Source organism: Sphingomonas citri, from assembly GCF_019429485.1.
Lineage (GTDB): Bacteria > Pseudomonadota > Alphaproteobacteria > Sphingomonadales > Sphingomonadaceae > Sphingomonas > Sphingomonas citri.
On the sequence record NZ_JAHXZN010000003.1, the window covers coordinates 225976 to 283367 of the forward strand.

Sequence of the window (57392 nt, forward strand, 5' to 3'; positions counted from 1 at the left end):
GCTGACCAACCCCGAGGTGATCGAGCGCACGATCGCGACGCGCGGCGAGAATCTGCTCGCGGGGCTGCAGCACCTGCTCGACGACCTGCGGCGCGGGCAGGTGACGCACAGCAAGGAGGGCGCCTTCACGCTCGGCGAGGATCTCGCCACCACACCCGGCCAGGTGATCAAGCGCACGCCCTTCTACGAATTGATCCAGTACGATCCCACGACCGAGCGGGTGCTGGCCGCGCCGCTGGTGATCTTCCCGCCTTGGATCAACCGATTCTATATCCTGGACCTGACGCGTGAGAAGAGCTTCATCCGCTGGGCGGTGGAGCAGGGAATTACCGTCTTCGTCGTGTCGTGGCGCTCCGCCGACGCGGCGATGGCCGACGTGACCTGGGACGATTACGTCGCCGCCCAGCTCGACGCGATCGACACGGTGCGCGCGCTGCTCGACGTGCCCGCGGTCCACACCGTCGGCTATTGCGTCGCGGGGACGACGCTCGCCGCGACGCTGGCGCTGCTCGCCGCCAAGGGGGAGGAGGCGCGCGTCGCCAGTGCCACCTTCCTCACCGCACAGGTGGATTTCAGCCGCGCCGGCGACCTGCTCCACTTCGTCGACGACGAGCAGCTCAAGGTCATGGCGACGCTCAGCCCGCAGGGCTTCCTCGACGGCCGCTATCTCGCCGCGACCTTCAACCTGCTGCGCGGGCGCGACCTGATCTGGAACTATGTCACGCAGAACTATCTGCTCGGCAAGGATCACGTGCCGTTCGACCTGCTCCACTGGAACGGCGACGTCACCAACCTGCCCGCCAAATGGCACCTCGCCTATCTCACCGACCTGTACCGCGACAACCGGCTGGCCAAGGGGGAGATGAGCGTGGCGGGCGTGCCGATCGACCTCGCCCGCGTGACCACGCCGAGCTACGTCCAGGCGGGGCGCGAGGACCATATCGCGCCGGCCGAGAGCGTGTGGAAGCTCACCGAGCACTTCCGCGGGCCGTTACGCTTCGTGCTGGCCGGATCGGGCCATATCGCCGGCGTGGTCAACCCGCCGGCCGCGAGCAAATACCAGCACTGGATCAACGAGGCAGGCGCGGCGTCGCTCGACGAGTTCGTCGCCGGCGCGCGCGAGGTGAAGGGCAGCTGGTGGCCCGACTGGGCGGCGTGGCTGCGCGCGCTCGCGCCCGAGGAGGTGCCCGCCACCGGCGCGCGCGTGCCGGGCGCGAGCGCGCTGGCCGCGATCGAGCCCGCACCAGGAAGCTACGTGCGCGCGCGGTGACGCCCTCCCCCCGCGCGGGAGAGGGGCGATCCGCCTCAGCCCGCCTTCTTCGGGGTGAGCCGCAGCAGCTTGGCGTCGGCGCCGTCCTCGAGCAGCCAGAGCGCACCGTCGGGGCCGCTCACCACCGCGCGGATGCGGTTGCCCATGTCCCAGCGCTCCGCCTCGCGCGCCTTGGTGCCGTCGAACGCGATCCGCACCAGAGCGGTCGCCGCCAGCCCGCCCACGAAGGCCGAGCCGCGCCAGTCGGGGAACAGCGTGCCGTCGTAGAAGGTCAGCCCGGCCGGCGCGATCACCGGGTTCCAGTAGAGCGCTGGTTCGGCCAGGTCGGGCCGCGTCGTCGGGCTCGGGATCGGCACGTCGTCGTAGTTCGAGCCGTAGGACACTAGGGGCCAGCCGTAATTCCTGCCCGGCTCGATCAGGTTGAGCTCGTCGCCGCCCTTCGGCCCCATCTCGACGGACCACAGCCGGCCCTGCGCGTCGAAGGCGAGCCCATAGGGGTTGCGATGGCCGCTGCTCCACGTCTCCGCCGGCGTCAGGTTCGGCGCGGGCACGGTGACCTGCCGACCCTTGGCCTTGGCCGCCGCGACGGTGTTCTCGGGCGGGTCGATCAGCGACAGCGTGGTGGCGCCGACCTTGCCCTCGGCGGGATTGCCAGGGGCGGGCTTGCCGTCGAGCGTCAGCCGCAGGATCTTGCCGACGGGCTGGTCGGGGTCCTGCGCCGGCGTCATGCGCTGGCGGTCGCCCGCGGCGAGGAACAGGTGCTGGCCGTCGGGCGCGAAGGCGATATAGGCGCCGAACTGGCCGCCCTGGCCGCGCGGCAGCTGCCGCCAGATCACCTTGAGCCCCGCCAACGCGGGTGCGGCCGCGGCAGGATCGATCGTCGCGCGCGCCAGCGCGAGCGAGTCGCCGCCGGTGCCGGGCTCGCTGTAGCTGATGTACACCGCGTGATCGCTGGCGAAGCGCGGCGACACGGCGACGTCGAGCAGGCCGCCCTGGCCCTCGTCGTGCACCTTGGGCACGCCGCTTACCTTGGTCTTCTTGCCGTCGGTGGTGACGAGCCAGATCTGCCCCGGCTTCTCGGTCACCAGCATGCGCCGGTCGGGCAGGAAGGCGAGCGCCCAGGGCTGGTCGAAGGTCGTCACGGTGGCGGTGTCGAACGGCTTGGTCGCGGCCGGCTTGGCATCGCCGTAATTCACCGGCGCGGCCGCGGTGGTGGGCGCGCCGCTGCTCGGGGCGGCGGCGTTCGGCTGCTGCTGGTTGCTGGCCGGGGTGGTCGTGCCGCCGCACCCTGCCAGCGCCGCGGAAATCGTCGTGAAGGCCAATAGATTCCGCAGCATAGATCCTCTCTCTTACCCGGGTCGCGCGCGACCTTAGTGGCGCCGTCGGCGCTCGCCTAGGCGGCATCGCGCTGCCGCAGGGCAGGCCGCGGCGAGTTGCCGTCGCGGAAGGACTAATCTATGCTAGCCAGCATCTTGGACGATCCTTCCCGCGCCTCCCCACCGCTGCTCCCGCGCGAGCCAGACGCCGCGGTCCGCGCGGCGGTGGCCGCATTCGCGGCGCGACTGGCGCAGGGCGATCCATGGGTCGCGGCGTTCGACGAATCGATCACGCCGATGGCGATCAGCGACCCGACGCTGCCCGACAACCCGTTGCTCTACGTCAATCGCGCGTTCGAGGCGCTGACCGGCTTCACCGCGGCCGAGTTGGTCGGCCGCAACTGTCGCTTCATGCAGGGCCCGCTGACCGACCCCGCCGAGGTGACTCGGCTGCGCGAGGCGATCGCGCGGCACGAGCGCGTCGAGGTCGACCTGCTCAACCACCGCCGCGACGGTGCGCCCTTTTGGAACCGGCTGACCGTCGCCCCCGTGTATGACGCTCACGGGTCGCTACGGTACTTCGTGTCGTCGCAGCTCGACGTGACCCTCGAGCGCCATCGGCTCGCGCGATTGCAGCAGGATCGTGAGCAGCTCGCCCTTGAGGTGGCCGAGCGCGACGCCGCGATCGCCGAGCGCGAGGAGCGGCTGGCGCTGGCGCTGCGCGCGGGCGGGCTGGGTACCTTCTCGCTCGATCCGGCGACGGGCGCGATCACCTCCTCGGCGAGCTGCAAGGCCAATTTCGGTCGCGCACCCGACGAGGATATCACGATCGACGAGCTGGTCGCCGCGGTGCACCCGATCGACCGCGATCGCGTCGCGGCGGCGATGACCGCCACATTCGAGCGCGGCGCGGCCTATGACATCGAGTATCGCGTGCTCACCCCGGCGGGCGAGCAGCGCTGGATCGCGGTGCACGCCGAGATGCAGTATCGCGCCGACGGCACGCCGCTGGCGATGGTGGGCTTCACGACCAACATCTCCGACCGCAAGTTCGCCGAGGAACATCGCGCCGTGCTGGCGCGCGAGCTGACGCATCGCGTGAAGAACATCCTGGCGACCGTTGGCGCGGTGGTGAGCCAGACGCTGCGCGACGCGCCCTCGCTCCCCGCCGCGCGCGGCGCGGTGGCGGGGCGTATCGCCAGCCTCGGCGCCGCGCACGAGCTGCTGGTGCACGACGAGGTCGAGGGCGCGGCGATCGGTGATATCGTCGAGCGCGTGCTCGCGCCCTTCGCCGACCGCGACGGCCGCCGCTTCGACGCGGCGGGACCCTCGATCCGGCTCAGCCCCGAGATCACGCTGGCGCTGTCGATGGCGTTGCACGAGCTCGCCACCAACGCGATCAAGTACGGCGCCTTGTCGGTGCCGGAGGGGCGGGTGACGATCCGCTGGACGCTGGCGGGGGACGACGGCGCGCGCCGCTTCCGTTTCTCCTGGGTCGAGCAGGGCGGCCCCGCGGTGACTCCGCCGGCGCGCGTCGGCTTCGGCTCGCGCATGATCGAGCGCGTGCTGGCGCCGCACGTCAGCGGTCCGGTGGCCGTGGCCTATTTACCCGAGGGAGTGCGGTTCGAGGTCGAGGCGCCGGTGTAGGGCGGGGGGCGCATGACCTCGGTGCACGTGAGGGTGCTTGATGAGGGCGGTCTTTGCCGCATCGTCAGCCCCTAATTTGACATGACCCGTTGTTCGTCATCCCCGCGCAGGCGGGGATCCAGACGCGCGGGTCCCGCCTTGAGCCGCGACCTCAGCGTTCATGGATCCCCGTCTTCGAGGGGATGACGGTATCGAGGGCAAGGGAGTGAGACTCTCGACATTCCGTCGCTACGTCTGGCTGCCTCGATCCGTACCCGTTCTGACAGCGGCCAGGCACCATGGCGCAGAGCCGCCCTGCCACCCTCACCCCAGCCGCCCGCGCGCGCGCAGCTCGTCGCTGGCGATCGCGCGCAGCCGCGTGGCGACGCGCGGGTCCAGCCCGAGGTCGTCGGCCGCGCGCTCGCGCCCGTCGAGCCGGTGCGGGTCGGTGCCGGTGAGCGTGCCGAAGGTCATCAGCGCCTCAAGGTAGTAACCCTCCGCGCTGGCGTGATACTGGTCCCAGCTCCACAGGCTGACCTGGCCGAACGCGATGCCGTCATAGGGATCGGGGTCGGCGAGCCCGTCGCGGATCGCGCGGTTCCATGCGCTGCCCACCGCCACCGCGGCGGTGAGGCCGTTCCCCTCCGCGACCGCTCGGTCGGTCGCGGCGGCGAGCTCGTCCGCCATCGCGACGATCGGCTGGCCGGACCAGCGTGCGCCGGGGCGGTAGGTGAGGTCGGCGCGCGACCAGGTGGCGACGAGGTCGACGATCACCGCGGGATTGCGCGCGCGGAACAGCGCGGCGAGGTCGCGCGCGGCGGCGACGTGGCGCGCCGGGTCGCCGGGTCGCGCCGGATCGAGCGTGCTGTAGCCCTGCAGCACGACCGCGTCCCACGATCGATCGATCAGCGCGCGCCGGTTCTGGAGGTGCCAGGCGAGTTCCTTGCCCGGCGAGGTCTCGAGGCTGACCTGCCAGTCGAGCCCGGCCTCGTCGGCGAAGGTCTTGAACAACGCGGGCACGCCGCCGATCCCCTCGCCGTTGAGATCGGTGACGCGATCGGGTCGGTAGCGCTGCACCGGCGAGTTGGCGCCGAAGGTGAAGCTGTTGCCGATGAAGAGGACGGTGCGCGCGGCGGCGGTCTGGGGCAACGCCGCGGCGAGTAGCAGCACGGCGACGAGCGCGCGGGGGAGGAGGCGGGTCATGCCGTCAAGACAGCAGACCCGCGCGCCGCTGCCAAGGGTATAGCGCGGCGCCGATCCGCCCGCTTCAGCGGAGGACCGGCGCCGTCGCGGCTCAGCGACCGATGCTGGTATACTGGAAACCCGCCGCGGCGATCTCGTCGGGCGTGTAGATGTTGCGCAGGTCGATCAGCACCGGCGTCTTGAGCAGCGACTTGACGCGATCGAGGTCGAGCGCGCGGAACTGGTCCCACTCGGTCACGATCGCGAGCGCGTCGGCGCCCTCGATCGCCTCGTACGGCCCCTTGCAATAGACCACGTCGCCGAGCAGCTTCTCGGCCTGCTCCATGCCCTCGGGGTCATAGGCCTTCACCGTCGCGCCGGCGTCCTGCAGCGTCTGGATCACGGCGATCGCGGGCGAGTCGCGCATGTCGTCGGTGTTGGGCTTGAAGGTCAGGCCCAGCACCGCGACGGTCTTGCCGCGGACGTCGTCGCCCATCGCGTGGACGATCTTGCGCCCCATCGCGCGCTTGCGGTTGTCGTTGACCGCCACCACCGCCTCGACGATGCGCTGCGGCGCGTCATAGTCCTGGCTGGTCTTGAGCAGCGCCAGCGTGTCCTTGGGGAAGCACGAGCCGCCGTAGCCGGGACCGGCATGGAGGAACTTGGCGCCGATGCGATTGTCCAACCCGATGCCGCGGCTGACGTCCTTCACGTCCGCGCCCACCTTCTCGCACAGATCGGCGATCTCGTTGATGAAGGTGATCTTGGTCGCGAGGAAGGCGTTGCCGGCGTATTTGATCAGCTCGGCGGTGCGGCGGCGGGTCACCAGGATCGGCGCGGCGTTGAGGTACAGCGGGCGGTACACCTGACGCATCACGTCGGTGGCGCGCTCGTCCTCCGAGCCGATGACGATGCGGTCGGGCCGCTTGAAATCGTCGATCGCGGCGCCCTCGCGCAGAAACTCGGGGTTGGAGACCACGCCGAAGTCCGCGTCCGGGGCGGCCTCGCCGATGATCCGCTCCACCTCGTCGCCGGTGCCGACGGGCACGGTCGACTTGGTGACGATGACGGTATAGCCGGTGATCGCCTCACCGATCTCCTTGGCGGCGGCGTAGACGTACGACAGATCGGCGTGACCGTCGCCGCGGCGCGACGGCGTGCCGACCGCGATGAAGACCGCGTCGGCGTCCTTGACGCCGTCCTTGAGGTCGGTGGTGAAGCGCAGGCGCCCGGCCTGGACGTTACGCGCGACGAGATCCTCCAGACCCGGCTCGTAGATCGGCATCTTGCCGGCGAGCAGTCGCTCGATCTTGCCCTGATCCTTGTCGACGCAGACGACGTCGTGGCCGAAGTCGGCGAAGCAGGTGCCCGATACCAGCCCGACATAGCCCGAGCCGATCATGGTGATGCGCAAGGTGGTCGCTCCTGTTGATTGACGATGGGACGCGATCGGCCCCTCGCACGGAGCGCTACCCGTTACGTTCGCGGTCTGGCAAGCCGCAAGCGGTGCAGTGCAGCATTCAACTGCTTGGATATGGGGCGGCTGGTACAGCGGGGCGGGGTCGGCGGGCGGTCGCGCGGCGCCAGCGCCGGCGGCGGTGCTGCGCCACCGCGGCGATGGCGACGGGCCACAGCATCGTCAGCGTGACGTCGCCGAGCGTATCGCGCAGCGTCCAGCTCGGCGACGCGGCGAGCCAGTCAAGCGCTTCGTTGAGCATCTCGGCCGCGAACACGCAGTGGAGTGCGGCGAACGAGCCGCGCCGCTCGCGCAGGACGAGGCGCGCCAGCAGATAGATCGCGAGCCCGGCGTGGACGTGGAGCAACGGCGCGGGCCCGGCGGTCGCGACGATTTGGTCAATCAGCTGCTTGTAGGCGCGAGCGAGTTCCATCGCGGCCGGTGTAGCGGGGAGGGGTTACGGAAATGCTAGGGGACGAGGGGGAGCGAGGAGCGCGGCGCCGACAGGGAGCCTTGGCCGCCCCCTCCTTTCGTCATCCCCGCGCAGGCGGGGATGACGAAAGGAGGAAGGGCCTCTCTAAAGCCATCAATGGCCCCCCGAAACGCGAACCGGCGCCGCGTCGGTGGACGCGGCGCCGGCCAGTCTCACGAGCGAGCGCCCGATCAGTCGATCTTGGGCAGCGTCTCGAACTGGTGGAACGGCGGAGGGCTCGACAGCGTCCATTCCAGCGTGGTGGCACCCGCGCCCCAGGGATTGTCGGGCGCCTTCTTGCCCGCCAGCATCGACCAGACGACGTTGACGAAGAAGATCACCATTCCCGACGCCATGATCATGTAGCCGACCGTCGCCACCTGGTTCCAGTGCGCGAAGGCGTCGGGATAGTCCGGGTAGCGCCGCGGCATGCCCTGCAGGCCGAGGAAGTGCATCGGGAAGAACATCACGTTCACGCCGACGAAGAACACCCAGAAGTGCAGCTGGCCGAGCAGCTCCGAGTACATCCGCCCGGTCATCTTCGGGAACCAGTAATAGAAGCCGGCGAAGAGCGAGAACACCGCGCCGAGGCTCAGCACGTAGTGGAAGTGCGCCACCACGTAATAGGTGTCCTGCATGTAGTCGTCGACGCCGCCGTTGGCGAGCACCACGCCGGTCACGCCGCCGACGGTGAACATGAAGATGAAGCCGATCGCCCAGACCATCGGAGTCGGGAAGCGCAGCGAGCCGCCCCACATCGTCGCGATCCAGGAGAAGATCTTGATGCCGGTCGGCACCGCGATCACCATCGTCGCCGCGGTGAAGTACATCTTCACGTTGACGCTCATGCCCGTGGTGAACATGTGGTGCGCCCACACCACGAAGCCGACCACGCCGATCGCGACCATGGCATAGGCCATGCCGAGGTAGCCGAACACGGGCTTGCGGCTGAAGGTGGCGACGATGTGGCTGATGATGCCGAAGCCCGGCAGGATCATGATGTAGACTTCGGGGTGGCCGAAGAACCAGAACAGATGCTGGTACAGCACCGGATCACCGCCGCCGGCGGGGTCGTAGAAGGTGGTGCCGAAGTTGCGGTCGGTCAGCAGCATCGTGATCGCCGCGGCGAGCACCGGCAGCGCCAGCAGCAGCAGGAAGGCGGTGACCAGCACCGACCAGGCGAACAGCGGCATCTTGTGCAGCGTCATGCCCGGCGCGCGCATGTTGAAGATCGTGGTGATGAAGTTGATCGCGCCGAGGATCGAGCTGACGCCGGCGAGGTGGAGCGACAGGATCGCCATGTCGACCGACGGCCCCGGCTCGCCATAGGTGGAGAGCGGGGCATAGACGGTCCAGCCGGTGCCCGCGCCGCCGAAGAAGGGCGAGGCCAGCAGCAGGGTGAACGCCGGGATCAGCAGCCAGAAGCTGATGTTGTTCATCCGCGGGAAGGCCATGTCCGGCGCGCCGATCATGATCGGTACGAACCAGTTGCCGAAGCCGCCGATCATCGCCGGCATCACCATGAAGAACACCATGATGAGGCCGTGCGCGGTGACCAGGACGTTCCACAGGTGGAGCGCCTGGTCGAAGCTCTGCTCGGTGCCGCCGTGCAGCATCGCCACCCACTTGGGCAGATACTGGATGCCCGGGTGCATCAGCTCGGCCCGCATCAGCCCCGAGATCGCACCGCCGATGATCCCCGCGCAGATCGCGAAGATCAGGTAGAGCGTGCCGATGTCCTTGTGGTTGGTGGACATGAACCAGCGCGCGAAGAAGCCGGGCTTGTGGTCGGCGTGCGCGTCATGGTGGCCGTGATCGTGCGCCTGGAAGGCGGACGGGTGGAGCGCGGTGTCGGTCATCGTCTTAGCGTCCGGCTTCGCCGACGCCACCGGGGTTGCCGGTCGCGCCCTGCGGGGAAGGGGTGGGAGTGTCGGTGCCGTTCTCGGTCGGGCCGGTGAGCGCGTTGCTCATCGCGGCCTCGTCCATCACCGCGGCCGAGCCGTCGGCGCCGGGCTGCGGGATCACCTTGTCGGAGGGCTTGCCCGCGGCCGGCATCGAGCCGCCCTTGGCGCGCACCCAGGCGGCGAACTGCGCCGGCGGCACCGCCTCCACCGCGATCGGCATGAAGGCGTGGCGCGCGCCGCACAGCTCGGAGCACTGGCCGAAGTAGAGGCCGGGCTTGTCGATGGTGAAGCTGGTCTCGTTGAGGCGGCCCGGGATCGCGTCGAGCTTGATCCAGAAGGCGGGGACCGCCCAGCTGTGGATCACGTCGTTGGCGGTGGTGATCAGCCGGATCGGGACGCCGACCGGCAGCACGACGCGATTGTCGGTGGCGAGCAGGCGCGGCCCGTCGGCGTCGCTGCGCGCGCGCTCGCCCGCGGCGACCTGATTGCCTTCCTTGAGCATGTTGGCGGTGATCTCGATCCCGCCATGGTCCGGATACTGGTAGCTCCAGAACCACTGGTTGCCGATCGCCTTCAGCGTCACCGCACCAGCCGGTGCGGGGCGGAACTGCGCCTGGAGCAGCCCGATCGAGGGCACCGCGATCGCCACCAGGATCAGCACCGGCGCGAGCGTCCACACCACTTCGATCGCGGTGTTGTGGCTGGTCTTCGACGGAGTCGGGTTGCGGCTGGCGCGGAAGCGGATCACCACGAACACCAGCAGCGCCAGCACGAACAGCGAGATGATCGTGATCAGCGGGAATAGGATGCGGTCGTGAAACCAGTGCGCGCGCAGGCCATTCTTGGTGACCTGCGGCTGGATGTGGATCACGCCGTCGACCGGCTGGCCGATCTTCGGGCCGGTGCTGACGACCCGCGCGTCCATCGCGGGGGCGCCGTCCATCGCCAGCGCGGGGGCGGCGGGGGCGGCGTCGGCCTTCTGCACGGTGCCGCCGGCCTGGCCCTGGTTGGCGTCGGCGGGACGCAGCCCGCTCGGCGCCGCGGTGGCGCTCGTCGCGGGGCCGGCGCTCGGCGCGGCCGCCTGCGCGGAGGCCCCGCCGGCGACGCCCGCCAGCGCGAGCCCGGCCGCGAGCATCATTCCTGTCAGCGCGCCCCGGCGACCTGCCCCGAAACCTGCCTTGAACCCGGTTGTCAGCATGTTGTGTTCTAAACCCCTCTCTGGCGCACGCGTCAGCGGGCCGGGCAAACCTGCCCCTCCTGCTTAGGCGTATAGCAGACCGACCCCTCGCCTCAAGGCCCTGCGCGCGACGGCGGTTTTCGCGGGCGGGCGCGTTGCGCGCGGGCGCGCCCGCTCCTATGCCGCGCGGGTGGCCGTGGAGGAGCGTGACGCGACGATGACCGACGACGAGGTGCTGGCCGAGTTCCGCGCCGCCGACGCGCTGCTCGAGGGACATTTCATCCTCTCCTCGGGGCTGCGCAGCCCGCGCTATCTACAGTGCGCGCGCGTGCTGATGGACCCGCGTCGCGGCGCGCGGCTGGCCGAGGCATTGGCCGCGCGTATCCCTGCCGAGCTGCGGCAGCGCATCAGCGCGGTGGTCGCCCCCGCCATGGGCGGGGTGATCGCGGGGCACGAGATGGCGCGCGCGCTCGGCGTCGAGGCGATGTTCGTCGAGCGGCCGACCGGCACGTTCGAGCTGCGCCGCGGCTTTCGACTCGCCCCCGCGCAGGAGGTGCTGATGATGGAGGACGTGGTCACCACCGGTCTCTCCAGCCGCGAGGCGATCGCCGCGATCACGGCGGCGGGCGGGCGAGTCGTCGCGGGTGCCGCACTGGTCGACCGCTCGAACGGCCAGGCCGACATCGGCGTGCCCTTCTTCCCGCTGATCCGGCTCGACGTGCCGACCTACGCGGCCGACTCGCTGCCGCCGGAGCTGGCCGCGATCCCGGCGATCAAGCCGGGCAGCCGGGCCGCCGCGTGATGGCGCCCTCGTCGTCGCTGCGGCTCGGGGTCAACATCGATCACGTCGCAACCGTCCGCAACGCGCGCGGCGGTGTTTTCCCCGACCCCGTCCGCGCCGCGCTGCTGGCGGCCGAGGCGGGGGCGGACGGCATCACCGCGCATCTGCGCGAGGACCGGCGCCATATCACCGACGACGATATCGCGCGGCTGTCCGCGGGTCTGGCGATCCCGCTCAACCTCGAGATGGCGGCCACGTCCGAGATGCTCGCGATCGCGCTGCGCCACCGGCCGCACGCCGCCTGCATCGTCCCCGAGAAGCGCGAGGAGCGCACCACCGAGGGCGGGCTCGACGCCGCCGGGCAGCGCGCGGCGCTGGCGCCGATCGTCGCCGCGCTGCGCGAGGCGGGCGTGCGCGTGTCGCTGTTCATCGAGCCCGACCCGCGTCAGATCGAGGCCGCGCTCCAGCTCGGTGCGCCGGTGGTGGAGCTCCACACCGGGCGCTACGCCGAGCTGGACGGCGCGGCGCGCGCCGACGAGCTGCGCCGGCTGGCGGACGCGGCGGCGCTGGCGGCGAAGAACGGCATCGAGGTCCATGCCGGCCACGGGCTGACCTACGACAATGTCGCGCCGATCGCGGCGATCCCGCAGCTGCGCGAGCTCAACATCGGGCACTTCCTCGTGGGCGAGGCGATCTTCGTCGGTCTCGACGCGAGCGTCCGCCGCATGCGCGACGCGATGGAGAGCGCGCGGTGAGGAGGATCTGGTGATCGTCGGCCTCGGCTCGGACCTTTGCAACATCGAGCGGATCCAGGCCTCGCTCGATCGCTTCGGCGAGCGGTTCGAGGCGCGCGTGTTCACCGAGGTCGAGCGCGCCAAGGCCGCCCGGCGCCCGCTCACCCGCGCGGGCACCTATGCCAAGCGCTTCGCCGCCAAGGAGGCCTTCTCCAAGGCGGTCGGCACCGGCTTCAAGGCGGGCGTGTTCATGAAGGACATCGGCGTGGTCAACGCGCGCTCGGGCGCGCCGACGCTGGCGCTGACCGGCGGCGCCAAGGAACGGCTTGACGCGATGATACCCGAGGGCCACGTCGCCCGCGTCCATCTGACGCTGACCGACGATCACCCCTGGGCACAGGCCTTCGTGATCATCGAGGCGGTGCCGGTCGAGAGCAAGGGAGCGGCGTGACGCCATGGCCGATGAGATCAGCTTGAGCGGCGAGCCCCCGCTGGAGCGCCGCGCCGATACGCCGCCGCGCAGCCGCTTCGACTGGTGGGGCGAGGTGAAGGGGCTGGTCGGGCTGGTGCTCGCCGTGCTCGGCTTTCACAGCTTCATCGCCAAGCCCTTCTACATTCCGAGCGAGTCGATGCTGCCGGGACTGATGGTGGGGGACCGGCTGGTCGTCTCCAAATATGCCTATGGCTGGTCGTTCGTCTCGCCAACCATCCCCAACCCGGTCGCGATCGTCGAGGACCTCGTCTTGCACCGCCCGGTCGACGGCTGGTCGGTGCAGCTGCCCTTCCTGCACGGGCGCGTCTGGGGCAAGCTGCCCGAGCGCGGCGACGTCGTCATCGTCACGCCGCCGGGGCAGAGCAGCGACTATATCAAGCGCGTGATCGGCCTGCCCGGCGACACGCTGGCGGTGCGCGGCGGCGTGGTGTTCCTCAACGGCGTGGCGGTGCAGCGCGGCGAGAAACATTACCGCGAGCTGCCGGTGGACGCCAACGCCACCTGCGACCCGGCGCAATATCCCGGCGCACGCGTCGCCCGCGCCGACGGCGCGATCGTGTGCCGACTGCCGATCGTCACCGAGACGCTGCCCAACGGCCGCCGCTACGACACCGTCGATCTCGAGCCCGACAGCCCCGGCGACAATTACGGCCCTATCAAGATCCCGGCCAACCGTGTCTTCCTGATGGGCGACAATCGCGACCGCTCGGCCGACAGCCGCTTCGCGCTGGGCGGGTTCGAGCGCGGGCTGGGTGGCCCGGTGCCGTATGAGAACCTGGGCGGTCGCGCCGAGTTCATCACCTTCTCGGTCGACGGCGAGGCGACGTGGAATCCGCTGACCTGGCCGCACGCGCTGCGCGGCGGCCGCGCCGGCACGTCGCTCCATCCCGAGCGCGTCCGGTGAGCGACGCCACTCCGCCGCTCGATCGCCGCGGCGAGCGGGTGAAGGTGACACCGGGCGCGAGCCCGCACGAGGTGCGCGATCCCGCGACACGCGACGAGATCCGCCGTGCGGCGGTGTGGCTCGGCATGGCCTGCGCGATCGCGCTGGTGGTGCTGCTGGTCCAGCCGCTGCTGATCATCTTCGCCGGCCTGGTCTTCGCCGCGCTGCTCGACGGCGGGGTGCGGCTGCTCGGGCGCGTGCTGCCGATCGGGCGCGGCTGGCGGCTGCTGATCGTCTGCCTGCTGACGATCGCCTTCCTGCTCGGCACCTTCTATCTTGCCGGCGTGCAGATCAGCGAGCAGGTGACGCAGCTGCGCAGCACGGTCGAGACCCAGGCGATGCGGGTCACCGGCTGGCTCAGCGCGCAGGGGCTGATGCCCGGCGCCTCCGATCTCAGTGGCCTCTCGCGGCAGGCGCTCTCCTCGGTCGGGCGCGTGACGAGCTGGGTCGGCACCGCGGTGGGGGCGCTCACCACCTTGTTCATGATCATGGTCATCGGGCTGTTCGTGGCGATGGACCCGCGCGTGTACGACCGCGGGCTGCAATGGATGGTGCCCGAGGCGGATCGCGCGGAGTTCGCGCTCACCGTCAACCGCATGGGGCGCACGCTGCGGCGGCTGCTGGCGGGGCGGCTGCTCGGCATGGCGTTCGAGGGGGTGCTCACCGCGATCGCGCTGTGGCTCGTCGGGGTGCCGATGGCGCTGATCCTCGGCATCCTCACCGGGCTGCTCGCCTTCATCCCCAATATCGGGGCGTTCATCTCGGGCGCGCTGATGGTGGCGGTGGGCTTCTCGGCGGGGGCGCATGTCGGCGTGCTGGCGATCGTCGTCTATGTCGTGGTGCAGACCTTCGACGGCTATGTCGTGATCCCGATGGTGGCGAAGCGCACCGTCGACCTGCCGCCCGCGCTTACGCTGGGCACGCAGATCCTGGCGAGCGCGCTGTTCGGCATCCTCGGGCTTGCGCTGGCCGACCCGATGACCGCGATGGTGAAGACCGCGATGGAACGCCGCTCCGAGCGGCTCGACGACGATCGTGACGGGGCGGGCGACTCGGCCTGAGCCGCGCCCGGGGCGCCTGATCGCGCGCGGGACAGTGGCGCCGCGGCGCTCGCTGGCGCGTGCCGCGGCGCGCTGCTAGACGCCGTCGATCCCCGCTAGCGCGCGGGACAGGACCAGAAGATTGCGCGCCGACGAGCCCCTTACCGAGCGAGCCCCCACCAGCACCGCCGACCGCGCCGCGCCCGCGGACGCGCCGCTGGTCGCGCTCCGCCCGGTGCAGACGCTGCGCCGCCGCTGGCCCTCCCTGCTCGGCGCCGCCGTCACGGTGGCGATGATGGTCGGGCTGCTGCACGAGCTGCTCGACCACGGCCTCGCCGGGCTGCGCCGCACCGTGCCCGAGACGCCCGGCTTCTACGTCTATTTCCTGCTCTCCTATCTCGCGCTGCCGGTGTGCGACTTCGTCATCTTCCGTCGCTTGTGGGGCGTCCCGCCCGGCGCCTTCCTCGCGCTCAACAAGAAGCGGATCGCGAACGACATCCTGATCGGCTACTCGGGCGACGCCTATTTCTACGCCTGGGCGCGCGCGCGGCTGAAGATGGTGGCGGCGCCGTTCGGCGCGGTGAAGGACGTCAGCATCGTCTCAGGGATCGTCGGCAATCTCACCGCGATCCTGCTCGGCGCGGTGGCGCTGCCGCTCGGCTATGAGCTGATCGACCCCGAGCTGGTGCGCACGATGCTGTGGTCGCTCGGTATCGCGCTCGCCGTGCCGGTGGTGGTGGTCGCTTTCTCCAGCCGCGTCTTCTCGCTGTCGCGCGGGGAGCTGTGGTTCATCTTCGGCATCGACTGGCTGCGCATCACGCTGACCTGCGTGACCATCGCGCTCGCCTGGTCCTATGCGATGCCGAGCGTGTCGATCGGCATGTGGCTGTTCCTGGTGGCAGGGCGCCAGCTCGTCTCGCGTCTGCCGCTCGTGCCCAACAAAGACCTGCTTTTCGCCAATTTCGCGATCCTGGTGATCGGGCATGACCGCACGCTGTCGGACCTCATGGCGTTCACGGGCGCGTCAACCTTGGTGATGCATCTGCTGCTGACGCTCCTATTTGGGGTCGTGTACGTGTGGGAAAGGACGCAGCGATGGCGACATACCGGCGGGGCGTGATGCTCGCCGCCGCAGCCTTGGGGGCAACGGGGGCGGCACTGGCCGCGGCCCCGGGCGCGGCGCAGGTGCTCGGCCAGGACGCCGCCGCCTGCGCGCCCGGCGCGCCCGGCCCTGCGATCCTCGCCAGCGTGTCCGGGATCAAGGACCGCAAGGGCACGCTCAAGCTCGAGCTGTATCCCGCCACCGAGGAGGATTTCCTCGCCGGCGACAAGAAGCTGCTTGAGGCGGGCAAGACCTTTCGCCGGATCGACGTGGCGCCGCCCGCGAGCCTCGCGGGCGAGATCTGTATCCGCGTGCCGCGCCCGGGGCGCTACGCTTTGTTCCTGGGGCACGACCGTGACGGCAAGCGCAAGTTCAATTTCTGGAGCGACGGCGCGGGCTTCCCGAGCAACCACAAGATCGGTCGCGCCAAGCCCAAACTGGTCGACTCGCTGATCGACGTCGGCCCCGGCGTCACCCGTGCCACGATCCGGATGCAGTATCTGCGCGGGCTCGGCGGCTTCGGCTTCGCTGACTGAGGGAGGCGCGCGATGCGGATCGTCGACGTCAACGAATTCTACTCGCCCAACGGCGGCGGGGTGCGCTCGTACCTCGATCGCAAGATGGCGATCATGTCCGAACTGGGGCACCAGCAGATCGTGATCGCGCCGGGCAAGGAGGACCGCGTCGAGGAGCGGCCCGGCGGGGCGCTGCTCTATTACGTCAAGTCGCCCGGCATGCCGTTCGACTCCAACTACGGGCTGTTCTGGGACGCGGCGCCGGTCCACGCGCTGCTCGACCAGCTTCAGCCCGACGTGATCGAGAATTGCTCGCCGTGGCGCTCGGCCGCGATCGTCACCTCGTGGCAGGGGCCGGCGATCCGCGCCTGGTTCATGCACAACGACAATATGGAGGCCTATCCCAAGCGCTGGTTCGCCAGGATCGCCTCCGAGGGCGCGATTGAGCGCGTGTTCGGCTGGTACGATCGCTACATGGCGCGCTGCCTCGCGCCGTTCGACACGGTGGTGACCAATGGCCCGGTGCTGACCGAGCGGCTGCGCGCGCGCGGGCTGCGCGTCGACGCGACGATGACGCTGGGGATCGAGCGCGAGCATTTCTCGCCCGCGCTGCGCAGCCCGGCGCTGCGCGCGGCGATGTTGGCGCAGTGCGACCTGCCCGAGGACGCGCACCTGCTGATCGGGATCGGCCGCCACCACGCCGAGAAGCGCTGGCCGATGGTGATCGACGCGGCGCGTCGCGCGGGCACCAAGATCCCGGTCGGGATGATGCTGCTCGGCCTCGGCCCCGATACGCGCACGCTCGAGCGCCACATCGCGGAGAGCCCGCACGTGCGCATGTTCCAGCCGATCTACCATCGCGGCCAGCTCGCCTCGATCATGGCGAGCGCGGACGCCTTCATCCACGGCGGCGACAGCGAGCCGTTCGGCATGGTGGCGTCAGAGGCCCTGGCGTCCGGCCTGCCGATGATCGTGCCAGACCGCGGCGGCTCCTCGGCGGTGGCGCGGCCGGCGTTCGCCGAGACCTATCGCAGCGGCGACGCTTATGCCTGCGCCAAGGCGATCGTGGCGCTGTTCTCGCGCGACCAGCGGCTGGTGCGTCGCGCCGCCGAGGTGGCGTCACGCACCGTGCTGAGCGATCGCGAGCATGCGGTGGCGCTGGTCGAGCATTATCGCGGCGTGATCGAGCGCAAGCGCGGCGTCCGGCTGGCGGGATGAGCGCGGTCGCGGACCAGATGTAGCGAGGGGCGCCCGGGTCACCCCGGACGCCCCTCGAACGGCGGTCAGCGTAGCGCCGGCTGCGGGATCAGATTCCGTTCGACAGGTTGGTGTCGGCGTCGTGCGTGCGCATGTCGTCGGCCTTGTTCTCGCCGGTGGCGCGCACCGCGTCGGCCTTGTTCTCGAGCGCGTCCTCGGCGTTGTCGGTGGTGGCGTTGTCGGCCATGTCCTCGAGATTGTCCGCGACCGCGTCGGCGTTGGCCTCGATGTTGTCGGCGGCCTGCTCGCGCGGGGTGGAATCGCACGCGGCGAGCGAGACCAGCCCGAAGGCGGCGACGGCGGTGACGAGCTTCTTCATGTCATTCCCCTCTGGTCGATCCGAAGTCGCGGAAAATAATCTCCGACGAATCCGTTTGTTCCACTGTCGCACCGGTCGGCCGCCAGCGCGCGGCGGCGTTACTCCCTCTGCGCCGGTCGCTCTCGCCTCGTACAGGGGCCACGCACAGGGAGGGGGTTCACCTATGCCGCCGCCTCCACCCGCCCGCCGAGCAGCGCCGCGAGCGCGCCCGGCGGCACTGCGGCGGAGAACAGGAAGCCTTGCAGCTCGTTGCACCCGGCATGTTCGAGGAAGGCGCGCTGCTCGCGCGTCTCCACCCCCTCGGCGCTGACTGCGAGCCCCATCGCCTGGCCCAGCCGCACCACCGCCTGGATGATCGCGGCGGCGTCGGCGCTCTCGCCCAGCCGGCGGGTGAAGCTCTGGTCGATCTTGATCTTGTCGACCTCGAACTTGCTGAGATAGCCGAGGCTGGAATAACCCGTGCCGAAATCGTCGAGCGCGATGCGGAAGCCGGCGTGGCGCAGCGCCGCCAGTGCGTCGCGCACCCCCTCGTCGTCGTCGAGCAGGATGCTCTCGGTCACCTCCAGCTCGATCTGCTGCGGGCGCGCGCCGGCGTGGCGCACGATCTCGATCAACTCCGCCGCGATGCCGCGGGCGCGGAACTGCACCGGTGAGAGGTTGACCGCGATCGACAGCGACGGCCAGGCGCGTGCCACCGCGCAGGCGTCGCGCAAGACCCAGGCGCCGAGCTCGCGGATGAGCCCGGTCTCCTCCGCGATCGGAATGAAGGCGTCGGGCGCGAGCAGCCCGCGTTCCGGGTGATGCCAGCGCACCAGCGCCTCCAGCCCGATCACGCGACTCCCGCCGGCGTTCATGCGCGGCTGGTAGTGGACCATCAGCTCGCGCCGTGTCGCGATCGCGCGGCGCAGGTCGTGCTCGATCGCGCGGCGCGTCTTCACGCTCTCGTCCATGTCCTCGGTGAAGAAGCGGTGGCCGTCGCGGCCCTCCGCCTTGGCGCGGTACATCGCGATATCGGCCATGCGCATCAGTTCGGAGCGATCGCCGCCGCAGCGCGGGTGGCAGGCGATGCCGATGCTCGCGCCGATGAAGACGTGCGTGCCCAGCACGGTGAACGGCTCGCGCAGTGCCGCCACCATCGCCCCCGCGAGCGCGCCGACGGCGGCCTCGTCGGCGCGCTCGCTGACCAGCACCGCGAACTCGTCGCCGCCGAGCCGCGCTACCAGATCGCCGACGTCGACCAGCGCCTGAAGCCGTGCCGCGACCAGCTGGATCAACTGGTCACCGCCGAGATGCCCGAGCATGTCGTTAACCTGCTTGAAGCGGTCGAGATCGATCAGCAGAACCGCGCGCACGCCCTGGTCGGGCGCATGCGCGAGCAGCTGGTCGCCCGCATGGTTGAAGGCGGCGCGGTTGGGCAGGCCGGTCAGCGTGTCGTGAAAGGCGAGGTGGTGCGCCTGCGCCTCTTTGGCCTGGAGCGCGAGATGCGCCGCGTTGAGCCTCGCGAGCGATCGGGCGTCGCTGCGCACCAGCTTGAAGACGCTGGCGATCAGCGCGGCGAGCGTGGCCAGCAAGGCGACCAGTGCGGCGAGCGCGCTCGGCGCCATGGTGCGCCACACCTCGGCGCCGGGCCGGTCGGGTCGCCACAGCAGATATCCGACGCGCTGGCCGCGGCTCGACACCAGCGTCAGCGCCTGCTCGCCGGATGCGTGGCGCGGCGATCCGCTCAGCCGCGCGCCGGCGACGAGCTGGATGCGCGCCAGTCGCTGGACGAAGCTGGTGTCGAGAAAGCGCGCGCTCACCAGCAGCGGGGCGCCGCCGCGCGGTGCGGGCGAGCCGGGGTCCTCGGTGATGATCCACATCACGCTCATGATCGCGGGGCGGCCGCCGATCGCGACCAGGTCGGTGGCGTGGATCGCGCGCGGCGAGGTGCGCACGGTCGAGCCGGCGGGTAGCGCGCGCCCGGGTAGCCGCTCGTGCGGGTTGGGGGAGGCACGTGCCTCGCCGCGCACGGCGCGGACCAGCGGCGTAGCGGCGACGGCGAGCGCGGCATAGTCGGCGGGGGCGCGTCGCACGCCGTCGCGCATCAGGTAGACCGGGTGACCGTCGCCGGCGAGGATCGCATCGGCGTCGTGCGCGAAGACATAGCTGAGCCACACGCCGACATTCTCGTCGACCCAGGTCCAGTCGGGCGCGGCCTTGCGCAGCTCGAGCGCCAGCGGCGTCCAGATGCCGACCCCGGACTGGCTCTGCGCCAGCTCGTCGAGCGCGGCGTCGACCGCGAGTCGCACCTCGCGCTCCTGCCGCTCGATCGAGACGCGATCCGCCTGCGCCGCGGCCGAGCGCAGCGCCGACACCGCGAAGCCGGTGAGGCCGAGCGCGAGCAGCAACACGGGTGCCACCACCGCGGCGATGAAGCGCGGACCGAAGCGGGCGGACGAGGGACGATCGCGTGATGGCACTGCGCAGCTCCTCGCCGTTGCTTACCGCCCGGCCCTCGACAAACCGTTAACGGATGTCAGTGATCCAGGACTAAGAAGCTGGTTTTCCTACCGGTTTGGCTTGATCGTTGTGGGTCTGCCGGGCGGGAACGGTGCGGTGGCTCTGCTGGTTGACCGAGGACAACGGGGGAACAAAGATGAACACGGGCGCGCGGTTGACGACACTCACTCGGCTGGGCTTCGCGGTGCGCGGCGCGCTGTACATCGTCATCGCGCTGCTGATCCTGCGGACCGGTCGCGCCGAGGATCCCGCCGGCGCACTGGCCTATCTGGGTGAGGGCGGCGGGCGGCTGTTGCTCGGCCTCATGGCGGCAGGGTTGCTCGGATACGGCATCTGGCGCCTCGCCGACGCGGTGCTCGACATCGAGCGGCATGGCAGCGATCGCAAGGGCGTGCTCGAGCGGATCGGCGCGGCGGCGAGCGGCGCGGTGCACCTGTTCCTCACCTGGCAGGCGGCGCGGCTGATCCAGGGAGTCGCTCGCGCGGGCGACGGGGCCGAGCAGGGCGCGCGCACCGCGCTGGCGCTGCCCGGCGGGGGCGCGCTGGTGATGCTGGGCGGGGCGCTGCTCGCCGCGGTCGGCGCGGTGCAGCTGGTGAAAGCGGTCAAGGGCAGCTTCCTGCGCTACCTCGATCCCGCGGTGGCGTCGAAGCCATGGGCGCGCTGGAGCGGACGTGCGGGCTATGCCGCGCGCGGTGCGGTCTTCCTGATCAGCGCTTGGTTCCTGGTACGTGCCGGGATCGAGGCACGCGCCAGCGCCGCCGCCGGTATGGCGGAGGTGCTCGCCTGGCTGGAGCGTCCGTTCGACGTGGTGGTGGCGCTCGGGCTATTCGGCTTCGGGTTGTTCGGCCTCATCGAGGCGCGCTTCCGCCGCCTCCACGACGTGCCCGTCGACGGACTGATGCGCCGCGCCACGGCGCGGTGAGCCGCCCTCGATCGTGCGCGCGCGTCGCGTTCAGCCCAGTTTGCGCAGCGTCGCGTCGAGCAGGTCGACGCCGCGCCGCGCGCGCGCCAGCTGCGCCTCCAACTCGCGCTCATAGGCGGCGAGCTCGGTGATCGAGCGGCGATCGTGCAGCATGGTCGCGACGCGGCGGACGCGGCGCAGCTCGCGGTCCAGCAGTGCGCCGGCCGCGAGCGAGTCGATCATGGAAGAGGCGGGGGCAAGCGCGGGCACGTCGGTCTCTCGCATCGGGGAGCGTCGGGCCTATCCTGCGGATGATGCGCGCAGATGGCGCTTTGTTGCAGCTTTGTCGCGCGATTGTCGCAGCCGACCCGTTGCGGCGATCCGCGGCGCCCGCCATCATGCGCGTCGCGGGGCCAGGGCGGCGGAGGGCAGACGATGGAGACGATCGGGCGCGACCTGCGCGAGATGCAGCGCGTGCCGCTCCACCCCGAGCACGTCGCCGCGATCCGCGCCGCCGGGGCCGAGCGCCACTACGCCGCGCGTGCCTATCTGGTCCAGCCGGGCGACCCGGTCGAGAGCTTCGTCTACGTCGAAGACGGCGAGATCGAGGTGGTCAACAGCTTCACGGGTGAGCGCCACCTGCCTTCCACGCTGGGGCCGACCCAGTTCATGGCCGAGATCTCCTTCCTCAGCGGCGGCAGCTGGTCGATGGCGATGCGCGCCGCGCGCGACACGCGCGTGGTGGAGGTGCCGCGCGCGCGCATGCTCGAGCTGATGGCACACGTGCCAGAGATGTCGGACATCATCATCACCGTGCTGGCGGCGCGGCGGCGGCGGCAGCTCGAGTCGCACGACAGCTCGCTGGTGCTGCTCGGCGAGGAGCTGGACCGCGGCGTGCGCCGCGTCGCCGAGTTCGCCGCGCGCAACCGCATCCCTTATACCAGCCACGCGCTCGGCACTTCCGAGGCGGCGACGGTGGCGACGAGCTGCGCGGTCGACGCCGATCGCCCGGCGGTGATCTTCGGGCGCGACCGGGTGGTAGCGGATCCCACGCCCGAGAAAGTCGCCAAGCTGCTCGGGCTCAGCCGCGAGTTCGTCGACGACGAGGCGGTCGACGTGCTGGTGGTCGGCGCGGGGCCGGCCGGCACCGCGGCGGGGGTCTATGCCGGCGCCGAGGGACTGGGCGCACTGGTGGTGGAGGACACCGCGATCGGCGGTCAGGCGGGCACCTCGAGCCGGATCGAGAATTACATGGGCTTCCCCACCGGCATCTCGGGCGCCGACCTGGTGTGGCGCGGCGAGGTGCAGGCGATGAAGTTCGGCACGCGCTTCGCCATGCCGCTCCGCGTCGCCGCGCTCGACCGGCTCGACGACGGCCAGTTCTGTGCCACCTTCGACAACGGCCAGCGAGTCCGCGCGCGTGCGGTCGTCGTGGCGACGGGGGTGCAATACCGCCGACTGCCGATCGAGCGGCTCGGCGACTTCGAGGGCAGCGGCATCTATTATGCCGCGACCGAGAACGAGGCGCGCTTCTGCCGCGACGCCGAGGCGATCGTGATCGGCGGTGGCAATTCGGCGGGGCAGGCGGCGATGTACCTCAGCCGGGTGGCGCGGCACGTGCGGCTGCTGGTGCGCGGGCGCTCGCTCGCCACCTCCATGTCCAACTATCTCACCAGCCGGCTCGAGGCGGATCCGGCGATCTCGATCGACTATGGGGCCGAGCTGGTCGCGGTCCACGGCGACGACGCGCTGGAGGCCGTGACGATCCGGCAGGACGGCGCGGAGCGCACGGTCGACACCTGTGCCACCTTCGTGATGGTGGGCGCGGCGCCCAACACCGGCTGGCTGGAGGGACTGGTCGCGCTCGACGACAAGGGTTTCGTGCTGACCGGGCGCGCCGCGGGAGGCGCGAGCTCCTACGCCACCTCGTGCCCCGGCGTCTATGCGGTCGGGGACGTGCGCGCGGGCTCGGTCAAGCGCGTCGCGTCCTCGGTGGGCGAGGGGTCGGTGGTGATCTCGCAACTGTGGTCGTATTTGAACGAGTGAGAGGGGCGGGCGGAGCGCGTCTTTCTCTCATACCGCCCCGGCGAACGCCGGGGCCCAGGTGGGAAGGCCATCGTGATATCTACCAGCGTTCCCAACGGGACGCCGGCGTTCGCCGGGGTGAGTGCTTTTCGGGGATGCCCACTCACCTCAGCGCGCCGCTCACCCCGCGGCGCCGTCTTCCGGCAGGCAGGCGCGGAGCTGCTCGACGCGGTCGCCGCCGTCACCCCGGGTGAGCACCGAGAGCGCGCGGCAGGTGCGCGCGCCATCGGGCTCGGCCGCGCCCGCGACGACGAAGCCGTACGCGCCGCCGGGCTGCTGCCACTCGGTCATCTCGCCGCTGCGCAGCGCTGCCGTCACCGCCGCGGCGCGCGAGCTTGCCCCCTCCGACGGCATCTCGACCACCGTAGCCGCGACGACGGGCGCCTTCGCCGTCGGCGCGGGTGAGGCGCGGTCGACGGCGCGGGCGACCGGGGTCGCGCGCGGCGGCGCCGCGACGACGCGGTCGGGCACCGGCACGCTCACCGAATAAGTCGCGCGCGGCGGTAGCTTCGTCGCGGCGACCGCGAGCCCGCCGACGCTGGTCGCGGCCGCGGCGGCGAGCAGCGCCGGCCACAGCCGCCGGCGCGGGCGGGTCAAGGCGGGCAGCGTGGTCAGCGCCACCTCGCGCGTGATGCGCAGCGGTCCCAGCTCGATCGTGGTGCGCCGTACCAGCCCGGTCATCGTCGCCGGCGCAGGTCGCCTGTCAGTCTCGCGTGCCATCGCGCCACCATCGCGCGCGCGCGATGCGCTGGCAAGCCGCGGTTCAGCCGCGCCGCGCGCGATAGCCCTTGTACCACTCCACCCACAGAGGGATGCCGACCGCGATCGGCGTGGTCGGGCGGAAGCCGAGGTCGTCGCGGATCGCGGTGAGATCGGCGTAGGTGGCGGGGACGTCGCCGGGCTGCATCCCCTTGTCGATGCGGATCGCCTTCTGCCCGCACGCCTCCTCGATCAGCGTGATCAGCGTCTCCAGCTCCTCGGCCTTGTTGTTGCCGATGTTGTAGAGGCGGTGCGGCGAGACGCTGCCGCCCGCCTTGACCTGGCCGTCGTCCGCGGGCGGGTTGTCGAGCGCGGCGACGATCCCGGTGACGATGTCGTCGATATAGGTGAAGTCGCGGCGCATGTTGCCGCCGTTATACACCTCGATCGGCTGGCCCGAGAGGATCTTGTCGGTGAAGCCCCACACCGCCATGTCGGGCCGCCCCCACGGCCCGTAGACGGTGAAGAAGCGCAGGCCCGTCTGCGGGATGCGGTACAGATGCGCGTAGGTCTCGCTCATCAGCTCGTCCGCCTTCTTGGTGGCGGCGTAGAGCGAGATCGGGAAGTCGACGCGCTGCTCGACGCGGAACGGCAGGTCGGGGCTGGTGCCATAGACCGAGGAGGAGGAGGCGTAGACCATCTGGTCGACCCGGCGCGCGCGCGCCAGCTCGAGCATGTTGACGTGGCCGGCCAGGTTGGACGCGACATAGGCGCGCGGGTTCGTCAGAGAATAGCGCACGCCCGCCTGCGCGCCGAGATGGACGATGCGCTCGATCTCGGTCGCGCCGAGCGCGGCGTCGATCGCCTCATGGTCGCTGAAGTCGAGCTGGTGGAAGGTGAAGCGCTCGGCGCCGCCGCCCGCCGTGATCGCCTCGAGCCGGTCGCGCTTGAGCTGGACCGGGTTGTAGTCGTTGAGATTGTCGATCCCGACCACGGTGTCGCCGCGCGCGAGCAGCCGCCGCGCGACATGGCTGCCGATGAAGCCGGCGACGCCGGTGACCAGAACCTGCATGATCGTCCCCCAAACTCTGCCGATGCTTTCCCCGATATTCGGGCGGGGAGCAACTGCTCGGGAGGGGAGCGCGAAAGAGTGGACCGCGCCGGCGCGCGCCGACCCGGTCCTCCTCTCCCCCCTCGGCTCGGTCGGCTCACACGAAGTGGAAGCCGGTATCGGTCTTGAGCAGATGCGCCATGTCGAGCCCCTCGAGCAGCACCGAGCTGCCCGAGTCGATCGTCACCATCACGCCGTCGTGATCCTGCGTCACCGTCGCGACCTTGCCGCCCTTGAGCAGCCCGGCGAGATCGAGCGTGTCGCCCGCGCCGAAGTCGGTGATCGTGGCGTGGCCGGCCTTGGTGAAGACGAACTTGTCGTTGCCGCCGCCGCCGGTGAGGATGTCGTCGCCGCCCATGCCGTTGAGCACGTTGTTGCCGCTGTTGCCGATCAGCGTGTTGGCCTGGCTGTTGCCGGTGGCGTTGATGTTGGCGGTGCCGGTCAGCGCCAGCGTCTCGACGAACGTGCCCGCCAGATTGTAGCTCACCGAGGCGTAGACGGTGTCGTTGCCCTGTGCCTTGCCTTGCAGCTCGATCACCTTGTCGCCGACATTGTCGACATAATAGATGTCGTCGCCGGCGCCGCCGGTCATCACGTCGGCACCGCCGCGCCCGTCGAGCACGTTGTTGCCGGCGTTGCCGAACAGCGAGTCGGCGCCGTCGCTCCCGAAGCCCGAGAGATCGGCCTTGCCGGTCAGGCGCAGCGTCTCGACGTTGGTGCCCGCCAGGTCGAAATTGACCGAGGCGTAGACGGTGTCATTGCCCTCGCCGGCATTCTCGACGACGCGGTCACCGAGGTGATCGACGTAATAGGTGTCGTTGCCGAAACCGCCGACCATCAGGTCGGCGCCCGCCTTGCCGTCGAGCACGTTGTTGCCCGCATTGCCGTACAGCGCGTTGTCCTGGCTGTTGCCGGTGGCGGTGAGATCGGCGGTGCCGGTGAGGTGGAGCGACTCGACGAAGGTGCCGGCGAGGTTGTAGCTCACCGAGGCGTAGATCGTGTCGTTGCCCTCGTACTGCGCCTCGATCACCTTGTCGCCGACGTTGTCGACGTAATAGGTGTCGTCGCCGAGCCCGCCCGCCATCGTGTCGGCGCCGGCGCGGCCGTCGATCACGTTGTTGCCGTCATTGCCGGTGATCTTGTCCGCGCCCGCGCTGCCATAGGCCTTCAGGTCGGCGGTGCCGGTGAGGCGCAGCGCCTCGACGTTGAGCCCGGCCATGTCGAAGTCGATCGACGCCTCGACCGTGTCATAGCCCTCGCCGGCTTTCTCGATCACCTTGTCGCCGACATTGTCGACACGGTAGGTGTCGTCGCCCGTGCCGCCGGTCATCTTGTCGGCGCCGGTGCCGCCGTCGAGCAGGTCGTTGCCCGCGCCGCCGTTGAGCACGTCATCGCCGGCGCGGCCGTGCAGGAAATCGTTGCCCGCGCCGCCCGAGAGCGTGTCGTTGCCGGCATGGCCGATCAGCATGTCGACGCCGCTGCCGCCGCTGCGGTTCACCACCGTCGTGTCGTTGGCGAAGGGGTCGATGCCCTGGCCGAAGATCGCCTGGAACACCTTGCCCGCGTTCGGATATTGACCGTCGGAGAGGCGGCCCTTGAAGTCGGCGTTCGAGTTCCAGTAGTTCTGGTAGGTGATGTTGTGGTCCTCGAACCACTGCGCCGCCATCTCGATGAAGGCGCCCGACGTGTCCGAATTGACGCCCCACTCACCGATCGCGGTAGGCTTGCCGTGTGCGTCGGCGAAATCCTGCTGCCACTGCAGGCCGTAGGGCTGGTTGACGAAATAGTTGAATGCCGCGACCGGGTCCTTCGGATCCCACTGCGTGTTATAGTAGAAGTCGAGGCCGATCACGTCGACATACTTGTCGCCCGGGTAGACCGAGGCGACATCCATGCCCTGGCTGCCGATGTTGGGCGTCCACTCGAACACGAACTTGTCCGACACCGAGCGGAAGGTGTCGACGAACTGCTGGAACGCGCCGACATAGGCCTTCTCGTGGCCGTTGGCGGACCAGGGGAACCAGCCGTTGCCGTTCATCTCCCAGCCGAGCCGGATATGAATCTTGTCGTCGTCGCCGGCGATCGCGGCCATGTCCTTGGCAAGCGTGCGATAGTTGTTGTTGTACTGGCCCTTGGCGGCGTTCTCCAGGGTCGCGCCCCAGGGGATCAGGCCGATCGACCATTTGATGTCGACGTCGGCGCCGGCGACCTGCTGCGCGATCCACTTCGGGGATTCGTTGAAGTCCCACCAGCTGCCGAAGCCGCCGACCAGCTGGATCGCGTCGAGGTGGCTGTTGAGCCACGCCGCGTTCTGCGTGACCGAGTTCATGCTATTGTCGATGTAAACGGAGTTCTGCATTGTCGTCGCCCAATCCAGAGGTGATCTGATGGAGCGGCTATTACGGGACGAGCATGGAAAGCTTCGTCACCGAACGAGGTTAAGTGCAGATTACTGGTAAACGAGCGTCAATGTTTGCGGCTCTGCTTGATGACACTAGCGAAATGGTTGGTGTTGATCCAGGTGGCAGATTGCCCAGCCCGGCGATGCGACCCAAGCCGAGCTACCGCGCCGGCAAGGCGAACTATGCCGCGAGCGCGCGGTGTGCGCGCTAGCCCTCGCCGCTCGCGTGACCAGGACCGTATGACCGACCTCACCATCCTCTACGAGCACCCGCAGTGGTTTCGCCCGCTGTTCGCCGCGCTCGATCGTCGCGGCATCGGCTATGATGCGGTGCACGCCGACGGCTTCGCCTTCGATCCCGCCGGTCCGGCACCCTCGTCGCTGGTGTTCAACCGGATCGCGATGTCGAGCTTCCTGCGCGCGGCCGAGCACCCGATCTTCCACGCCGCCGCGGCGCTGGCGCACTGGGAGTCGCGCGGCGCGCGCGTGCTGAACGGCGCCGCCGCGCTGGCGATCGACTCGTCCAAGGCGCGCCAGCTCTCGCTGATCGCCGGGCTCGGGCTCGCCATTCCCGCCACGCGCGTCGTCCACCGCGCCGCCGACCTGCCCGCCGCCGCGGCGGCGCTGCGCTTCCCGATCGTGGTCAAGGCGAACATCGGCGGCTCGGGCGCGGGGATCGCGCGCTACGACGACGCCGCCGCGCTCGCCGCCGCGGTGGCGGAGGGCAGCGTGCCCGACAGCATCGACCGCGTGCTGCTCGCGCAGGAATATGCGCCGACTCGCGGCGGCACGATCACGCGCGTAGAGACGCTCGGCGGGCGTTATCTCTACGCCATCGCGGTGGAGGGCGGGGGCAGCTTCGACCTGTGCCCCGCCGACGCCTGCGCCGTGCCCGGACGCCCGAGCGTGACGATGACGCGCGTCGAGCCCGACGCCGCGACGATCGCCGCGGCCGAGGCGATCGTGCAGCAGGCGGGCATCGACGTCGGCGGGGTCGAGCTGCTGGTCGACGACCGCGACGGGACGCCGCGCTTCTACGACATCAACGCGCTCTCCAACTTCGTCGCCGACCCCCTCGCCGTACTGGGCTGGGACCCGCACGAGCGGCTGGTCGACTGGCTGGCCGAGCGACTGCTAGAGGCACGCGCGTGAGATACGGCTATTGGACCCCCGTCTTCGGCGGCTGGCTGCGCAACGTCCCCGACGAGGGCATGGCCGCGAGCTGGGAATACACGCGCGATCTCACCCGGAACGCCGAACGCTGGGGCTATGACCTCACCCTGATCGCCGAGCTCAACCTCAACGACATCAAGGGCATCGACCAACCCGCGCTCGACGCCTGGTCGACCGCCGCCGCGCTCGCCGCGGTGACCGAGACGATCGAGCTGATGGTGGCCGTCCGCCCTAATTTCCACCATCCGGCGCTGTTCGCCAAGGCGGCGGCGAACATCGATCGGATCGCGGGCGGGCGGCTCGCGCTCAACGTCGTGTCGAGCTGGTGGGCCGACGAGGCGCGGCAATACGGCCTCCAGTTCGACGAGCACGACGATCGCTACGCGCGCACCAGCGAGTGGCTGCGCGTGGTCGACGGGCTGTGGACCGAGGACCGCTTCAGCTTCGCGGGCGACTTCTACCGCACCGAGGAGGCGATCTGCGCGCCCAAGCCGGTCAAGCGCCCGACCGTCTATGCCGGCGGCGAGAGCGAGAAGGCCAAGGCCATGATCGCGGCGCAGTGCGACGCCTATGTCATGCACGGCGACCCCGCCGCCGCGATCGCGCCCAAGATCGCGGACATGCGCGCGCGTCGCGAGGCCGCGGGCGGCGCGCCGATTCAGTACGGCATGGCGGCCTATGCGATCGTGCGCGACAGCGAGGCCGAGGCGAAGCGCGAGCTGGAGCGGATCACCACCGTCGCCGAGCTGCCCGCGGGCTACGCCAATTTCGACCAGTGGCTGTCGGGCACGCAGCTGGAACGCGAGCTCAAGTTGCAGGAATATGCCGTCTCCAACCGCGGGCTGCGTCCCCATCTGGTCGGCACGCCCGAGCAGCTCAGGGAGCGGATCGCCGAATATGAGGCCGCCGGGCTCGACCTGCTGCTGCTCCAGATGAGCCCGCAGGCGGAGGAGATGGAGCGCTTCGCCGCGCAGGTGATGGGGGCGGCATGATCGCGCTGGAGCGCGTGTCCAAGACCTTTCCCGACGGCACGCTCGCACTCGACGACGTGACGCTCGAAGTGCCGCGCGGCTCGGTCTACGGCGTGATCGGTCGCTCGGGCGCGGGCAAGTCGACGCTGCTGCGCCTGCTCAACGGGCTGGAGCGCGCGAGCGCGGGCGAGGTGCGCGTCGACGGCGCCGCGCTGTCGACGCTCGACGCCGCGGGACTGCGCGCGCTGCGCCGGCGGGTGGGCATGATCTTCCAGTCGTTCGGGCTGCTCGGCAATCGCACCGTCGCGGGCAATGTCGCGCTGCCGCTCGCGCTCGCCGGCGTGCCCCGCGCCGAGCGGGACGCGCGCGTCGCCGAGCTGCTCGCGCGCGTCGGGCTGGCGGACAAGGCCGGCGTGTACCCGGCGCGGCTCTCGGGCGGGCAGCGCCAGCGCGTCGGCATCGCGCGCGCGCTCGCCACCCGGCCCGACATCCTGCTGTGCGACGAGGCGACCAGCGCGCTCGATCCGGAGACGACTCGCTCGGTGCTCGCGCTGCTGGGCGAGCTCAACCGCGAGCTGGGGCTGACGATCGTGCTGATCACGCACGAGCTCTCGGTCGTGCGCGCGATCTGCGACCATGTCGCGGTGATCGACCGCGGGCGGGTGGTGGAGAGCGGCGCGACCGAGGCGGTGCTCGGCGACGCGCGCCACGCCGCCACGCTGGCGCTGCTGGGCGAGGCGGCGTGAGCGGCTGGTTCGGCAACGTGGTGTGGGGCGATATCGCGGTCGCCGCGCGCGACACTTTGGTGATGCTCGGCGCCTCGCTCGCGCTGACGATCCTGCTCGGCGTGCCGCTCGGCGTGCTGCTGTTCCTCACCGATCGCGGCCAGCTCGCCGAGCGGCGCTGGCTCAACCGCGCCGCGGGCGTGGTGGTCAACGTGCTGCGCTCGATTCCCTTCGTCATCCTGCTGATCGTGATGATCCCGCTGACGCTGCTGCTGGTCGGCACCTCGCTCGGCGTCGCCGGCGCGATCCCGCCGCTGGTGGTGGGCGCTGCGCCCTTCTACGCGCGGCTGGTCGAGCAGGCGCTGCGCGAGATCCCGCGCGCCACGATCGAGGCGGCGCAGGCGATGGGCGCGACTCGCTGGCAGATCGTCACGCGCGCGCTGCTGCCGGAGGCGTTGCCCGGGCTCGTCTCGGGCGCGACGGTCACCGCGGTGGCGCTGGTCTCGTTCACCGCGATGGCGGGCGTGGTCGGCGCCGGTGGGCTCGGCGACCTCGCGATCCGCTATGGCTACCAGCGCTTCCAGACCGATGTGATGCTCGTCACCGTCGCCTTGCTGGTGGCGCTGGTGCAGCTTCTCCAATGGGGCGGCGACGCGCTGGCGCGCCGGCTCGACCACCGCTGAGGACCGACATGATCCACCGCCGCCTGCTGCTCGCCACGCTCCCCGCGCTGCTGCTCGCCGCCTGCGGCGGGGGCGGGAATGGGGGCAAGAGCGACGGCGCGACGCTCACCGTCGCCGCGACCGCGGTGCCGCACGCCGAGATCCTCGCGCAGGTGAAGCCGGTGCTGGCGAAGGAGGGCGTCAACCTCGAGGTGCGGGTGTTCAACGACTACGTCCAGCCCAACCTCCAGGTCGACCAGGGCCAGATCGACGTCAATTACTTCGAGACCAAGCCCTATCTCGACCAGTTCAACCGCGAGCGCGGGACCAAGCTGGTGCCGATCGCGGGCGTCCATGTCGAGCCGCTCGGCGCCTATTCGCGCCGCTGGAAGACGCTGGCGCAGCTGCCGCAGGGCGCCAGCGTGGCGATCCCCAACGAGCCGAGCAACGGCGGGCGCGCGCTCCAGCTGCTGCAGAAGGCGGGGCTGATCCGGCTCAGGAACCCGGCCGACCCGCTCGCCACTATCCGCGACGTCGCCAGCAACCCCAAGGGGCTGCAGTTCCGCGAGCTGGAGGCGGCGACGCTGCCGCGCGTGCTGGGCGAGGTGGATCTGGCGCTGATCAATACCAATTACGCGCTCGACGCCAAGCTCGACCCGGTGCGCGACGCGCTCGCGATCGAGGACAAGGACTCGCCCTACGTCAACTTCCTGGTCGGGCGGCCCGGCAGTGCCGACGACCCGCGCGTGCGCAAGCTCGTGGCGGCGCTTCGCAGCCCGGCGACGAAGGCGTTCATCGAGCGGACCTATAAAGGCGCGGTGCTGCCGGCGTTCTGAGTGGATCGGTTCGCCCCGTCACACCACCGTCATTCCCGCGAAGGCGGGAATCCAGACAGATGGGAGGCGCGGCTCATGCGCGTCTGCGCGTCTGGATCCCCGCCTCCGCGAGGATGACGGCGGGGGCGGGAGACGACCGCTCCATCGACCGGAAACCCCATTCTCGTGCGGGGGACCCCGCCACGCCCTCAGATCACGTCGCCGGCGTAGAACAGGATGCCGATGCTGCTCGCCAGCAGGAAGGCGAGATAGATCAGCCCGCCGCGGATCTTCACGCCCGACTTGCCGAAGGTCTGGTCACCGTGGTCGTCGTGCCGCATGGTCGCTCTCCCGCGCTGGATCGGCTTCGTAACTCGCTGAAAGCGCTAACGATCCGTTCGGAACGCGGCGAGCCGCAGCAGCAGGTAGCCGGCCGCGCCCGAGAGCAGCGAGCCCGCCAGCACGCCCAGCTTGGCCTCGGCCTGGAGCAAAGGCGCGTCGGCGAAGGCGAGCAAGGTGATGAAGATGCTCATCGTGAACCCGATCCCGCACAGCAGAGCGACGCCGAGCAGCTGCGTCCAGCCGGCGTGCGCTGGCAGCTCGGTCCAGCGCAGCCGCACCGCCAGGGCGGCGAAGCCGAACACGCCCGCCACCTTGCCGAGCAGCAATCCCGCGGCCACCCCCAGCGTCACCGGCGCGGCGAGCGCGCCGGGCGGCAGGCCGAGCACCGGCACCGCGGCGTTGGCGAGCGCGAACAGCGGCAGGATGACGAATGCGACCGGCGTGTGCAGCCAGTGCTCCAGCCGGCAGAGCGGGCTGCCCTCGCGCCCGTCCTGCGCGGGGATGGTGAAGGCCAGCATAACCCCGGCGAGCGTCGCGTGGACGCCCGAGCGCAGCACCAGCCACCACAGCAAGACGCCGAGCAGCAGATACGGTGTGAGCCGAGTCACGCCCGCGCGGTTGAGTAAGGCCAGCACGACCAGCACCGCGCCCGCGCCGGCGAGATAGGGCAGCGCCAGCGCGCCGGTGTAGAACAGCGCGATGATCACCACCGCGCCGAGATCGTCGATGATCGCCAGCGCGGCGAGGAAGACGCGCAGCGAGGCGGGGACGCGATCCCCGAGCAGCGCGATGACGCCGAGCGCGAAGGCGATGTCGGTCGCCGCGGGAATCGCCCAGCCCTTCGTGGCGCCGCCGCGGTTGATCGCGAGGTAGAGCAGCGCGGGCGCCGCCATGCCGCCCGCCGCGGCGATCCCGGGCAGCAGCCGGCGCGGCCAGGAAGCGAGCTGGCCGTGCAGCGTCTCGCGCTTGATCTCGAGCCCGACGAGCAGGAAGAACACCGCCATCAGCGCGTCGTTGATCCAGGCTTCCAGCGCGAGCGGCCCGACGTCGCCGTGGAGGAGCGCGGCATAGCCGGGTCCGAGCGGCGAGTTGGCGAGCAGCAGCGCGAGCAGGGCGGCGGCGATCAGCACCGCGCCGCCGGCGGCCTGACCGGTGAGGAAGCGGCGCAGCGCGCTTGCGCGCGACCGGGGCGGATGGTTAGGCTGGGTGATGGCGCGGGCTCCGGGCAGGCGTCGACGCGCTGGCGGCCCGACCAGCGCGAGAACCTGCCCGTGCGCCGTGGCGGCGCGGACACCCGCGCCGGTTATCGCATCGGGTACCGCCGGGGGCAAGGGTGGGCCGTGCTCCGGCGGACGTCGGACTCCAGGGTCACGAGCGGAACGCCTGTGGCCCTGGGCTTATGGATGCGCAGGCGTACGCCTGACGTTGCCGTCGAGTAGGGCCGAGCGTCACCAGGCGCATCGCTCTCTTCTTGCGTCGTTCCGTGGTCCGGGATCCACCTGGCCGCGCGCTTTCCGGTCGAGATGCTCGCGGAACGGTGGATCCTGATACGAGCTCAGGATGACGGCGGTAGAGCTGGTCGGCTCGGCGAAGCGTGCCGCCCCGCTCAGGCGATCGCGGACACCGGCGGCTTTCCCTCCAGCCAGGCGTCGAGATTGGCGAGCACCAGCGCCTCCATCGCAGCGCGTGCCTCGCGCGTCGCGCTGCCCTGATGTGGTGCCAGCACCACCTGCGGCAGCGCGCGCAGCGCCGCGGGCACGCGCGGCTCGTCGGCGAAGACGTCGAGCCCCGCGCCCGCGATCACGCCGCGCTCCAGCGCGCTCACCAGCGCCGCTTCGTCGACCAGGCTGCCGCGCGCGACGTTGACCAGCACGCCGTCCGCGCCGAGCGCGTCCAGCACCGCGGCGTCGACCGCGCGCTCGGTCGCGGCGCCGCCCGGCGCGGCGAGGATCAACACGTCGCTCGCCGCCGCCAACGCGGCGATGTCGGGCAGCCGCTGATAGGGCACCTCCTTGGCGGAGCGCGCGCAATAGCCGATCCAGCCGGCGAACGGCGCGGCGCGCGTCGCGATCGCGCGGCCGATCTGCCCCAGGCCGAAGATGCCGACGCGCCGCCCCGTCGCGCGTCGCGCCAGCGGCACGCCCCAGCCGCCGTCGCGCACCGAGCGGTCGTTCGCCACCACCGCGCGCTCGAGTGCCAGCCACAGAGCCAGGGCGAGATCGGCGACGTCGTCGGTCAGCACCTCGGGGGTGGTGGTGACGCGCACGCCGCGCGCGCGCGCCGCGTCGAGGTCGACCCCGTCGTGGCCGACACCGTGGATGGCGACGATCTCGAGCGCGGGCAGCCGGTCGCAGTCGGTCGCGCCCCAGCGCAACGATCCGCCGCCGACGACGGCACGCGTTGTCGCCGGCGCGGTGCCGCGGTGGAGGGTGAAGCGCTCGGCCAGCGCGGCCTCGAGCGTGGCGGACTGGGGTTGGGCGAGGAAGAGGTCGGGTCTGGCCATGGGTCGGCGATAGACGGGATCGCTCGCCGCCGCACCGTGTTCCTGCGCACGCAGGACGTTTGGGGGCAGAGCGATGCGCTCGTTTCTCTGGGCTCCTGCGGGCGCAGGAGCGCGCTACCGGTCCGAACAGGCCGGCGGTATCTTTGCCGCCGCTGTAGCGCTAACGCGATTGGCCCATGATCTCCGCTCTCTACCGTGACCCAGCCGAGCTGCCCGCGCCGCTGCGCTTCCTCGCCGGAGGCGGGCGCGCGACCGAGCTGATCCTCGCGCGCGACTGGACCGATCACCCGCTCGGCACGCCAGCCGACTGGCCCGAGGCGCTCAAGGCGACGCTGAGCACCGTGCTCAACTCGCCCGAGTCGATGATCCTGTGCTGGGGCGCGGAGGAGCTCACCTTCTTCTTCAACGAGACCTATTTCCCGCTGCTCGGGCCGCGCGTGGCCTGGGCGATGGGAGCGCCGTTCCGTACGGTCTGGGCGGATGCGTGGGCGCAGGCCAAGCCGATCATCGACGACGCCTTCGCCGGGCGCAGCCAGCGCTTCACCGACCTGCCGTGGAAGCTCGATACCGACCGCGGCCAGGCCGACACCTGGTTCACCTTCTCCTACTCGCGCGTGCTCGACTCGAACGGGGCGGTGGCGGGCCTGTTCATCTTCACCAACGAGACCACCGAGCGCGTGCTGAGCGACGCCGCGCTGCGCCAGAGCGAGGAGCGGCTGCGGCTGGTGATCGAGGGCGCGCGCGACCATGTGATCTTCACCACCGACGCGGGCGGGGTGATCACCAGCTGGTCGGCGGGGGCGGAGGCGGTACTCGGCTGGACGCCGGAGGAAGCGGTGGGTCAGCCCGCGGCGATGATCTTCACGCCCGAGGACCGCGCCGCCGGCGCCGACGTGCGCGAGATCACCGGCGCCGCGCGCGACGGCTGTGCGCCCGACGAGCGCTGGCACCTGCGTCGCGACGGCACGCGGGTGTTCCTAAACGGCTCGGTCCACCCGCTGCCTGCCGACGCGCAGGGGCAGGAGCGCGGTTTCATCAAGATCGCGCGCGACGAGACCGCGCGCTGGCAGGCGCAGCAGGAGCTCGAGCGGCTCAACGCCACGCTCGAGCAGGAGGTCGCGGCGCGCACCGCCGACCGCAACCGGCTGTGGCAATTGTCGTCGGACATCATGCTTGTCGCCGGCTTCGACGGCACGATCGAGGCGGTCAACCCGGCGTGGACGCGGGTGTTGGGCTGGGCTGAGTTCGAGCTGCTCGGCCGTCCGATCTTCGCCTTCGTTCATCCCGACGACCTCGACGAGACGCGCGCCGCGGCGGCGGGGATCGGTGCCGGACAGGTGTTCGCGCGCTTCGACAACCGCTACCGCCACCGCGACGGCAGCTACCGCGACCTGGTCTGGGCGGCGGGGCCGGGCGACGGCAAGATCATCGCGGTCGGCCGCGACGCCACCGAGGAGAAGGCACAGACCGCCGCGCTGGCGCTCGCCGAGGGGCAGCTGCGCCAGGCGCAGAAGATGGAGGCGGTGGGCCAGCTCACCGGCGGGCTGGCGCACGATTTCAACAATCTGCTGACCGGCGTCATGGGCAATCTGGAGCTGGTGCAGGCGCGGCTGGCGCGCGGGCGGCACGACGATCTCGAGCGGTTCGTTCTCGCCGCGCAGGGCGCCAGCCGCCGCGCCGCGTCGCTGACCCAGCGGCTGCTGGCGTTCTCGCGCCGGCAGACGCTCGATCCGCGCCCGACCGACGTCAACCGGCTGATCGCGGGTATGGAGGAGCTGCTGCAGCGCTCGATTGGCCCGACCAGCGCGATCGAGGTGATCGCCGCCCCCGGGCTGTGGACCGCGATGATCGACGCGACCCAGCTGGAAAGCGCGATCCTCAACCTCGCCATCAACGCGCGCGACGCCATGCCCGAGGCCGGCCGGGTGACGATCGCGACCGCCAATCGCTGGATCGACGAGTCGGACGCGCGCGAACTCGAGCTGGAGCCCGGGCCCTATCTCAGCGTCGCGGTGAGCGACACCGGCACCGGCATGGCGCCCGAGACGGTGGAGCGCGCCTTCGAGCCGTTCTTCACCACCAAGCCGATCGGCCAGGGGACGGGGTTGGGGCTGTCGATGATCTACGGCTTCGCGCGCCAGTCGGGCGGGCAGGTGCGGATCGATTCGACGCCGGGCGCGGGCACGATGATCACCATCTACCTGCCGCGCCATGCCGGCGCTGCGCTCGGCGGTGACGAGGAAGGGGTGGGTCATTCCGCGCCGGCGGCGCGCGGTGCGACGGTGCTGGTCGTCGACGACGAGACCACCATCCGCCACCTGATCGACGAGGTGCTCGAGGAGGCGGGCTATACCGTGATCGGGGCGGCCGACGGCGCGGCCGGGCTGAAGGTACTCGGCTCGGACGCGCCGATCGACCTGCTGATCACCGACGTCGGACTTCCCGGCGGGCTCAACGGCCGCCAGGTGGCGGACGCCGCGCGCGCGCTGCGCCCCGGGCTGAAGGTGCTGTTCGTGACGGGCTATGCCGAGAATGTCGCGGTGGGCGGCGGGCATCTCGAGCCCGGCATGGAGCTGCTGACCAAGCCCTTCACGATGCACGCGCTCACCGCCAAGGTGGCGGAGATGCTGGGGGCGACGGGCTGAGCATCCGACGCGGCGCGCCGGCCGGCCGCTCGCTCATATCGGGTAGCGACGCGGCGGGCGCGGGGTTGATCCGCGGCGCGACAGGCGTAAGGGCGACGGGATCGCGCGCTCCCGCGCGACTCGGAGAAACGCGCACCGATGCCCCGATCTAGTCCCTTGTCCGACGACGGAGACAGTCGAAGCTTCCGCTTCGCCGTCACCGCACGTCAGCGCACGGGTCCGTCGGTGGCTCGCGAGGTCGGCACGCGCTGACCTGAGCCGACCGCCGCCGGGTCCCGTCACCGGAACCCCGATGGAGGTCGCCATGACCCGATATGACCCGCGTGCCGTCGTGCGCGCGCCTGAGTTCGACCTGTTTCCCCCTGATGGCCAGCGTGCTCCGGCGCGCGCTGAATCCCAGGGCTGCGAGCATGATCCCTGCGGCCCTGAAGCCCGGCGTTCGCCGGAGCACGGCCGCGTCGGGATCGATCCAGCATCCGCCGCGCTCGGCAAGCACGAGCGCCTGCTCGCCCTTCGCGCCGCGGCGCGCGGGCGCGCGATCCGCGCGGCACTCGCCGCCGCGCCGCTCCACCGCGCGCGGCTGCTGCGCGCGATGGTGGCGGCGCACCGCCGCGCCGCCTGACGCGACCGCCCGATGCTGTCCCGCCCGTTCGGCCGCGCCGCGACGCCGCCGGGAGCGCGTCGCGTCGCGCTCGGCTGGCCCGATCTCGCGCTCTTCGCGCTGCTCGCGGGGCTCGGCGCCGCGGTGGCCGCGGGCGCGCACGACGCGGTCGAGCCGCTCCGGCGGCTCCAGCTCGAGCCGATCACGCTCGACCCGCGCGCTTTGCCCTATTACGCGCTGCTCACCACGCTGCGGCTGTTCGCCGCGCTCGCGGCCTCGCTGGTGTTCAGCGTGGTGGTCGCCACCGCCGCGGCCAAGAGTCGCCGCGCCGAGCTGGTGATCGTCCCCGCGCTCGACATCCTCCAGTCGGTGCCGGTGCTGGGCTTCCTCACCTTCACCGTCACCGCCTTCATGGGGCTGTTCCCGGGCAGCCGGCTCGGGGTCGAGTGCGCGGCGATCTTCGCGATTTTCACCAGCCAGGCGTGGAACATCGCGCTGAGCCTCTACCAGTCGCTGCGCCAGGTGCCCGACGACCTCGCCGAGGTGGCGCGGGGCTTCGGCCTGTCGCCGCTACGCCGGCTGCTGCGGGTCGAGCTGCCCTTCGCCGCGCCGGGGCTGGTGTGGAACGCGATGCTGTCGATGTCGGGCGGGTGGTTCTTCGTCGTCGCGTCGGAGGCGATCAGCGTCGGGCGAACGCAGGTGATGCTGCCGGGCGTCGGCTCGTGGCTGGGGCTGGCGATCGAGCGGCGCGATCTCGGCGCGGTGGCGCTGGCGGTGGCGACCATGGCGGCGGTGATCCTGCTCTACGACCAGCTCGTGTTCCGCCCCGCGATCGCCTGGGCCGATCGCTTCCGCGTCGAGCAGACCGCGAGCGTGGCGCCGCCGCGCTCCTGGCTGTTCGAGCTGTTGCGGCGCGCGCGGCTGCTTCCCGCGCTGGTGAAGCCGTGGCGCGCCTTGGCGGGGGCGGTGCTGCTGCTCGATCCCGCGCCGCGCGCTGAAGCCCAGCACCGCACGTTCGGCGCGCGCGAGGACGCGGAGAAGCGAGCGGCGCGGTCGCAGCGGATCTGGCAGGTGGCGGTGGCGCTCGCCGCCTCAGGCGCGGCGCTGCTCGCCGCGCGCTACCTGGCGGCGCGGCTGAGCCTGGACGACGCGCTGCTGGTGCTGCGGCTCGCCTTCTACACGCTGGTGCGCGTGGCGGTCCTGATCGTCGCGGCGAGCCTCGTCTGGGTGCCGATCGGCGTGTGGATCGGGCTGCGCCCCCGCTGGACCGCGCGCGCGCAGCCGTTGGCGCAGTTCCTCGCGGCCTTCCCCGCCAACGTGCTGTTCCCGGTCGCGGTGGTGCTGATCGTGCGCTGGCACGCGAACCCGGACATATGGCTGACCCCGCTGATCGGGCTCGGCACGCAATGGTATATCCTGTTCAACGTCATCGCCGGTGCCAGCGCGATCCCGAGCGACCTGCGCGAGGCGGCGCGGCTGTTCGGCCTCAGGGGCTGGGCATGGTGGCGGCGACTGATCCTGCCCGCGATCTTCCCGTATTACGTCACCGGCGCGCTGACCGCGAGCGGTGGCTCGTGGAACGCCAGCATCGTCGCCGAGGCGGTGAGCTGGGGTCACACGCGGCTGACCGCGGCGGGGCTGGGCAGCTATATCGCCGAGCGCACCGCGGCGGGGGACGAGGCGCGCGTGCTGCTCGGCATTCTGGTGATGTCCGCGCTGGTGATCGCGATCAACCGGGCGCTGTTCCGCCCGCTCTACCGGCTGGCCGAGCGCCGGCTGCGGCTGTCGTGAAGGAGGCGCGCATGGCGCAGCAACATCTACCGCTCGTCACCGTCGAGGCGCTGAGCCATCGCTATGGCGGGAGCGAGGGGCCGCCGATCCTCGACCAGGTCGCGCTGACGGTGCACGAGCGCGAGGTGGTGGCGCTGCTCGGCCGCTCGGGCTCGGGCAAGTCGACGCTGCTGCGCTCGATCGCCGGCCTGGTGACGCCCGACGCGGGGACGCTGCGCTTCACCCCCGGCGCGGACGGGCGCGCGCGCTCGGTGGCGATGGTGTTCCAGTCCTTCGCGCTGATGCCGTGGCTGACCGTGCTGCAGAACGTCGAGCTCGGGCTCGAGGCCAAGAAGGTGCCAGCGGCCGAGCGGCGCCGGCGCGCGCTGGCGGCGATCGACCTGATCGGGCTCGACGGCTTCGAGAACGCCTTCCCGCGCGAGCTCTCCGGAGGCATGCGCCAGCGTGTCGGGCTGGCGCGCGCTCTGGTGGTGGAGCCGTCGCTGCTGCTGATGGACGAGCCCTTCTCCGCGCTCGACGTGCTCACCGCCGAGACGCTGCGCAGCGACCTGATCGAATGGTGGGGCGACGGGCGGCTCGGCATCGCCGCGGTGCTGATCGTCACGCACAATATCGAGGAGGCGGTGCTGATGAGCGACCGCGTGCTGGTGCTCTCCTCCAATCCCGGTCGCATCGTCGCCGAGTTCCGCGTCGACCTGCCGCAGCCGCGAGACCGGCTCGACCCGTCGTTCCGCGATCTGGTCGAGCGGATCTACGCGCAGATGACCCAGCGCGCCGCGCCCGCGGAGGAGGAGCCGCACGCGCCGGTGCCGGCGCTCGGCCGTCCGCTCGCGCCGGTCTCGGTCACCGCGCTCGCCGGGCTGATCGAGGAGGTGGAGGCGGCGCCGTTCGACGGGCGGGCGCCGCTCGCGGACCTCGGCGACACGCTCCAGCTCGAGGTCGACGAGCTGTTCCCGATCGTCGAGACGCTCCAGCAGCTCGGCTTCGTCGCGCTGGCGGAGGGCGAGGTAGCGCTCACCGCGGCGGGCGCGGGGTTCGCGCAGGAGGACGTCGACCAGCGCAAGGCGATGTTCCGTGCGGCGCTGCTCGGTCACGTGCCGCTCGCGGGCGCGATCCGCGCCGCGCTCGACTCGCGCGCCGGCCACCAGGCGCCGGCGCGGCTGTTCCGCGAGGAGCTGGGGGAGGCGCTCTCGCCCGATTTCGCCGAGGACACGCTGCGCGCGGTGACCGAATGGGGGCGCTACGCCGAGCTGTTCGCCTATGACGAGGCGGGCGACCTGTTCACGCTCGACGATCCGGGCTGAGCCGCGGCGCATAGCCGGACTTGGCGGGCGGCAAGATAAGCCACGCCCTCGCGCGACAGGGCCGCGCGCCGCCTTCCTATGAGACGCTGACGTGCCGCGCCGCGCGTCAAAGGGATAGCAGCGTCGCGGCCTCGTCGAGGGTCCGATCATGCCGTCCGTCTCTTCCCGCCTGTCCGTCGCCGCCGCGCTCGCGGCCGCCGTCTCCAGCCCGGCATCCGCGCAGCAGACCGCCGACGCTTCCGTCGCGGCAGCGGACGTCGTGGTCACCGGCACGCGCGACCCGAACGTGACCGCGCGGCAGAGCGCGAGCCCGATCACGATCGTGTCGGACGCGGCGCTGCGCTCGACCGGGCTGCCCGACCTGCGCGACTCACTGGTGCAGCTGGTGCCGTCGCTGTCGCGCCCGCTGCACGGGCTCGATCAGGCCTCGCTGGTCGACTCGATCAGCCTGCGCGGGCTCACCGCGGACCAGACCTTGGTGCTGGTCAACGGCAAGCGCCGCCACCCGACCGCGGCGGTGGTGCTCGATCCCGGCCCGCAGCAGGGCACCGCGCCCGTCGACCTCGACCTGCTCCCCGCCGCGGCGATCGCGCGCGTGGAAGTGCTCGAGGACGGTGCCGCCGCGCAATATGGCTCGGACGCGATCGCGGGGGTAATCAACCTGATCCTCCGCGACGACACCGCCACCGAGGCGCGCGCGCTGGCGGGGCGAACCTATGCCGGCGACGGGGCTTCGGGCACGCTGTCGGCCGGTGCGGGCGTGGCGCTCGGCGCGGGCGGGCGCGCGCGCTGGACCGCCGAGCTGGTCCATCGCGACCGCACCGATCGCCAAGGTCGCGACACGCGTACCGGGCTGTACGACAATCCCGCGATCGGCGCGCCGCGCACCGAGCGGGCCGCGCTCGCGCTCGACGCCGACTTCCGGCTCGGCGCGGCGACGCTGTACGGCGACGCCAGTTGGGCGCGCCGCGACGCGGGACGGCTCGCCTTCCGCCGGCTGGGCGACGTGCTCCCCGCGCTCTACCCGCACGGCTTCCAGCCCGAGGAGACGATCGCCGAGCAGGACGCCGCCGCCACGATCGGCGCACGCGGCGGCGCGCGCGACGGCTGGCACTGGGATCTCAGCACGACCTACGGCAGCGACCGGATCGGCCTGGGGCTGCGCGACACCGGCAACCTCGGGCTCTACGCCGCGACCGGGGCGACGCCGACCGCGGTGGCGATCGGGCGCTATCGGCTGGGGCAATGGACCAGCACGCTCGACCTGCGTCGGCCGATCGCGCTGGCCTGGCTCGCCGCGCCGCTCCATCTCGCGCTGGGCGGGGAATATCGCCGCGAGAGCTATGCGATCGATCCGGGCGAGCCTGCGGCCTACGTGCTCGGCGGGACGCAGGGCTATCAGGGGCTCTCGCCCGACAATCGCACGCGCGCCGATCGCTCTGTCGCCGCGGGCTATGCTGATCTGGCGCTGCCGCTCGCGCGCGCGTGGCGGCTCGACGCGGCGGGGCGCTACGAACATTACAGCGACGCGGGCGAGACGCTGACGGGCAAGCTGGCGACGCGGCTCGAGCTCACGGACGCGATCGCGCTGCGTGCCAGCGCAGGGACCGGCTTCCGCGCGCCGACGCTGGCGCAGTCGCACTTCAGCAGCATCGTCGTCTCGCCCAGCTATGCCAACGCGCAGGTGGCGGTCACTTCGGCGGCGGCGCGCGCGCTCGGCGCCGCGCCGCTGCGCCCGGAGCGCTCGACTCACGTCGGGGCCGGCGCAGTGGCGCACCTGCTCGACTCGCTCGACCTGACGCTCGACGGTTATCAGATCATCGTGCGCGATCGCATCGTCACCGGTGGCGCCTATACCGGCCGGACCGCGCTCGACGCGCTCGCCTTGCAGGGGGTGACGCTGCCCGCCGGTCTGGCGCCGGAGAGCACCGCGGTGCAATATTACGCCAACGGCGTGCGCACGCGGACGCGCGGCCTCGATCTGACGTTGCGCTACCGCGCGGCGCTGGCGGACGGCGCGACGCTCGACGCCGACCTGGCCGCGACCGCGGGGCGCACCGCGGTGACGCGTGTCGGGCGCGACGAGCTCGGCCGCGCGCTGCTCGACGCGCAGGGTATCGGCTATCTCACCACGGCCTATCCCGCGTCGCGCGTCATCGCCGGCGGCGCGGTGGCGACGTCGCGCTGGGACGTCACGCTGCACGAGCTCCGCTACGGCGCGGCGCGCTCGCAGCTGACCTTCTACGCCGGCCCGGACGCCTTCTCGACCGAGCGCTTCCGCGATTTCACCAGCGCGGCGCGCTGGGTGACGAACGTCGAGCTCGGCCTGCGCCTCGCCGGTTCGCTCCACGCCGCCATCGGGGCGAGCAACCTGTTCGACGCCTACCCGTCGTCGTTGCTCGCGGCGAACTCGTACATCGGCGCGATGCGCTACGACTTGGCGAGCCAGCAGCTCGGGCAGGACGGCGGCTTCTACTACCTGCGCCTGCGGCTGGGCGCGTGAGCGACGTGCCTCACTTCAGCAGCGCGTCGACCGCCTTGGCATAGATCAGCGCGAGCTTGCCCTGGCCGCCCGCGCCGTTGGGGCCGCCGTCGGTGGGGTGGAGCCCGTCCTTGTAGAGCGTCTTGTCGAGCGGCGCGGTGTCGGGGCCCATCACGGGATCGGCGGCGAAGTCGATCACGGCGTCGATCTCATGCCCGACCGCGGCGCGGAGCTCGGCGTTGACGATCTGGCGCCGCTCGTTGTGGACGCTGGTATATCGGGGCTGGTCGGGCATGTTGATCGGCAGCAGCGTCCCCACCGCCACCGTCACGCCCGCGGCCTTGAAGCGCGCGGTGTAGCGGAACAACTGCTCCAGCCAGGCGCGCGCACCGCCGGCGGCCTGAAGGTCGTTGGCGCCGATCAGCACGGTGAGCAGGCGCGGGTGGAGCGCCAGGTCGGCGTCGGCGCGAGCCTCCAGGTCGTTGACGCCCGAGCCGCCGACCGCCTTGCCGTAGAAGGTCACCTTGGGATGCGACGCGGCGTAGAGGCCGGTGTGACTGCCACCCCAGAAGACGGAGATCGAGTCGCCCTCGGACAGCACGCCGCTGCCGCTCGCCGCCGGCGTGGCAGCGGGGCTCGGCGTGGCGGCGGCCGGGGACTCGGCGACCGCCGCCGAGACCGGCATCGCGCTGGGCGACGCGCTCGAGGCGGGGGAGGGGGCGGGCGCGGGGACGGCGACCGGTGTGGCCGCCGCGACCACCGCGACCGGTGCCGCGAGCGAGGCGGCCGCGGCGCTGCCACCGCCGCCGCCACACGCCGAGAGCGACGCGAAGGCGATCAGCGACGCGACGCGGGTGAGGGTTTGGGGGCGCCGCAGCGGTCGGGTGGCAGCGGCCGGCGACATCGACGCGATCGTCATGGGGAAGCTCTCTCCTGCGCCGCGCCGCGGCCATCGGACGCGTGGTTACCGGCTCATGGTTGACAAGAGGTAAATAGTTCCGGTCGCTCCCGACCCGATACCGCCACGATGAGGCGCGACATCACTGTCCAGAAGTGGAGCAGATTGTACATTAAAGCAAATGTAAGCCGCGTCGTGCCAGGGTCGGCGGGGTGATAGGGATCGGTCGGGCCGGTGGACGGGATCGCTCGTGATTCCCTCATCCATGTTGGCGACTGCGGCGAGTGGGGGCGGAAACTTGGCGAGAGGTGACGGGGCGCCCGGCGCACCGATGGGACATATTGCACCGCTCGACGGCATTCGCGCCTGCGCGGTGGCGATCGTGATGCTGTCGCACGCCGGGCTCGAGCGGATCGTCCCGGGCGGGCTGGGGGTCTCCGCCTTCTTCTTCCTGTCCGGTTACCTCATCACCACGCTGATGCGGGTCGAGCAGACGCGCACCCAGGCGGTGAGCCTGCGCGGGTTCTACGCGCGGCGGGTCCTGCGGATCGTGCCGCCGATGTGGATCACGCTCGGCCTCGGGCTGCTGCTGGTGCTCGCCGGCGTGCTGCCGGCGAGCGGAGGCAACGGGCTCGATGGGCGCGGTCTGGCGGCGCAGTTCCTCTTCCTCAACAATTATACCGACAGCTTCGGGCTGAGCGGCGCGGTGCCGGGCATGCCGGTCTGGTCGCTGGCGGTGGAGGAACATTATTACCTCGCCTTCCCGCTGCTGTACGTCGCGGTGCTGCGGCGCCTGCCGAACGCGCGCGCGGCGCAGCTGTGCCTTGCGCTGTGCGTGCTGGTGCTGCTGGTGCGGGGCGCGCATGCGCTCGCCGGCGACCCGCTCGACCAGCTCTATTACTGGTCGCACACGCGCGTCGACAGCATCCTCGCCGGCTCGTGCCTCGCGCTCCACCGCAACCCGGTGCTCGACGGCACCGCGGCGTGGCGGCCGCGGCGGCGCGAGATCGTGCTGGCGGCGGCGCTGCTGCTCGCCACGCTGGCGATCCGCAACGAGCTGTTTCGCCAGACGGTACGCTACTCGCTCCAGTCGCTCTCCTTCTTCGTCCTGTTCGCGGCGGTGCTGCAGTCGCGCGGCCGGGTGGCGCGCTGGCTCTCCTCGGCGCCGATGAAGCTGGTCGGCGACTATTCGTACAGCCTGTACCTCTCGCATCTGCTGCTGCTGACGCTGGTGATGGCGCTGACCGGCACCGCGAGCCGCGGGGCGGCGGCGCTGATCGCCTACCCGCTCGCCTTCGTCTACGCCGCGGCGATGTACCGCTGGGTAGACCAGCCGTTGGCGCGGGTGCGGCGCTCGCTCCACCGCGGCGGCTACCGGCTGCGGCCGATGGCCGCGCGCACCGTGGTGGTGTGAGGGACGATCCTCCCCGCTGGCGGGGAGGAATCGATCGCTACACCGATCACTTCGCCTTCTTCGCCGCGCCCGCGGGCACCACCAGCTTGACCACGTCGTCGGGCGCGTCGTGGAGCTTGAGGTACAGCGCGCCCGCGACCGGGTGCGGCACCGCCAGTTCGCCGCCGACGAAGCCGAGCGGCACGGTCTGGGGCTTCTGGAAGCCGGCCTCGTCCGCCACCTGCGCGATCAGGAACAGCTCCTGGCCATGCAGCGTGCAGGCGGCACCGTCGCAGCGCAGATCGGTCACTTCGGGCAGCCGCACCACGCGCGCCAGCGGCTGCCAGTCGCCGACCAGCTCGCCCTGCACCAGCCGCATCTTGAGCGGCCCCGTCGCCGCCGCGCCGAGCGCCTCGCGCGGGGTGAGGCTGGCGACCGCGACGTCGCTGCCGATCAGCTGGAGCTTGCCCGACGCCACGCTGAGCTTGGCGCTGGCGCCGTCGTCGGCGGTGGCCACCTCGATCAGGTCGCCCGCGCTCAGCCGCGTGTTGACCGCGCGCGCCGAGAAGGTGAGCGTCGCCTCGGGCGCCAGCGCGAAGTCGGGCAGCTCGAGCGCGAGCCGGTCGGGCGCGGCCGGCGCGGCGACGCTGCGGCTGACCAGCTCGAGCCGCGGCCGCGGCGGCGTGATCGTGGCGCGCACCGCGGTGGTACGCCCGTCCTTGAGCGTCACCTTGGCGTCGCTCGTCCCGGTCGGCACCGTCTCGGTATTGGCGTCGGTGGTGAGCGCGAGCCGGTCGCCGCCGCCCATGTCGCGGGACAGCGCGCCGGCGGTAAAGGTCAGCCCCGCCACCTCGAGCGACGCGACCTGGTCGAGCCGCGCGCCGACCAGCCGCCCCTCCTTGTCGCCGGTGTAGAGCGTGAAGCCCTCCAGCCGGCTCGCCTCGCTCTGCCCCTTGAGCGTCAGTTGCGCCGGCGCGCTCTCGCCATAATGCGACACCAGGACGGTGAGATCGCCCGGGCGCGCGCGCTGGAGCGGCAGCGTCGCGCTGATCTCGTCGGGCGCGCCGGCCTTCCACTCGACCGGCTTGATCGTGCCCGAGCGGTCGCGCAGCGCGACCTGCTCGACGCAGGCGGCGGCGCCGCCGCGCAGCGTCAGCGGCGCGTCGCGGCCGACCACCACGGTGTCGTCGGGGCGCGGCTGCCACGCCGCCGGCGCGCCGTTCTGGAGCGGGAAGCGCGGGCCGGTAAAGCTGTCGAAGCCCCAGCTGCCGGTGAGCGTCGCCTCGCCGATCGTGCTCGCGCCCAGCTTCTGCGCGTCGGGGCCGACGACGAGCCCGCCGCGCTCGGCGTCGGCGGTGACCGGCAGCTCCACCGTCCTGCCGTCCGCCAGCGCGAGCCGCAGCGTCAGCGCGCGCGCGTAATCGGTCGCGAACACCAGAGGCGCGTCCTCGAGCGGCAGCACCAGGCCGGGTTTGGCGAGGCACACCGCGTCCTTGAGCGCGGCGCGCAGCGGCGGCGGGGCGGCGGCGCCGATCGGGGGCAGCGGCGCGACCAGCACCGACTTGGGGTTCTGGAACGACGGTGGGGTGTTGAGCTGGAGCCGCAGCCGCGTGTTCTGCCCGACCGCCAGCGCGGGGGCATATTGATAGTCGGCGCTCCGGAACACGCCGAACAGTCGCGCGAAGTCGCGTGCCAGCGAGATATAGGGGCTGAACTCGCCCGCGCCGCCCTCCTTGGTGGCGGCGAGGCTGTAGGCGAACTGCGTGGTGGTGCCGCCGATCACGTCGATCATCGAGGCCGCGCCGCCGCCGGTCTGGAGCACCATGCCGTCGCGGTTCTGCGTCAGGCACGAGGCCTGGAGCGCGCGGCTGCGCGCGAGGCAGTCGGCGTTGAGCTTGATCCCGAGCGAGCCCGCGAGCGCGGTGGAGACGGGGACGAGCCGCTCGGGCGCGCTCTCCTCGACGCGCGCGACGCCGTTGACGAAGGTCTCCAGCCGGGCGCGGTCGAGCGAGGCCTGGTAGAGGTCCTGCGCGGCGCGGACGAACACGCCGGGGCGGCCGCGCACCGCCTTGACCAAGGCGTTGTAGCCCCCGCCGGTCTCGGGCGCCATCAACGCGATCGCCTGCTGCGCGCCCTCGGGCACCTTGACGCTGAGCGTCGCCTTCTTGGGGTTCCACGTCTCGGCCTCGTAGAACCAGTTCTTGGGCGGCGGGTTGGTCGCGCCGCGCAGGAAGACGAGGACGAGCAGGTAGCGCGCGGCCTGGTCGGCGGGGAGGTCCGCCTTGAGCTCGAGTTGGTCGCCGACGCGCAAGGAGGGCACCTGGCCGATCGGCAGCGTCACCTTCTCGCGCGTCACCGCCATGGTCAGCGCCGGGCCGGCGAGGTCGAAGCTGTTGCCCTGCGCGCTCGCGGGGAGGGGCGACAGCACGAGCGAGGAGAGCGCCAGCAGCGCCAGCAAGCGTTGAAGAAGAAGCCGCATCACCCCTCGCTATAGCCCGACCGCGCGCGCCCGCGCCACCGCCGCCGTGGGTGGCGCGCGATCTGGGCGAGGATGCGGCGGCGCGGTGGGGATGGTGGGGCGGGGGCGCTCGGGCGGGCGCGAATGTTGAGCGATGTTGGAGCGAATGTTGCGAATGTTGAGTCGCTGGCGCGGTCGCGCGCGGGGGTGCCGCTTGGGTGGATCGGGGGCGCGGTAATGGCGGACACGGCACGTTTGTCGCAGGCTCGTCGCGTGTAGGACAGTTGGGATGTAGGGGGGGCGCCAAGCGGTTCGGCGTGGCCACACCGGCGCCCGCTTCGTGGTTGCCGCTAAGCCGAACGTCTAGTCGGGCTGGAAGACAATGTAATAAATCGTGTGATCGTCCTGCTGAACCATCGCCGTTACGACGCCGCCATAGTAATGCGGACCCGGTAGTGTGGCGATATCAACGATCGGAAGTACGGACGAAAAAACCGTCGTGACCGACTTCGGCGTTGCCAACACGATGGATCTGCTATTCGACGTCGCTGCGATGACGGATAGGCCAGCTGGCATATGGAAGTTGTTGCAAAACCTGTAAGTTTCTACGCCTACGCCCGCAAAGCAGGAGGGCTTTGGGCCTGAGAAGGTGGAAATTCCCTTATTGCGAAAACTGTTTTCACCTAGTTCGAATAATGTACCATCGTTAAGCGTAAAACCATAGGTGCTGACCGATAGGCGGTCAAGGTTGCAATTCAGATGTATCCTAAGTATCTTTGGCTGGCCATATATTTTTCTAAAATGGAATAAGTCTCTAATTTCTTTGTCTTTATCTCGTGACAAGATGTCCACGGTCGGCTGCGGGGTGGAGCACGTGCTGCGCGTGCTTTCATGAGAATAAATTGATACACCAGGCAGAATAACGCTAGTAAATAGCGCTAGCGCTATGGTAGAGCTAAACATTGATTATGCCCCTGTTTGCAAGTTCGGTGATTTACTTTCTGATGTTCTTTGAAGAAAAGTATATTGCATTTTTGTAGTCAAAACTTGATTTAAGACGATGGATCGGCAAAATGTGTTGAGCTTTCGTCGTACCCGTAATTTACAGTAGTCAAAGGGTCCAAGTCGATTTCTATTTCAATCGCTTTTTCAATTGAATTTGCGATTTTTTCATTGTTAGGGTAGGATCCGTACTGATCTTTAGTCCCGCTCTGCGACTGCCAGATATTCTCTGCTGTACCAGCTTCGGTATTATGGCTAAGGTCATGAAGAATAACGTACGCCATCGCCTTTTCGGTGTAAGACTGTTCTGTCCCGGCCGGCGCATACGATTGAAGTAGGTCGACGGCGAAGTGCGTCACGCCGTTCTCGTCCTTGCTGGCACCGCGACTCGTGCCATTCGGGTAAGGCGTTCCAGCGGGGTCAATCTGAAATCTGGCGTTTGACCAAAGCTTCTTCACCTCAGCGCCGGTGACGTTCTTCGTTGACCCGTCCGAAAGGTGCACCGAGAGGACCTTGTTGTCAGCCAGCTTTGACATACGACTATCGATGTTGTCTATCTGACCCTTGAAAGCGTCAATGATCCGCTTCTCGTCATCCGATGGGTGGTCGATCGCGACGGTCACGATGCGATCGGCTAAGCTCTGCGGAGGAGGGGAGGGTGTTGTCTCGGGCTCGCTGGTTGGTGCCGGCCGTTGCCCCTGTACGACGATATCGGGTGGTACTGAGGAACTCGTATCTGCGATAGGCGGAGGGTTCGCCGTATCCGGCGCCGGGCGTTGCCCTTCCACGACGACATCCGGTGGGGTCGACCCACCGCCACCGCCACCGCCACCGCCACCATTCAACGGACCAGGTTCGACCTCCTCCTTGGCGGTTCTCCACAGTGTGTTAGATCGGAGATGGTCCGGGTAAAGACTCGGCCCCTTCGTTCCCCCAAGGCCCAGAATGTTGGCATCGGAAGTAGAGGTGTTCGAGGCTTTTGTCTGCGGCTCATGGTCGGTGGCGGCCGGTGCCGGCGGTGGATCACGCAGCAACGCGGGACTATATAATCTGAAGCGCGATATCGTGTTCATGCTCATCTCCTTTTCGAGGAAGGCAAAAGGATCACGTGATCGAGCTTTTATCGTAGAGGGCTCCTGAGTGGGGCGGGCGCGACTTATCGCATCGTCGAGGCAGATCATCGACGCGAGCGCGTCCGTTGTTCGTTATGCGATACCACCCCGCACTCGCGGCCTAGCGGCGCTTTCTTCCCATTTACGAGGTCAACGCCGCACCCATCATTAACCACCCCTCAACCAAATTCCGTCATCCCCTCGCCATCACGGGTCACAGGACCGGGCGAGGGTGATGGCGATGATCGGCGCGACTTCTGCGGCACAGGCGGGCGAGACGGTGGACGTCGCCATCATCGGCGCTGGCCCGGCGGGGCTCACCGCCGCCTATCTGCTCACCAAAGCCGGCTATAGCGTCGCGGTGCTCGAGAAGGATCAGCGCTACGTCGGCGGGATCAGCCGCACCGTCGAGCACCAGGGCTTCCGCTTCGACATCGGCGGCCACCGCTTCTTCTCCAAGTCGAAGGACGTGGTCGATCTCTGGAACGAGATCCTGCCGCACGACTTCATCGAGCGCCCGCGGATGAGCCGCATCTATTACGAGGGTAAGTTCTACAGCTATCCTTTGCGCGCGTTCGAGGCGCTCGGGCATCTCGGCATCGTGCGCTCGACGCTCTGCATGGCCAGCTTCGCCAAGGCGCGATTGCTGCCGCGCCGGCGCGTGCGCAGCTTCGAGGACTGGACCGTCAACGCCTTCGGCCACAAGCTCTACTCGATCTTCTTCAAGACCTATACCGAGAAGGTATGGGGCATGCCGTGCGACGAGATGAGCGCCGACTGGGCGGCGCAGCGGATCAAGGGCCTGTCGCTCGGCAAGGCGGTGATCGACGGGGTCAAGCGCTCGCTCGGGCTCAACAAGCGCCCCAACGACGGGATGCAGGCCAAGACGTTGCTCGAGAACTTCCGCTACCCGCGGCTCGGGCCGGGGATGATGTGGGAGGCGGCGCGCGACCGCGTCGTCGAGCGCGGCGGGCAGGTGCTGATGGGCCATTCGCTGCGCCAGCTCCACCACCATGCCGCGAGCGGGCGCTGGACCGTGTCCGCCGACACCGCCGCCGGCATCACCACGCTCGACGCCGCGCACGTGATCTCCTCGGCGCCGATGCGCGAGCTCGCCAGCCGGCTCCACCCGCTGCCCGCGGCGCTGCCCGAGGCGGCCAACCTCAAATATCGCGACTTCCTCACCGTCGCGCTGATGATCCGCTCGCCCGAGCTGTTCCCGGACAATTGGATCTACATCCACGATCCCAAGGTGAAGGTCGGCCGCATCCAGAACTTCCGCTCCTGGTCGCCCGAGATGGTGCCCGATCCCGCGATCGCCTGCGTCGGCCTGGAATATTTCTGCTTCGAGGGCGACGGGCTGTGGACCTCGAGCGACGAGCAGCTGGTCGCGCTGGCGACGCGCGAGATGGCGGCGCTGGGGCTGTGCGACCCGTCGCACGTCGTCGGCGGCACCGTGGTGCGCCAGGAGAAGGCCTATCCCGTCTACGACGAGGATTATGCGCAGAACGTCGACATGCTGCGGCGCGAGCTGGAGGGGCGCTACCCGACGCTCCACTGCGTCGGCCGCAACGGCATGCACCGCTACAACAACCAGGACCACGCGATGATGACCGCGATGCTGACGGTCCGCAACATCCAGGCCGGCGCGCGCGTGTACGACACCTGGGCGGTCAACGAGGACGCCGAATATCACGAGAGCGGGCGAGAGGGCGAGGCCGCGGCGCTGTCCAGCCTGCGCCAAGTGCCCGGGCGGATCGGCGCGGACGTGCGTCGCGCGGCGTGACGCGATGACGTTGCGGCGGCATCCCGCCGCCCCGGTGCTCGCCGGCTGGCTGCTGATGTCGCTGCTGCTGGTGGCGGCGAGCTGGGACGCGATCCGGGTGCGGCTGTTCCTCGACGCCGACGACGCGATGCGGCTGCTCGAGGTGCGCGACTGGCTGGGCGGCCAGGGCTGGTTCGACGTCGCGCAGCACCGGCTCAACCGCGGCGACTTCCCGATGCACTGGTCGCGCCTGATCGATTTGCCGCTGGCGGGCACGATGCTGGCGCTGCGCCCTTTGCTGGGTGCGGGCGGGGCCGAGCGCGTGGCGCTGGTGCTGGTGCCGCTGCTGACGCTGCTGGCGGTGACCGCGCTCGCCGCGCTGCTGACGCGGCGCGTGGCCGGGCGCACGCGCGTGCCGTACGCGGCTTTGCTGGTGGCGCTCGCCTCACCGCTGTTGTTCCAGCTCCGCCCCCTGCGGATCGACCACCACGGCTGGCAGGTCGTCGCCGCGCTCACCGCCGCCGTCGCGTTGCTGGCGCCGCCGACACGGCGCAGCGGCGCGCTCGCGGGCGCGGCGCTGGCGGTGCTGCTGACGATCTCGCTCGAGGGGCTGCCGATCGCCGCCGCCACCGCGGCGATCGTGGCGCTCGGCTGGGCGTGGCGGCCGGCGCGCGGCGCGATGGTGGTGACGCTCGGCTGGACGCTGGCGGGCACGGCCAGCGCGCTCCACCTCGCCACGCGCGGGCCGCTGTGGGCGCAGCCGGCGTGCGACGCGATGGCGCCGGCGTGGCTGTCGGTGCTGTGGGTCGCCGCGGCGGGGCTGACCGTGGCGGTAGGGACGGGGCGCTTGGTGGGAGGGCGGGCGCTCGCCTCACTACTTCCGTTATCGCGGACTTGTTCCGGGATCCAAGGCGCCGCTCTCCCTTCGCCGTCGAGGGGCTCGGGGGCATCGACCCCGGAACAGGCCCGGGGTGACGGAGAAGATAGCGCGACGGCTCCTCCCGCCCGTGCTCCTGCGCATGCCGGAGCCCCGAGCCGCTCCGCGCGCCGCTCGCCGCTTCGGGGTTTTGCCTCTGCAGGAGCACCCGTCCAGCTCGCGCTCCGCCTCGTCCTGCTCGCGCTCGCCGGCGTTGCCGCGGCGGCGACGCTGCTCCTGCTCGCCCCGGGCTGCCTCGCCGGACCGTTCGCGACGCTGCCGCCGCTGGTCTATCGCCTCTGGTATCTCAGCGTGCTCGAGGGCCGGCCGCTGTGGGACCAGTCGCCCGCGCTCGCCGCCGCCGCCATCGGCCTGCCGCTCGCCGGGCTCGCCGGCACCGCGCTGGCGCTGCGCCGCCTGCCGCCGCGCGGGCTGACCGAGGCCGCGCGCGAGCGCTGGTGGCTCTACCTGCTGCTGCTGCTCGCCGCGACCGCGATCGCCGTCTGGGTGAGCCGCGCCGCCGCCACCGCCAACGCGCTCGCGGTGCCCGGCGCCGCGGTGCTGCTCGCGACCTTGCTGGCGCGCGCGCGTCGGCTCACCGCGCCGTTGCCGCGCACGCTCGCCACGCTCGGCGCGCTGCTGCTCGCCTCTCCCGGCCAGGTCGCCGCCGCCGCGCTGCTGCTCGTGCCCGGCCCGGTCGAGCGCGCGCGCGACGACTCGCCCCGGCCGAGCTGTGCCGCCGCGACCGACGTGCGCGCGCTCGCCGCTTTGCCGCCGGGAACCGTCTTCGCCCCGCTCGATATCACCCCCGAGCTGCTGGTGAGCACGCGCCACCGCGCGATCGCGGGCGGCTATCACCGCGGCGCGCGCGCGATGGAGCGGGTGCTGCTCGGCTACACGCTGCCGCCCGCGCGCGCCCGCGCGATCGTGGCGGCGAGCGGCGCCGACTATCTGATCGCCTGCCCCGGCCTGCCCGAGCTGGCGCAATATCGCGCCGCCGCGCGCGATGGCCTGTGGGCGCGGCTGGAGCGCGGCGAAAGGGTCGCCTGGCTAACACCGCTCAAGGTGCGCGGCCCGGTGCTCGCGTGGCGAGTCGCGCGCGCCCCCTTGCCCGCGGGGGCCGCGCGCCCTTAAGGCGCTCGCGATGCAGGCAGACCGGCTCCATTGGTGGCAGACGCGGTGGTTCGTGCTCGCCGCCATGCTGGCGGCGTGCGTGCCGCTGCTGTGGCCCGACATCCCACCGATCGTCGACCTGCCCGGCCACATGGGGCGCTACCGCGTCCAGCTCGACCGCGGCGCGCACCCGTGGCTGACCGACTGGTACCAGTTCCGCTGGTCGCTGATCGGCAATCTCGGGGTCGACCTGCTGATCGAGCCGCTCGCGCCGCTGATCGGGCTGGAGCCGGCGGTTAAGCTGATCATTCTGACCATCCCCGCGCTCACCGTCGGCGGCCTGCTGTGGATCGCGCGCGAGGTGCACGGGCGCATCCCGCCGACCGCCCTGTTCGCGCTGCCGCTCGCCTACGGCTATCCGTTCCACTTCGGCTTCGTGAACTTCGCGCTGTCGATGGCCTGGGCTTTGTGCCTGTTTGGCCTGTGGCTGCGGCTGGCGCGGCTGGGGCGGTTCACGCTGCGGGCGGCCTTGTTCGTGCCGCTGTCGTGCCTGCTGTGGGTGTGCCACACCTTCGGCTGGGGCGTGCTGGGCGTGCTGGCCTTCTCGAGCGAGCTGATCCGCCAGCACGACCTGCGCAAGGATCGGGCCGGGGGGCACTGGCTGGAGAGCTGGGTGCGCGCCGGGCTGGGCTGCGTGCCGCTGGCGCTGCCAATGGTGCTGATGGTGGCGTGGCGCTCGGGCGCGGACGTCACCGGGCAGACCGCCGACTTCTTCTACTGGCGCACCAAGATTGCCTGGATCGTGATGGCGCTGCGCGATCGCTGGCTGTGGTTCGACGTCGCCAGCATGGCGGTGATCTACCTCGTGCTGTTCAAGGCGGTGCGCGACCCGCGGATCGGCTATTCGCGCCACCTCGGCCTGTCCGCGCTGCTGATGCTGCTGGTGTACATCCTGCTGCCGCGGATCGTGTTCGGCTCGGCCTATGCCGACATGCGGATGGCGCCCTTCATGGTGGCGGTGGCGGTGATCGCGATCCGGCCCAAGCCCGGCGCGGACCTGCGCCACGCCGCGCTGCTCGCCGCGGCGGGGCTGAGCTTCTACGCGGTGCGCCTCACGGCCACGACGATCAGCTTCGCGCGCTTCGACGCCGACTACGACGCCGAGCTCGCCGCGCTGCCGCACGTGCCGGTGGGCGCGCGGCTGATCAGCTTCGTCGGGCACAATTGCGTCAACGCCTGGCGCATGTCGCGGCTGGAGCATCTGCCGGCGATCGCGCTGGAACGGCGGCTGGCCTATACCGATGACCAATGGTCGATGGCGGGGGCGCAGCTGCTGACGGTGCGCTACGGCGACGCGGGGCCTTACGCGCACGACCCGACCCAGATCGTCACCTCGGTGAAATGCCCGTACGAATGGTGGCGCCCGGCCAATTACGCGCTGGCGCGCTTCCCGCGCGACGCCTTCGACTATGTCTGGCTGATCCGCCCGCCGGCGTACAACCCGCGCTTCACCGCCGGGCTGGTGCCGGTGTGGCGCTCGCCATCGAGCAACTCGGTGCTGTTCCGCGTCGATCATGACGCGCCCGCGATCGACGCGACGGACGAGGAGCTGGGCGTGCCCAAGTGGCTGATCGAGCGGATGCAGCGCCGCCGCGAGCGGCTCGAGCGGCTGCGCGAGCGACAGGAGCGCGAGCAGGAGCGGCTGGAGCGGCTGCGGGTGGAACAGGAGCGGTAGCAGGCCAAGGGGCGACGACGCTCGGCAGATCCTCCCCGTTCCGGGGAGGATCGGCGCCTCACCCCCGCCGGAACGGCGTCATCTCTCCCAGGAACTCCTGCTCCTGCGCCACCGCGGCGCGCTCGCGCACGAGGAAGTCCGCCACCGCGCGGCGGAACGACGCGTCGGGGATGTAATGCGCCGACCAGGTCGGTACCGGGACATAGCCGCGCGCCAGCTTGTGCTCGCCCTGCGCGCCCGCCTCGACCGTCTTCAGCCCGCGCGCGATCGCCGCGTCGATCGCCTGGTAATAGCACAGCTCGAAATGGAGGAACGGCACCTCCTCGGTGCAGCCCCAGTAGCGGCCGTACAATGCGTCGTCTCCCATCAGGTTGAGCGCGCCCGCGATCGGCACGCCGTCGCGCTCGGCCAGGATCAGCAGCACGCGCTCGCCCAGCGCAGCGCCGAGCAGCGGGAAGAAGGCGCGGGTGAGATAGGGGCGGCCCCATTTGCGGCTACCGGTGTCCTGGTAGAAGCGCCAGAAGGCGTCCCACTCGCGCTGGCCGATCGCCGCGCCGCTGAGATGGCGGATCGTCAACCCCTCCACCGCGGCGGCGCGCTCCTTGCGGATCGCCTTGCGCTTGCGGCTGGCGAGTTCGCCGAGGAAGTCGTCGAAGCTGGCATAGCCCTGGTTCTGCCAGTGATATTGCGTGCCCTCGCGGATCAGCCAGCCGGCGCGCTCGAACTGCGCGATCTGGTCGGGCGCGACGAAGGTGGCGTGCGCGGAGGAGAGGTCGTGCCGGTCGGTCACCGCCTCCAGCGCGGCGATCAACGCGGGCGCGGCGGCGGGATCGCGCAGCAGCAGCCGTGGCCCCGGCACGGGGGTGAAGGGCACTGCGACCTGGAGCTTGGGATAATAAGCGTCGCCGGCGCGCTCCCACGCGTCGGCCCAGCCGTGGTCGAAGACATATTCGCCCTGGCTGTGGCTCTTGGCATAGGCCGGTGCGATCGCGGCGGACATGCCGTCGGCGCCGTCGACCACCACCGGGATCGGCTGCCAGCCGCTGCGCCCGCCCACGCTGCCCGACTCCTCCAGCGCGGCGAGGAAGGCGTGGCTGAGGAAGGGGTTGGCGGTGCCGGCGCAGGCGTCCCACTGGTCGGCGGGGACGGCGCCGACCCCCTCGGCGATTCGCGCGGTGAGCGAGGTCATCGCCGCCTAATTAGGGCGGCGCGCGTGGGGGTTAAAGGATGGAGCGGCGGGATGCGCGGTTTATCCCCGCGGCTTGGATGTCACCGCGCGCTTGCGACCGCTACCGCCATCCCGGACGTGCTCCGGGATCCGCCGCTCCGAACGTGAAACGGTGTCCGGGTATGCGGCACCGTGGATCCGGACCGGGTCCGGGATGACGGATCGCTGGTGGCGAGGGATGTCGCGCCCCCCGCCCCCACTCAGAGCGAGGCGGCGACCTCGACGATCGCGTCGACCTCCACCGCGGCGCCGAGCGGCAGCGCCGCCACGCCCACCGCCGAGCGCGCGTGCTTGCCGGCGTCGCCGAACAGCTTGACCATCAGCTCGCTGGCGCCGTTGGCGACCTTGGGCTGATCGGTGAAGTCGGCGGTGGAATTGACGAACACGCCGAGCTTCACCACCCGCGTGACCTGCTCGAGCGAGCCGAGGTGCGCCTTGAGCTGCGCCACCAGCATCAGCGCGCAGCGCTGCGCCG

The 57392-nt window shown here is 70.8% G+C and carries 47 protein-coding genes (2 of these 47 only partly in view); 26 read left to right on the forward strand and 21 right to left on the reverse strand.

Features of this window, described 5'->3' with window-relative positions; genetic code table 11:
- Nucleotides 1–1270, forward strand: the 3' portion of a protein-coding gene (locus KZ820_RS11470) for a PHA/PHB synthase family protein (RefSeq protein WP_308462205.1). 410 nt of this gene lie to the left of the window's left edge; the window shows 1270 of its 1680 coding nt (coding positions 411–1680); the start codon falls outside the window, past its left edge; it ends in the stop codon at nucleotides 1268–1270.
- Nucleotides 1271–1305: 35 nt separating this feature from the next.
- Here KZ820_RS11470 and KZ820_RS11475 read toward each other — a convergent pair whose 3' ends face one another.
- Entirely contained in the window at nucleotides 1306–2607 is a 1302-nt protein-coding gene (locus KZ820_RS11475; protein WP_219748748.1) for a PQQ-dependent sugar dehydrogenase, read from the reverse strand.
- 120 nt (nucleotides 2608–2727) lie between these two features.
- Between KZ820_RS11475 and KZ820_RS11480 the strand changes: the two genes are divergently transcribed.
- Complete coding sequence (locus KZ820_RS11480) at nucleotides 2728–4233, forward strand: HWE histidine kinase domain-containing protein (RefSeq protein ID WP_219748749.1); 1506 nt, start codon at nucleotides 2728–2730, stop codon at nucleotides 4231–4233.
- 303 nt (nucleotides 4234–4536) lie between these two features.
- Here the strand turns inward: KZ820_RS11480 and KZ820_RS11485 are convergent, their stop codons facing one another.
- The 5 genes from KZ820_RS11485 to coxB form a co-directional block, all read right to left on the reverse strand.
- Nucleotides 4537–5415, reverse strand: coding sequence for an SGNH/GDSL hydrolase family protein (locus KZ820_RS11485; protein WP_219748750.1), 879 nt, complete (start codon nucleotides 5413–5415; stop codon nucleotides 4537–4539).
- Between the two features lie 91 nt (nucleotides 5416–5506).
- The gene (locus tag KZ820_RS11490) at nucleotides 5507–6808 is read right to left on the reverse strand and encodes a UDP-glucose dehydrogenase family protein (protein ID WP_219748751.1); all 1302 of its coding nucleotides are present in this window, start codon (nucleotides 6806–6808) and stop codon (nucleotides 5507–5509) included.
- A gap of 106 nt (nucleotides 6809–6914) precedes the next feature.
- Nucleotides 6915–7283, reverse strand: a complete 369-nt coding sequence (locus KZ820_RS11495) for a hypothetical protein (RefSeq protein ID WP_219748752.1) — start codon at nucleotides 7281–7283, stop codon at nucleotides 6915–6917.
- A gap of 230 nt (nucleotides 7284–7513) precedes the next feature.
- A complete protein-coding gene (ctaD, locus tag KZ820_RS11500; protein WP_219748753.1) occupies nucleotides 7514–9181 on the reverse strand; it encodes a cytochrome c oxidase subunit I in 1668 nt (555 codons plus the stop codon).
- A 4-nt stretch (nucleotides 9182–9185) separates the two neighbouring features.
- A complete protein-coding gene (coxB, locus tag KZ820_RS11505) occupies nucleotides 9186–10424 on the reverse strand; it encodes a cytochrome c oxidase subunit II (RefSeq protein ID WP_258048100.1) in 1239 nt (412 codons plus the stop codon).
- A 196-nt stretch (nucleotides 10425–10620) separates the two neighbouring features.
- Between coxB and pyrE the strand changes: the two genes are divergently transcribed.
- The 8 genes from pyrE (at nucleotide 10621) to KZ820_RS11545 (ending at nucleotide 17229) form a co-directional block, all read left to right on the forward strand.
- Entirely contained in the window at nucleotides 10621–11205 is a 585-nt protein-coding gene (gene pyrE / locus KZ820_RS11510) for an orotate phosphoribosyltransferase (RefSeq protein ID WP_219748754.1), read from the forward strand.
- On the forward strand, nucleotides 11205–11939 hold the full coding sequence (locus tag KZ820_RS11515; protein ID WP_219748755.1) for a pyridoxine 5'-phosphate synthase: 735 nt from the start codon (nucleotides 11205–11207) through the stop codon (nucleotides 11937–11939). Before pyrE ends, KZ820_RS11515 begins: the two co-directional genes overlap by 1 nt.
- Before the next feature lie 10 nt (nucleotides 11940–11949).
- Nucleotides 11950–12369: a holo-ACP synthase gene (gene acpS / locus KZ820_RS11520; protein WP_219748756.1), complete on the forward strand. Its 420-nt coding sequence runs from the start codon at nucleotides 11950–11952 to the stop codon at nucleotides 12367–12369.
- A gap of 4 nt (nucleotides 12370–12373) precedes the next feature.
- Nucleotides 12374–13315 carry a signal peptidase I gene (lepB, locus tag KZ820_RS11525; RefSeq protein ID WP_219748757.1) on the forward strand — a complete coding sequence of 314 codons (942 nt, stop codon included), beginning with the start codon at nucleotides 12374–12376 and terminating at the stop codon, nucleotides 13313–13315.
- Nucleotides 13316–13353: 38 nt separating this feature from the next.
- Entirely contained in the window at nucleotides 13354–14415 is a 1062-nt protein-coding gene (locus KZ820_RS11530) for an AI-2E family transporter (RefSeq protein ID WP_308462212.1), read from the forward strand.
- A 121-nt stretch (nucleotides 14416–14536) separates the two neighbouring features.
- Nucleotides 14537–15514 carry a hypothetical protein gene (locus KZ820_RS11535; RefSeq protein ID WP_258048101.1) on the forward strand — a complete coding sequence of 326 codons (978 nt, stop codon included), beginning with the start codon at nucleotides 14537–14539 and terminating at the stop codon, nucleotides 15512–15514.
- Nucleotides 15490–16032, forward strand: coding sequence for a DUF2141 domain-containing protein (locus KZ820_RS11540; protein ID WP_219748758.1), 543 nt, complete (start codon nucleotides 15490–15492; stop codon nucleotides 16030–16032). The genes KZ820_RS11535 and KZ820_RS11540 overlap by 25 nt, the downstream gene beginning before the upstream one ends.
- Before the next feature lie 12 nt (nucleotides 16033–16044).
- Nucleotides 16045–17229 carry a glycosyltransferase gene (locus KZ820_RS11545; RefSeq protein ID WP_219748759.1) on the forward strand — a complete coding sequence of 395 codons (1185 nt, stop codon included), beginning with the start codon at nucleotides 16045–16047 and terminating at the stop codon, nucleotides 17227–17229.
- An 88-nt stretch (nucleotides 17230–17317) separates the two neighbouring features.
- Here KZ820_RS11545 and KZ820_RS11550 read toward each other — a convergent pair whose 3' ends face one another.
- Complete coding sequence (locus KZ820_RS11550) at nucleotides 17318–17587, reverse strand: hypothetical protein (RefSeq protein ID WP_219748760.1); 270 nt, start codon at nucleotides 17585–17587, stop codon at nucleotides 17318–17320.
- 161 nt (nucleotides 17588–17748) lie between these two features.
- On the reverse strand, nucleotides 17749–20046 hold the full coding sequence (locus KZ820_RS11555) for a putative bifunctional diguanylate cyclase/phosphodiesterase (protein WP_219748761.1): 2298 nt from the start codon (nucleotides 20044–20046) through the stop codon (nucleotides 17749–17751).
- Nucleotides 20047–20222: 176 nt separating this feature from the next.
- Between KZ820_RS11555 and KZ820_RS11560 the strand changes: the two genes are divergently transcribed.
- On the forward strand, nucleotides 20223–21008 hold the full coding sequence (locus KZ820_RS11560; RefSeq protein ID WP_219748762.1) for a DUF1206 domain-containing protein: 786 nt from the start codon (nucleotides 20223–20225) through the stop codon (nucleotides 21006–21008).
- A 30-nt stretch (nucleotides 21009–21038) separates the two neighbouring features.
- Here KZ820_RS11560 and KZ820_RS11565 read toward each other — a convergent pair whose 3' ends face one another.
- Complete coding sequence (locus KZ820_RS11565; RefSeq protein ID WP_219748763.1) at nucleotides 21039–21272, reverse strand: hypothetical protein; 234 nt, start codon at nucleotides 21270–21272, stop codon at nucleotides 21039–21041.
- A gap of 150 nt (nucleotides 21273–21422) precedes the next feature.
- Between KZ820_RS11565 and KZ820_RS11570 the strand changes: the two genes are divergently transcribed.
- Entirely contained in the window at nucleotides 21423–23033 is a 1611-nt protein-coding gene (locus tag KZ820_RS11570) for an FAD-dependent oxidoreductase (RefSeq protein WP_219748764.1), read from the forward strand.
- A 159-nt stretch (nucleotides 23034–23192) separates the two neighbouring features.
- Here KZ820_RS11570 and KZ820_RS11575 read toward each other — a convergent pair whose 3' ends face one another.
- The 3 genes from KZ820_RS11575 to KZ820_RS22200 all read right to left on the reverse strand — a co-directional run bounded on the left by KZ820_RS11575 (nucleotide 23193) and on the right by KZ820_RS22200 (nucleotide 27241).
- Nucleotides 23193–23792, reverse strand: a complete 600-nt coding sequence (locus KZ820_RS11575) for a hypothetical protein (RefSeq protein ID WP_219748765.1) — start codon at nucleotides 23790–23792, stop codon at nucleotides 23193–23195.
- A gap of 43 nt (nucleotides 23793–23835) precedes the next feature.
- Entirely contained in the window at nucleotides 23836–24843 is a 1008-nt protein-coding gene (locus KZ820_RS11580; protein WP_219748766.1) for an NAD-dependent epimerase/dehydratase family protein, read from the reverse strand.
- Nucleotides 24844–24979: 136 nt separating this feature from the next.
- Nucleotides 24980–27241 (reverse strand): glycosyl hydrolase, encoded by a 2262-nt coding sequence (locus KZ820_RS22200; RefSeq protein ID WP_219748767.1) that lies wholly within the window; start codon nucleotides 27239–27241, stop codon nucleotides 24980–24982.
- Nucleotides 27242–27523: 282 nt separating this feature from the next.
- On the opposite strand from KZ820_RS22200, the gene KZ820_RS11590 reads away from it, so the two are divergent.
- Genes KZ820_RS11590 through KZ820_RS11610 form a run of 5 tightly spaced genes read left to right on the forward strand, consistent with a single transcriptional unit; the run spans nucleotide 27524 to nucleotide 31650 of the window.
- Nucleotides 27524–28435: an ATP-grasp domain-containing protein gene (locus KZ820_RS11590; protein ID WP_219748768.1), complete on the forward strand. Its 912-nt coding sequence runs from the start codon at nucleotides 27524–27526 to the stop codon at nucleotides 28433–28435.
- Nucleotides 28432–29448, forward strand: coding sequence for an LLM class flavin-dependent oxidoreductase (locus KZ820_RS11595; RefSeq protein ID WP_219748769.1), 1017 nt, complete (start codon nucleotides 28432–28434; stop codon nucleotides 29446–29448). Before KZ820_RS11590 ends, KZ820_RS11595 begins: the two co-directional genes overlap by 4 nt.
- The gene (locus KZ820_RS11600; protein WP_219748770.1) at nucleotides 29445–30173 is read left to right on the forward strand and encodes a methionine ABC transporter ATP-binding protein; all 729 of its coding nucleotides are present in this window, start codon (nucleotides 29445–29447) and stop codon (nucleotides 30171–30173) included. The genes KZ820_RS11595 and KZ820_RS11600 overlap by 4 nt, the downstream gene beginning before the upstream one ends.
- Nucleotides 30170–30835: a methionine ABC transporter permease gene (locus KZ820_RS11605; RefSeq protein ID WP_219748771.1), complete on the forward strand. Its 666-nt coding sequence runs from the start codon at nucleotides 30170–30172 to the stop codon at nucleotides 30833–30835. The genes KZ820_RS11600 and KZ820_RS11605 overlap by 4 nt, the downstream gene beginning before the upstream one ends.
- Before the next feature lie 8 nt (nucleotides 30836–30843).
- Complete coding sequence (locus KZ820_RS11610) at nucleotides 30844–31650, forward strand: MetQ/NlpA family ABC transporter substrate-binding protein (protein WP_258048102.1); 807 nt, start codon at nucleotides 30844–30846, stop codon at nucleotides 31648–31650.
- 188 nt (nucleotides 31651–31838) lie between these two features.
- Here the strand turns inward: KZ820_RS11610 and KZ820_RS21930 are convergent, their stop codons facing one another.
- The 3 genes from KZ820_RS21930 to KZ820_RS11620 form a co-directional block, all read right to left on the reverse strand.
- Nucleotides 31839–31970 carry a hypothetical protein gene (locus tag KZ820_RS21930; protein ID WP_258048103.1) on the reverse strand — a complete coding sequence of 44 codons (132 nt, stop codon included), beginning with the start codon at nucleotides 31968–31970 and terminating at the stop codon, nucleotides 31839–31841.
- 45 nt (nucleotides 31971–32015) lie between these two features.
- On the reverse strand, nucleotides 32016–33182 hold the full coding sequence (gene nhaA, locus KZ820_RS11615) for a Na+/H+ antiporter NhaA (protein ID WP_219748918.1): 1167 nt from the start codon (nucleotides 33180–33182) through the stop codon (nucleotides 32016–32018).
- Nucleotides 33183–33577: 395 nt separating this feature from the next.
- On the reverse strand, nucleotides 33578–34474 hold the full coding sequence (locus KZ820_RS11620; RefSeq protein WP_219748773.1) for an NAD(P)-dependent oxidoreductase: 897 nt from the start codon (nucleotides 34472–34474) through the stop codon (nucleotides 33578–33580).
- 176 nt (nucleotides 34475–34650) lie between these two features.
- On the opposite strand from KZ820_RS11620, the gene KZ820_RS11625 reads away from it, so the two are divergent.
- The 5 genes from KZ820_RS11625 (at nucleotide 34651) to KZ820_RS11645 (ending at nucleotide 43318) form a co-directional block, all read left to right on the forward strand.
- Nucleotides 34651–37119, forward strand: coding sequence for a PAS domain S-box protein (locus tag KZ820_RS11625; RefSeq protein ID WP_219748774.1), 2469 nt, complete (start codon nucleotides 34651–34653; stop codon nucleotides 37117–37119).
- A gap of 304 nt (nucleotides 37120–37423) precedes the next feature.
- Nucleotides 37424–37741 (forward strand): hypothetical protein, encoded by a 318-nt coding sequence (locus KZ820_RS11630; RefSeq protein WP_219748775.1) that lies wholly within the window; start codon nucleotides 37424–37426, stop codon nucleotides 37739–37741.
- 12 nt (nucleotides 37742–37753) lie between these two features.
- Complete coding sequence (locus tag KZ820_RS11635) at nucleotides 37754–39511, forward strand: ABC transporter permease (RefSeq protein ID WP_219748776.1); 1758 nt, start codon at nucleotides 37754–37756, stop codon at nucleotides 39509–39511.
- 11 nt (nucleotides 39512–39522) lie between these two features.
- Nucleotides 39523–40815, forward strand: coding sequence for an ABC transporter ATP-binding protein (locus KZ820_RS11640; protein ID WP_219748777.1), 1293 nt, complete (start codon nucleotides 39523–39525; stop codon nucleotides 40813–40815).
- Between the two features lie 148 nt (nucleotides 40816–40963).
- On the forward strand, nucleotides 40964–43318 hold the full coding sequence (locus KZ820_RS11645; RefSeq protein ID WP_219748778.1) for a TonB-dependent receptor plug domain-containing protein: 2355 nt from the start codon (nucleotides 40964–40966) through the stop codon (nucleotides 43316–43318).
- Between the two features lie 10 nt (nucleotides 43319–43328).
- Here the strand turns inward: KZ820_RS11645 and KZ820_RS11650 are convergent, their stop codons facing one another.
- Nucleotides 43329–44216 (reverse strand): SGNH/GDSL hydrolase family protein, encoded by an 888-nt coding sequence (locus tag KZ820_RS11650; RefSeq protein ID WP_219748779.1) that lies wholly within the window; start codon nucleotides 44214–44216, stop codon nucleotides 43329–43331.
- 310 nt (nucleotides 44217–44526) lie between these two features.
- On the opposite strand from KZ820_RS11650, the gene KZ820_RS11655 reads away from it, so the two are divergent.
- A complete protein-coding gene (locus KZ820_RS11655) occupies nucleotides 44527–45609 on the forward strand; it encodes an acyltransferase family protein (RefSeq protein ID WP_219748780.1) in 1083 nt (360 codons plus the stop codon).
- 46 nt (nucleotides 45610–45655) lie between these two features.
- Here KZ820_RS11655 and KZ820_RS11660 read toward each other — a convergent pair whose 3' ends face one another.
- From KZ820_RS11660 to KZ820_RS11670, 3 genes are all read right to left on the reverse strand, one after another.
- On the reverse strand, nucleotides 45656–48067 hold the full coding sequence (locus tag KZ820_RS11660; protein WP_219748781.1) for a hypothetical protein: 2412 nt from the start codon (nucleotides 48065–48067) through the stop codon (nucleotides 45656–45658).
- Nucleotides 48068–48409: 342 nt separating this feature from the next.
- Nucleotides 48410–48898 carry a hypothetical protein gene (locus tag KZ820_RS11665; RefSeq protein WP_219748782.1) on the reverse strand — a complete coding sequence of 163 codons (489 nt, stop codon included), beginning with the start codon at nucleotides 48896–48898 and terminating at the stop codon, nucleotides 48410–48412.
- Between the two features lie 200 nt (nucleotides 48899–49098).
- Complete coding sequence (locus KZ820_RS11670) at nucleotides 49099–50121, reverse strand: hypothetical protein (protein WP_219748783.1); 1023 nt, start codon at nucleotides 50119–50121, stop codon at nucleotides 49099–49101.
- 280 nt (nucleotides 50122–50401) lie between these two features.
- Here KZ820_RS11670 and KZ820_RS11675 point away from each other — a divergent pair, with 280 nt between their 5' ends.
- From KZ820_RS11675 to KZ820_RS11685, 3 genes are read left to right on the forward strand one after another with little or no spacing between them, the layout of a single operon-like run.
- Complete coding sequence (locus KZ820_RS11675; protein WP_219748919.1) at nucleotides 50402–51946, forward strand: NAD(P)/FAD-dependent oxidoreductase; 1545 nt, start codon at nucleotides 50402–50404, stop codon at nucleotides 51944–51946.
- Nucleotides 51947–51950: 4 nt separating this feature from the next.
- Nucleotides 51951–53975, forward strand: coding sequence for a hypothetical protein (locus KZ820_RS11680; RefSeq protein ID WP_219748784.1), 2025 nt, complete (start codon nucleotides 51951–51953; stop codon nucleotides 53973–53975).
- 10 nt (nucleotides 53976–53985) lie between these two features.
- On the forward strand, nucleotides 53986–55689 hold the full coding sequence (locus KZ820_RS11685; protein ID WP_258048104.1) for a hypothetical protein: 1704 nt from the start codon (nucleotides 53986–53988) through the stop codon (nucleotides 55687–55689).
- Nucleotides 55690–55747: 58 nt separating this feature from the next.
- Here the strand turns inward: KZ820_RS11685 and KZ820_RS11690 are convergent, their stop codons facing one another.
- Both KZ820_RS11690 and KZ820_RS11695 read right to left on the reverse strand, forming a co-directional pair.
- Nucleotides 55748–56878, reverse strand: a complete 1131-nt coding sequence (locus tag KZ820_RS11690; RefSeq protein ID WP_219748785.1) for a GNAT family N-acetyltransferase — start codon at nucleotides 56876–56878, stop codon at nucleotides 55748–55750.
- A gap of 239 nt (nucleotides 56879–57117) precedes the next feature.
- Nucleotides 57118–57392, reverse strand: partial view of a RidA family protein gene (locus tag KZ820_RS11695; RefSeq protein ID WP_183922007.1) — the 3' portion only. It continues 196 nt past the right edge of the window; the window shows 275 of its 471 coding nt (coding positions 197–471); its start codon lies beyond the right edge, outside the window; its stop codon occupies nucleotides 57118–57120.

Excerpts from the sequence above, each read along its gene's own strand:
- KZ820_RS11680 (WP_219748784.1), top strand. The coding sequence starts at position 51,951 with ATGACGTTGCGGCGGCATCCCGCCGCCCCGGTGCTCGCCGGCTGGCTG.
- KZ820_RS11565 (WP_219748763.1), bottom strand. The coding sequence starts at position 21,272 with ATGCGAGAGACCGACGTGCCCGCGCTTGCCCCCGCCTCTTCCATGATC.
- KZ820_RS11480 (WP_219748749.1), top strand. The coding sequence starts at position 2,728 with ATGCTAGCCAGCATCTTGGACGATCCTTCCCGCGCCTCCCCACCGCTG.
- KZ820_RS11630 (WP_219748775.1), top strand. The coding sequence starts at position 37,424 with ATGACCCGATATGACCCGCGTGCCGTCGTGCGCGCGCCTGAGTTCGAC.
- KZ820_RS21930 (WP_258048103.1), bottom strand. The coding sequence starts at position 31,970 with ATGCGGCACGACGACCACGGTGACCAGACCTTCGGCAAGTCGGGCGTG.
- coxB (WP_258048100.1), bottom strand. The coding sequence starts at position 10,424 with ATGCTGACAACCGGGTTCAAGGCAGGTTTCGGGGCAGGTCGCCGGGGC.
- KZ820_RS11485 (WP_219748750.1), bottom strand. The coding sequence starts at position 5,415 with ATGACCCGCCTCCTCCCCCGCGCGCTCGTCGCCGTGCTGCTACTCGCC.
- KZ820_RS11640 (WP_219748777.1), top strand. The coding sequence starts at position 39,523 with ATGGCGCAGCAACATCTACCGCTCGTCACCGTCGAGGCGCTGAGCCAT.
- KZ820_RS11660 (WP_219748781.1), bottom strand. The coding sequence starts at position 48,067 with ATGCGGCTTCTTCTTCAACGCTTGCTGGCGCTGCTGGCGCTCTCCTCG.
- KZ820_RS11675 (WP_219748919.1), top strand. The coding sequence starts at position 50,402 with ATGATCGGCGCGACTTCTGCGGCACAGGCGGGCGAGACGGTGGACGTC.
- KZ820_RS11550 (WP_219748760.1), bottom strand. The coding sequence starts at position 17,587 with ATGAAGAAGCTCGTCACCGCCGTCGCCGCCTTCGGGCTGGTCTCGCTC.
- KZ820_RS11625 (WP_219748774.1), top strand. The coding sequence starts at position 34,651 with ATGATCTCCGCTCTCTACCGTGACCCAGCCGAGCTGCCCGCGCCGCTG.
- KZ820_RS11475 (WP_219748748.1), bottom strand. The coding sequence starts at position 2,607 with ATGCTGCGGAATCTATTGGCCTTCACGACGATTTCCGCGGCGCTGGCA.
- KZ820_RS11655 (WP_219748780.1), top strand. The coding sequence starts at position 44,527 with ATGGGACATATTGCACCGCTCGACGGCATTCGCGCCTGCGCGGTGGCG.
- KZ820_RS11645 (WP_219748778.1), top strand. The coding sequence starts at position 40,964 with ATGCCGTCCGTCTCTTCCCGCCTGTCCGTCGCCGCCGCGCTCGCGGCC.
- KZ820_RS11635 (WP_219748776.1), top strand. The coding sequence starts at position 37,754 with ATGCTGTCCCGCCCGTTCGGCCGCGCCGCGACGCCGCCGGGAGCGCGT.
- pyrE (WP_219748754.1), top strand. The coding sequence starts at position 10,621 with ATGACCGACGACGAGGTGCTGGCCGAGTTCCGCGCCGCCGACGCGCTG.
- lepB (WP_219748757.1), top strand. The coding sequence starts at position 12,374 with ATGGCCGATGAGATCAGCTTGAGCGGCGAGCCCCCGCTGGAGCGCCGC.
- KZ820_RS11570 (WP_219748764.1), top strand. The coding sequence starts at position 21,423 with ATGGAGACGATCGGGCGCGACCTGCGCGAGATGCAGCGCGTGCCGCTC.
- KZ820_RS11540 (WP_219748758.1), top strand. The coding sequence starts at position 15,490 with ATGGCGACATACCGGCGGGGCGTGATGCTCGCCGCCGCAGCCTTGGGG.
- KZ820_RS11590 (WP_219748768.1), top strand. The coding sequence starts at position 27,524 with ATGACCGACCTCACCATCCTCTACGAGCACCCGCAGTGGTTTCGCCCG.
- KZ820_RS11620 (WP_219748773.1), bottom strand. The coding sequence starts at position 34,474 with ATGGCCAGACCCGACCTCTTCCTCGCCCAACCCCAGTCCGCCACGCTC.
- KZ820_RS11650 (WP_219748779.1), bottom strand. The coding sequence starts at position 44,216 with ATGACGATCGCGTCGATGTCGCCGGCCGCTGCCACCCGACCGCTGCGG.
- KZ820_RS11580 (WP_219748766.1), bottom strand. The coding sequence starts at position 24,843 with ATGCAGGTTCTGGTCACCGGCGTCGCCGGCTTCATCGGCAGCCATGTC.
- KZ820_RS11560 (WP_219748762.1), top strand. The coding sequence starts at position 20,223 with ATGAACACGGGCGCGCGGTTGACGACACTCACTCGGCTGGGCTTCGCG.
- KZ820_RS11515 (WP_219748755.1), top strand. The coding sequence starts at position 11,205 with ATGGCGCCCTCGTCGTCGCTGCGGCTCGGGGTCAACATCGATCACGTC.
- KZ820_RS11495 (WP_219748752.1), bottom strand. The coding sequence starts at position 7,283 with ATGGAACTCGCTCGCGCCTACAAGCAGCTGATTGACCAAATCGTCGCG.
- KZ820_RS11610 (WP_258048102.1), top strand. The coding sequence starts at position 30,844 with ATGATCCACCGCCGCCTGCTGCTCGCCACGCTCCCCGCGCTGCTGCTC.
- KZ820_RS11575 (WP_219748765.1), bottom strand. The coding sequence starts at position 23,792 with ATGGCACGCGAGACTGACAGGCGACCTGCGCCGGCGACGATGACCGGG.
- KZ820_RS11685 (WP_258048104.1), top strand. The coding sequence starts at position 53,986 with ATGCAGGCAGACCGGCTCCATTGGTGGCAGACGCGGTGGTTCGTGCTC.
- KZ820_RS11670 (WP_219748783.1), bottom strand. The coding sequence starts at position 50,121 with ATGAACACGATATCGCGCTTCAGATTATATAGTCCCGCGTTGCTGCGT.
- KZ820_RS22200 (WP_219748767.1), bottom strand. The coding sequence starts at position 27,241 with ATGCAGAACTCCGTTTACATCGACAATAGCATGAACTCGGTCACGCAG.
- KZ820_RS11690 (WP_219748785.1), bottom strand. The coding sequence starts at position 56,878 with ATGACCTCGCTCACCGCGCGAATCGCCGAGGGGGTCGGCGCCGTCCCC.
- KZ820_RS11545 (WP_219748759.1), top strand. The coding sequence starts at position 16,045 with ATGCGGATCGTCGACGTCAACGAATTCTACTCGCCCAACGGCGGCGGG.
- ctaD (WP_219748753.1), bottom strand. The coding sequence starts at position 9,181 with ATGACCGACACCGCGCTCCACCCGTCCGCCTTCCAGGCGCACGATCAC.
- KZ820_RS11600 (WP_219748770.1), top strand. The coding sequence starts at position 29,445 with ATGATCGCGCTGGAGCGCGTGTCCAAGACCTTTCCCGACGGCACGCTC.